Raw genomic sequence first — 57,671 nt, 5'->3', positions numbered from 1 at the left:
GTCGCGGTCCGCACGTACTTCACCTCCCCGCGCCACGACGACGACTACCTGGAGTCCTGGCTGGAGCTGTGGGACCGGCGCGGCCCGGGCGAGGACCGCCTGCTGCCCGGCTACGGCTGGGTGTTCGGTATGGGCGACGGCACCTCGAACGTCGGCCTCGGCGTCCTCAACACCTCGAACTCCTTCAAGGAGCTGGACTGGCGCGAGGTCCTCAAGGCCTGGTGCGCCTCGATGCCGGAGGAGTGGGGCTACACCCCGGACAACATGACGACGCCGATCCGCGGCGCGGCCCTGCCCATGGCCTTCAACCGCCAGCCGCACTACACCAAGGGCCTGTTGCTGGTCGGCGACGCGGGCGGTCTGGTCAACCCCTTCAACGGCGAGGGCATCGCGTACGCCATGGAGTCCGGCCAGATCGCCGCCGACGTCATCGTCCAGGCCCACGCGCGCACCACGCCCGCCCAGCGGGAGATGGCCCTGCACCGCTACCCGCGCGTCCTGAAGGACACCTACGGCGGGTACTACACGCTGGGCCGCGCCTTCGTGAAGCTCATCGGCAACCCCAAGGTCATGAAGATCGCGACCCAGCGCGGCCTCACCCACCCGCTGCTGATGAAGTTCACCCTCAAGATGCTCGCCAACCTGACGGACCCCACGGGCGGCGACGCGATGGACCGCGTCATCAACGGCCTGAGCAAGGTGGCCCCGAAGGCCTGACACAGGCTCTGAGCCACCGCAGGACCGCAACGGCCGGTGGCCGCCGCCCCGAGGGGTGGCGGCCACCGGCCGCGTTCATGAGGTGTACGGGAGTACGGGTCAGAGCACCCGCACCGCGCCCGAGGCCGGGTAGCCGGACAGGTCCTGGATGACGACGCCCTTGGACGGGTTGGCGGCGTCCAGGTACTGGCCGCCCCCGATGTAGACGCCCACGTGGTACGCGGAGCCCTTGCCGCCCCAGTAGAGGATGTCGCCGACCGCCAGGTTGGACAGCGAGACGTCGGTGCCGACCATCGACTGGTCCTGCGAGACCCGGGGGAGGTCCACGCCGGCCTGCTTGAACGCGGCCTGCACGAGGCTGGAGCAGTCCCAGGCGTTGGGGCCGGTCGCCCCCATCACATACGCGTCGCCCACCTGCGCCTTGAGGAAGGCGATGACGGTGGCCACGCTGCCGCCGGCCGGCGCCGGGGCGGCCGCCGGGGCCTGCGCCGAGGTGGCGGTGGAGGCCGGCGTGGAGGCCGAGGTCAGTTCGGTCCGCTCGGCGTCGCGGGCGGCACGCTCCGCGGCGGCCTTCCGCTCGGCCTCGGCCTCGGCCTTCTTCCGGGCCTCCTCCTTCTTCTGCGCCTCCTTGAGGTCCGCCTTGGCCTGCTTGGCGGCCTGGGCGGCGGCCGCGTCGCGCGCGGCCTGGAGCTCGTAGGTGGCCGCGGCCTGCTGCGTGGCCTCCGCGGACTGGGCGACCTGGGTGGCCAGGTCGGCCGTGAGGGTGGGAAGTTCGAGTGTCTGGGTCACGGGCTCCGCGGCGGTCGCCGACGCGGACGCACCGGCCACTGCCACGGTGCCGAGAAGACCACCGGTGACTCCGGCGCGCATCGCCATCTTGGACGCGCTGCGGCGGGGCTTCCGGTGGCTGCGTATGTGAGCGGTGTGGGACATGGGTACAAGCGGTACCAGGGGCTCCTCCATACCTTCAAGAAACGTGTGGTCCGCCACAGTTGTTCAATGGGCCGCCGAACGCCGGGCGTGTCGCCCCCCATTGGCGCCGAAACGGGCGTTGTGGGCGCAAATGATCAAGCCTGTGATCATGGGGTTTCGTCGTTACGCCCGAATTGCTCTGTGCTTACCACCGCTTGCGCCAAGTGGCCAAGCCCGGTTTTCGGGGGCCGCTCGCCGATGTGGCGCAGGTCACGGAACGGTTACCGCGGAGCGTGCGTCTCGCGCGAGAAATCGCCGGCCCCGGCGCTCGTGAACGCGCGCACGCATTCACATCCGCCAGCCCCTGGCTCGCGGCAGTGTGAATGTCGTCCACTATCAAGATCCTTCGTCCAGCGCCAATTTGCATGCGAAGGAACTTTCTTGATATTGAGACTCCCCTTTTGACCTGCGAAGACGAGCGGAAATGTCACCACTGGTGATCACTCGACTGCTTCAGGTGTGAAGATCGCCGCTCATCCGACTTCATGATCCTTCGTCAGGTGGTGGAGATCACAAAGTCGTTGGCGTACCCCGTGTCGCAGATCACAGACCCGCAGGCATAAGATGCGGGGCAGTTGGGCTTGTGACCTGCTTCACATGTTCGCGATCTTCGTCGGGACGCACGGGGGCCGTGGGACGGACGGGGTGGTCGCCGGCCCGACGCGACCGCCAGCAGTCAGTGCCGACTGAAGGGAGCGAGGAGCGGTGAACGCGTATGCGCCCATCCTCGTACTGGGAGCACTCGGGGCAGGCTTTGCGATCTTCTCCGTGGTGATGGCCGCGATCGTCGGCCCGAAGCGCTACAACCGGGCGAAGCTCGAGGCCTACGAGTGCGGTATCGAGCCGACCCCCACGCCGGCCGGCGGCGGGCGTTTCCCCATCAAGTACTACCTGACGGCGATGCTCTTCATCGTCTTCGACATCGAGATCGTCTTCCTCTACCCCTGGGCCGTCTCCTTCGACGCCCTGGGTGTTTTCGGGCTCGTGGAGATGCTGCTCTTCGTGCTCACCGTCTTCGTCGCATACGCGTACGTGTGGCGGCGCGGCGGCCTGGAATGGGACTGAGGGGCCTTTAGGACATGGGACTCGAAGAAAAGCTGCCGAGCGGATTCCTGCTGACCACCGTCGAGCAGGCCGCGGGCTGGGTGCGCAAGTCGTCTATGTTCCCCGCCACCTTCGGCCTCGCGTGCTGTGCCATCGAGATGATGACCACGGGCGCGGGCCGTTACGACCTGGCCCGCTTCGGCATGGAGGTCTTCCGCGGCTCACCCCGCCAGGCGGACCTCATGATCGTCGCCGGCCGGGTCAGCCAGAAGATGGCGCCGGTACTGCGACAGGTCTACGACCAGATGCCGAACCCCAAGTGGGTGATCTCCATGGGGGTCTGCGCTTCCTCGGGCGGCATGTTCAACAACTACGCCATCGTCCAGGGCGTCGACCACGTCGTCCCCGTCGACATCTACCTTCCCGGCTGCCCCCCGCGGCCGGAGATGCTGATCGACGCCATCCTCAAGCTGCACCACAAGATCCAGAACTCCAAGCTCGGCGTGAACGCCGAGGAAGCGGCCCGCGAGGCCGAGGAGGCCGCGCTCAAGGCGCTCCCCACCATCGAGATGAAGGGGCTGCTGCGGTGAGCGACGCGAACGGCAACGGCAACGCGGGCCGGGGAGGCAGCGCCGAGGGCGCCAACCCCGAGAAGGACCTCGCCGCCGCCAACCTCCCCGGCCAGCGCGGCGACCAGGGCGAGGAGATCCGCGTCCAGCGCGGCATGTTCGGCGCGAACAACGGCGGCGACACCTCCGGCTACGGCGGCCTCGTCCGCTCCGTCCGGCTCCCCGGGCCCTCCTCCCGCCCCTACGGGGGCTGGTTCGACGAGGTCGCCGACGAACTCGAGGGCGCCCTGGAGGAACAGGGACTCGTCCCGGAGAACGCCATCGACAGGACGGTCGTCGACCGCGGCGAACTCACCTTCCACATCGAGCGCGAGCACCTGGTCCGGGTGGCCCGCACCCTCCGCGACGACCCGGCGCTGCGCTTCGAACTCTGCACGGGAGTGAGCGGCGTCCACTACCCCGGCGACAAGGGCCGCGAGCTGCACGCCGTCTACCACCTGCGCTCGATCACCCACAACCGGCTGATCCGCCTGGAGGTCTCGGCCCCCGACGCCGACCCGCACATCCCGTCGCTCGTCGCCGTCTACCCGACGAACGACTGGCACGAGCGCGAGGCGTACGACTTCTTCGGCCTCGTCTTCGACGGCCACCCGGCGTTGACGCGGATCATGATGCCGGACGACTGGCAGGGCTTCCCGCAGCGCAAGGACTACTCCCTCGGCGGCATCCCCGTCGAGTACAAGGGCGCCCAGATCCCGGCTCCGGACCAGCGGAGGTCGTACTCATGAGCACACAGACCCCTTCCTCCGCCTCTTCCGCGGCGGGCACCCGCGAGACCACCGAGGGCACCGTCTACACGGTCACCGGCGGCGACTGGGACGAGGTCGTCGAGTCCGCGGCGAAGGCCGACGACGAGCGCATCGTCGTCAACATGGGTCCCCAGCACCCCTCCACCCACGGAGTGCTCCGGCTCATCCTGGAGATCGAGGGCGAGACGGTCACCGAGGCCCGCTGCGGCATCGGCTACCTGCACACCGGCATCGAGAAGAACCTCGAGTACCGCACCTGGACCCAGGGCACGACCTTCGTGACCCGCATGGACTACCTCACGCCGTTCTTCAACGAGACGGCGTACTGCCTCGCCGTGGAGAAGCTCCTCGGCATCGAGGACCAGGTGCCCGACCGGGCCAGCGTCATCCGCGTGCTCCTGATGGAGCTGAACCGGCTCTCCTCCCACCTGGTGTGCGTCGCCACCGGCGGCATGGAGCTGGGCGCGACGACGATCATGATCTACGGCTTCCGCGACCGTGAGCTCGTCCTCGACGTCTTCGAACTGATCACCGGCCTGCGCATGAACCACGCGTACGTCCGGCCCGGCGGACTCGCCCAGGACCTGCCGCCCGGCGCGGTGGACCAGCTCCGCGACTTCGTGAAGAAGATGAAGAAGAACCTCCCGGAGTACGACAAGCTCGCCACCGGGAACCCCATCTTCAAGGGCCGCATGCAGGGCATCGGCCACCTGGACCTGGCCGGCTGCATGGCGCTCGGCGCCACCGGCCCGATCCTCCGCTCGGCCGGCCTCCCGCACGACCTGCGCAAGGCCCAGCCGTACTGCGGCTACGAGACGTACGACTTCGACATCCCGACCGCCGACACCTGCGACTCCTACGGGCGCTTCCTCATCCGCCTGGAGGAGATGCGCCAGTCGCTCAGGATCATCGAACAGTGCCTGGACCGGCTCGCCCCCGGCCCGGTCATGGTCGGCGACAAGAAGATCGCGTGGCCCGCCCAGCTCGCCCTGGGCCCGGACGGCCTCGGCAACTCCCTGGACCACATCAAGAAGATCATGGGCACCTCCATGGAGGCCCTGATCCACCACTTCAAGCTGGTGACCGAGGGTTTCCGCGTCCCGCCCGGACAGGCGTACGCGGCGGTCGAGTCACCCAAGGGCGAACTCGGGGCGCACGTCGTCTCCGACGGCGGCACCCGCCCCTTCCGGGTCCACTTCCGCGACCCGTCCTTCACCAACCTGCAGACCATGGCGGCGATGTGCGAGGGCGGCCAGGTCGCCGACGTCATCGTCGCCGTCGCGTCCATCGACCCCGTGATGGGAGGCGTCGACCGGTGACCACCACCCCTGACGCGGTCGGTCTGGGCATGCCCCGACTGCCCGCGCCCGACTACCCGGACGACGTTCGAGCCCGGCTCGAACGGGACGCGCGCGAGATCGTCGCCCGCTACCCCGGCTCCCGCTCGGCCCTGCTGCCGCTGCTGCACCTCGTGCAGGCGGAGGAGGGCCACGTCACCCGCACCGGCATGCAGTTCTGCGCCGAGGTGCTCGGCCTGACCACGGCCGAGGTCACCGCGGTCGCCACCTTCTACACCATGTACCGGCGCAGGCCGTCCGGCGACTACCAGGTGGGCGTCTGCACCAACACCCTGTGCGCGGTGATGGGCGGCGACGCGATCTTCGAGGCGCTCCAGGACCACCTGGACGTCGGCAACGGCCAGACGACCGACGACGGCAAGGTCACCCTGGAGCACATCGAGTGCAACGCGGCCTGCGACTTCGCCCCCGTCGTGATGGTCAACTGGGAGTTCTTCGACAACCAGACCGTCGAGAGCGCGAAACGCCTGGTCGACGACCTGCGCTCGGGCGCACCGGTCGAGCCCACCCGCGGCGCCCCCCTGTGCACGTTCAAGGAGACCGCCCGGATCCTGGCGGGCTTCCCCGACGAGCGCGAGGGAGCGGTCGCGGCTTCCGGGAGCGCGGGACCCGCCTCCCTGACCGGCCTCCGGCTCGCCAGGGGCGAGGCCGCGCGCGTGGTGCACCCACGGGACGGCGGACCCCACGAGGCACCGCAGGACCGGTCGCCCGGCGACGCGACCCCGCACGACCCGTCGCCCTCCCAGCACCTCAGCTCGCACGACGCGCCACAGCAGACCGCGGCCTCCGACCCGGCGAACCCCGCCGGGCCCACCGCCGAGGAGGGGGAGTGATGACCGTGGCGACCGAGATCAAGGACCCCAGCCCGGAGAAGCTGCTGTCGCCCGTGCTGTCGGCCTTCTGGGACGAGGACGAGTCCTGGACGCTGGACGTCTACCGCAGGCACGAGGGGTACGAGGGGCTCCGCAAGGCGCTCGAGATGACCCCGGACGACCTCATCGCGTACGTCAAGGACGCGGGGCTCCGCGGCCGCGGCGGCGCGGGCTTCCCCACGGGAATGAAGTGGCAGTTCATCCCGCAGGGCGACGGCAAACCGCACTACCTGGTGGTCAACGCCGACGAATCGGAGCCCGGGACCTGCAAGGACATCCCGCTCCTCTTCGCCAACCCGCACAGCCTCATCGAGGGCATCGTCATCGCGTGTTACGCCATCAGGTCGTCGCACGCTTTCATCTACCTGCGGGGTGAAGTCGTCCCCGTGCTGCGGCGGTTGCACGAGGCCGTCCGTGAGGCCTACGCGGCCGGCTACCTCGGCAAGGACGTCCTGGGCAGCGGACTCGACCTGGAACTCACCGTGCACGCGGGCGCGGGCGCGTACATCTGCGGTGAGGAGACCGCGCTGCTCGACTCGCTCGAGGGCCGCCGTGGCCAACCGCGGCTCCGTCCCCCCTTCCCCGCCGTCGCGGGCCTCTACGCGTGCCCCACTGTGGTGAACAACGTCGAGTCGATCGCCTCGGTTCCCGCCATCCTGAAGAACGGCAAGGAATGGTTCAGGGCGATGGGCACCGAGAAGTCCCCGGGCTTCACGCTGTACTCGCTCAGCGGCCACGTCGCGAGCCCCGGCCAGTACGAGGCCCCGCTCGGCATCACGCTCCGCCAGCTCCTCGGCATGAGCGGCGGGATGCGGCCCGGCCACCGCCTGAAGTTCTGGACGCCGGGCGGCTCCTCGACCCCGATGTTCACCGAGGAGCACCTCGACGTGCCCCTCGACTACGAGGGCGTCGGCGCCGCCGGCTCCATGCTCGGCACCAAGGCCCTGCAGTGCTTCGACGAGACCACCTGCGTGGTGCGGGCCGTGACCCGCTGGACCGAGTTCTACGCCCACGAGTCCTGCGGCAAGTGCACACCCTGCCGTGAAGGCACGTACTGGCTGGTCCAGTTGCTGCGCGACATCGAGGCCGGCAAGGGCGCCATGAGCGACCTCGACAAGCTGAACGACATCGCCGACAACATCAACGGCAAGTCCTTCTGCGCCCTCGGCGACGGCGCCGCCTCGCCGATCTTCTCCTCCCTCAAGTACTTCCGCGCGGAGTACGAGGAGCACATCACGGGCGGCGGCTGCCCCTTCGACCCGGCCAAATCGACGGCCTGGGCGGACAAGCACCTGGAGGTGAACGCATGACGGTGACCACGAGCACACCCTCCGGGGGCGGAGAGGCGGCGGTCCCGCCCGAAGACCTCGTCACGCTGACCATCGACGGCGTCGAGATCAGTGTGCCCAAGGGCACCCTGGTCATCCGGGCCGCCGAACAGCTCGGCATCGAGATCCCCCGCTTCTGCGACCACCCCCTCCTCGACCCGGCCGGCGCCTGCCGGCAGTGCATCGTCGAGGTGGAGGGCCAGCGCAAGCCCATGGCCTCCTGCACCATCACCTGCACCGACGGGATGGTCGTCAGGACGCACCTCACCTCGCCCGTCGCGGAGAAGGCCCAGCACGGGGTGATGGAGCTGCTGCTCATCAACCACCCGCTGGACTGCCCCGTCTGCGACAAGGGCGGCGAGTGCCCGCTGCAGAACCAGGCGATGTCGCACGGCAACGCCGAGTCCCGCTTCGAGGGCCGCAAGCGCACGTACGAGAAGCCGGTGCCGATCTCCGCGCAGGTGCTGCTCGACCGCGAGCGGTGCGTGCTGTGCGCCCGCTGCACCCGCTTCTCCAACCAGGTCGCCGGCGACCCGATGATCGAGCTGATCGAACGGGGCGCGCTCCAGCAGGTCGGCACCGGTGAGGGCGACCCCTTCGAGTCGTACTTCTCCGGCAACACCATCCAGATCTGCCCGGTCGGCGCGCTGACCTCGGCGGCGTACCGCTTCCGCTCCCGCCCCTTCGACCTGGTCTCCTCGCCGACGGTGTGCGAGCACTGCTCGGGCGGCTGCGCGACCCGCACGGACCACCGGCGCGGCAAGGTCATGCGCCGGCTCGCCGCCGACGACCCCCAGGTCAACGAGGACTGGATCTGCGACAAGGGCCGGTTCGCGTTCCGGTACGCACAGCGCCCCGACCGGCTGACCACCCCCCTCGTGCGCAATGAGGAGGGTGTCCTTACGCCCGCGTCCTGGCCGGAGGCCCTGGAGGCCGCGGCCCGGGGGCTGCTGGCGGCCCGCGGCCGCGCGGGCGTCCTGACCGGCGGCCGGCTCACCGTCGAGGACGCCTACGCGTACAGCAAGTTCGCGCGCGTGGCACTCGACACCAACGACATCGACTTCCGCGCGCGCGTGCACAGCGCCGAGGAGGCCGACTTCCTCGCGGCACGGGTCGCCGGACACGGACACGACCTGGACGGGGAGGGCGTCACCTACGCCGCCCTGGAGCAGGCGCCCGCCGTGCTGCTGGCCGGGTTCGAGGCCGAGGAGGAGGCGCCCGGCGTCTTCCTGCGGCTGCGCAAGGCCTGGCGCAAGCACGGGCAGCAGGTGTTCTCGCTGGCCACGTACGCGACCCGGGGCCTCACCAAGGCCGGCGGCACCCTGCTGCCCGCCGCGCCCGGCACCGAGCCGGAGTGGCTGGACGCCCTCGCGAGCCGGTTCGGACTGGACACGGACGGGGCCGCGGCCGCCGAGGCGCTGCGCACCGAGGGCGCGGTGATCGTCGTCGGTGAGCGGCTGGCCTCGGTGGCGGGCGGGCTCACCGCCGCCGTACGGGCCGCCGCCGCGACCGGCGCCCGACTGGTCTGGATCCCCCGCCGGGCCGGGGAACGCGGCGCGGTGGAGGCCGGCGCGCTGCCGTCCCTGCTGCCCGGCGGCCGCCCGGCCACCGACCCGCGCGCGCGGGACGAGGTCGCCGCCGCCTGGGGCGTCGCCGGGCTGCCGCACCGCTACGGCCGCGACACGAGCGAGATCATCGAGGCCGTCGCCGGAGGTGAGCTGCGGGCCCTGCTGGTGGCGGGCGTGGAGGTCGCCGACCTGCCCGACCCGGCACGCGCGCGCACGGCACTGACCGGGGCCGGCTTCCTGGTGTCGCTGGAGCTGCGGCCCAGCGAGGTGACCGAGCACGCCGACGTGGTGCTGCCGGTCGCCGCGGTCGCCGAGAAGGCGGGCTCCTTCCTCAACTGGGAGGGCCGGGTGCGTTCCTTCGAGGCCGCGCTCAAGCCCGACCAGATGACCCGGCGCCTCGCGCCCACCGACGGGCGGGTCCTGCAGATGCTGGCCGACGCCATGGACGTCCACCTCGGGCTGCCCGACCTGCGCACCACGCGCGCGGAACTGGACCGGCTCGGGAGGTGGGACGGGCCGCGGGCCACCGCGCCGATGGACACCGCCGGCCAGTTGCCGCGCCCGGCCACCGGGGAGGCCGTCCTCGCCGGACACCGGCTGCTGCTCGACCAGGGCCGGCTCCAGGACGGTGACGAGGCCCTCGCGGGGACCCGGCACGCCGCACGCGCGCGCGTGTCCGCCGCCACGGCCGCCGAGGCGGGCGTGAAGGACGGCGACGTCCTGGCGGTCAGCGGGCCCGGCGGGTCCGTCGAACTGCCCCTGGAGGTCACGGACATGCCCGACCGGGTGGTCTGGCTGCCGCTCAACTCCGCCGGGGCGGGCGTCGCCTCCGGCACCAGGGCGCTGCCCGGCGCCCTCGTCCGCATCGGCCCGGCGCACCTCGCTCCCGAGGGCGCCCCGGAGGTGGAGGCATGAGCCCGTTCCTCGCCGCAGAGGACCTCTCGATGTTCGGCCGGGACCCATGGTGGCTGGTCGCGGTCAAGGCGGTGTTCTGCTTCGCCTTCCTGATGGTGACCGTGCTGTTCTCCATCGTCTGGGAACGCAAGGTCGTCGCCTGGATGCAGCTGCGCATCGGCCCCAACCGCAACGGCCCCTGGGGCATGCTCCAGTCGCTCGCCGACGGCATCAAGCTGATGCTCAAGGAAGACGTCGTCGTCAAACGCGCGGACAAGGTGGTCTACGTCCTCGCGCCGGTCGTCGCGGCCGTGCCGGCCTTCATGGCGATCGCGGTGATCCCCTTCGGCCCGGCCGACAACCAGGTCTCGATCCTCGGCACGCGTACCACGATGCAGCTCACCGACCTGCCGATCGCGATGCTGTACGTCCTCGCGGTCGCCTCGGTGGGCATCTACGGCATCGTGCTCGCGGGCTGGAGCTCCGGCTCCACCTACCCGCTCCTCGGCGGGCTCCGCTCCTGCGCGCAGATGATCTCCTACGAGATCGCCATGGGTGTGGCCTTCGCCTCCGTCTTCCTCTACTCGGGGTCGATGTCGACGTCCGCGATCGTCGAGGCACAGGCGGACCGCTGGTACGTCGTCCTGCTGCCGCTCTCCTTCGTCATCTACATCGTGACGATGGTCGGCGAGACCAACCGCGCGCCGCTGGACATGCCGGAGTCCGAGGGCGACCTGGTCGGCGGCTTCAACACCGAGTACTCGTCCATCAAGTTCGCGATGTTCATGCTCGCCGAGTACATCAACATGGTGACGGTCTCGGCCGTGGCGGTGACGCTCTTCCTCGGCGGCTGGCGGGCCCCGTGGCCGGTCAGCACCTTCTGGGAGGGCGCCAACCAGGGCTGGTGGCCGATGCTCTGGTTCGTCCTCAAGGTGCAACTGCTGCTGTTCTTCTTCATCTGGCTGCGCGGCACGCTCCCGCGCGTGCGCTACGACCAGCTGATGAAGCTCGGCTGGAAGGTCCTCATCCCGGTCTCCATGGTCTGGCTGATGCTCGTGGCGACGGTGCGGACCCTGCGCAACGAGAACTACGACTTCACCGAGATCGCCCTGTACGTCGCGGCCGGCGTCCTCACCGTGCTGGTGCTCTCGTTCGTGGCGGACATGTTCCGCGACCGGCGCGAGACACCGGAGGAGCCCGCCGGACCCACCGCCTTCGACCCCATGGCCGGAGGGTTCCCCGTACCGCCGCTGCCCGGACAGACCCTGCCGCCGGTGCCGCGCAGGCGCCCGCGCCGGGAGCGGGAGCGGGAGCTGATTGTCAGTGGCGGACCCGATACTGACAGTGACGGAACTTCGAAGGGGAGGGAGGCGTCCGATGGCTGATGAGCCCAAGGAGACCGAGCCGGGTTTCCAGAACCCCGTCGCCGGCTTCGGCGTGACCTTCAAGGCCATGTTCAAGAAGCGGCTGACCGAGCAGTACCCGGAGCAGCCGAAGACCACCGCCCCGCGGTTCCACGGCCGGCACCAGCTCAACCGCCATCCGGACGGCCTGGAGAAGTGCGTCGGCTGCGAGCTGTGCGCCTGGGCGTGTCCCGCGGACGCCATCTACGTGGAGGGCGCGGACAACACGGACGAGGAGCGCTACTCGCCGGGCGAGCGGTACGGCCGCGTCTACCAGATCAACTACGCCCGCTGCATCCTGTGCGGGCTGTGCATCGAGGCGTGCCCCACGCGCGCGCTGACGATGACCAACGAGTTCGAGCTGGCGGACTCCAGCCGCGCCAACCTCATCTACACCAAGGAGCAGCTGCTCGCCGGTCTGGAGGAGGGCATGGTCGACTCGCCCCACGCGATCTTCCCCGGCACCGACGAGCAGGACTACTACCGCGGACTGGTCACGGAGGCGGCACCGGGCACGGAGCAGCAGGTGGCCCTCTCCAAGGGCGAGGTACCGCAGGAAGGTGCCTCGACCTTCGGCGAGGACGAGCCGGCGTCGGAGAAGGTGATCCGCCGATGACGCCGACGGCCGTGACGGCGGCGACGACACAGCTGGCCGCCTACACCACCTCCACCGGCGAGGCCGTGCAGTTCTGGGTGCTCGGCACGATCGCGGTGATCGGCGCCCTGTGCACCGTCCTCATGAAGAGGGCCGTGCACAGCGCGCTCTGCCTCGCCGGCACCATGATCATCCTGGCGGTCTTCTACCTCGCCAACGGCGCCTACTTCCTGGGCGTCGTACAGATCGTCGTCTACACCGGCGCGATCATGATGCTGTTCCTGTTCGTGGTGATGCTCGTCGGCGTCACCGCGGCGGACTCCCTGAAGGAGACCATCAAGGGTCAGCGCTGGATGGCCGTGCTGTGCGGCCTCGGCTTCGGCATCCTGCTGTTCGCCGGCATCGGCAACGCCTCGCTGTCGCAGTTCAGCGGCCTCGGCCAGGCCAACGCGGGCGGCAACGTCGAGGGCCTCGCCGCCCTCATCTTCACCAAGTACGTGTTCGCCTTCGAGCTCACCGGCGCCCTGCTCATCACGGCCTCGGTCGGCGCCATGGTGCTCACCCACCGCGAGCGCGTCGAGCGCGCGAAGACCCAGCGCGAGCTGGCCGAGCAGCGCGTCCGCGAGGGCAAGCACCTGCCGCCGCTGCCCGCTCCCGGCGTGTACGCCCGGCACAACGCGGTGGACGTCGCGGGCCTGCTGCCGGACGGCACCCCGTCCGAGCTCACCGTCAACAAGACGCTGCGCCGGCGCGGCCAGATCCGGGACGTGTCGGCCGAGGCGCTGAACGACCTCAAGGCCCTGGAACAGCGCTCCGCGGACCGCCTGGAGCGCACCAGGAGCGGGGAGGCGTCGAAGTGAATCCCGTCAACTACCTCTACCTCGCCGCCCTGCTGTTCACGATCGGCGCCACCGGCGTGCTGATCAGGCGGAACGCGATCGTGGTGTTCATGTGCGTCGAGCTGATGCTCAACGCCTGCAACCTCGCGCTCGTCGCCTTCTCCCGGATGCACGGCAACCTCGACGGCCAGATCATCGCCTTCTTCACGATGGTCGTCGCCGCGGCGGAGGTCGTGGTCGGCCTCGCGATCATCGTGTCGCTGTTCCGCTCCCGCCATTCGGCCTCGGTCGACGACGCCAGCCTGATGAAGCTGTAAGGGGTCGGAAGAATCGTGGAGAACATGATTGCGCTGCTGGTGGCGGCGCCCCTGCTCGGAGCGGTCGTCCTGCTGTGCGGCGGGCGGCGGCTGGACGCCGTCGGCCACTGGATCGGCACGCTCCTCGCGGCCGCCTCCTTCGTCATCGGCGCCCTCCTCTTCGCCGACATGCTCGGCAAGGACGCGGAGGCCCGCGAGATCGGGCAGCACCTGTTCAGCTGGATCCCGGTCGAGGGCTTCCAGGCGGACGTCGCCTTCCAGCTCGACCAGCTGTCGATGACGTTCGTCCTGCTCATCACCGGCGTCGGCACGCTCATCCACGTGTACTCCATCGGGTACATGGAGCACGACGAGCGCCGCCGCCGCTTCTTCGGCTACCTCAACCTGTTCCTCGCGGCGATGCTGCTCCTCGTCCTCGCCGACAACTACCTGCTCCTGTACGTCGGCTGGGAGGGCGTCGGCCTCGCCTCCTACCTGCTCATCGGCTTCTGGCAGCACAAGCCCAGCGCCGCGACCGCCGCGAAGAAGGCCTTCCTGGTCAACCGCGTCGGCGACATCGGCCTGTCCATCGCGATCATGCTGATGTTCACCACCTTCGGCACCTTCGCCTTCGGGCCGGTGCTTCAGGGCGTGGGCGAGACCGGCGAGGGCACGCTCACCGCCATCGCCCTGACGCTGCTGCTCGCGGCCTGCGGCAAGTCGGCCCAGGTACCGCTGCAGTCCTGGCTCGGTGACGCGATGGAGGGCCCGACTCCGGTCTCGGCCCTCATCCACGCCGCGACCATGGTGACCGCGGGCGTCTACCTGATCGTCCGCTCCGCCGACATCTTCAATGCCGCGCCGAACGCCCAACTGGTCGTGACGGTGGTCGGTGCGGTCACGCTGCTGTTCGGTGCGATCGTCGGTTGCGCGAAGGACGACATCAAGAAGGCCCTCGCCGGTTCGACCATGTCGCAGATCGGCTACATGGTGCTCGCCGCGGGCCTCGGCCCCATCGGCTACGCCTTCGCGATCATGCACCTGGTGACGCACGGCTTCTTCAAGGCCGGGCTGTTCCTCGGCGCCGGCTCCGTCATGCACGGCATGAACGACGAGGTCGACATGCGCAAGTACGGCGGCCTGCGGAAGTACATGCCGGTCACCTTCGTCACCTTCGGTCTCGGCTACCTCGCGATCATCGGCTTCCCGGGCCTGTCCGGCTTCTTCTCCAAGGACAAGATCATCGAGGCGGCCTTCGCCAAGGGCGGCGCCGAGGGCTGGATCCTCGGCGGCGCGGCCCTGCTGGGCGCGGCCCTCACGGCGTACTACATGACGCGCGTGATGCTGATGACCTTCTTCGGCGAGGAGCGCTGGCGGAACCGGGCCACCGCCTCCCCGGACCAGCCGGACGTGGAGCCCGCGGCCGCTGGGCACGGGGGCGCTCATGCCGAGCCGCACCCCCACGAGTCGCCGAGGTCGATGACCATCCCCATGATCGTGCTGGCCTTCGGGTCGGTGTTCGCGGGCGCGTTCTTCGGTATCGGTGAGCGGTTCGTGCACTGGCTGGAGCCCGTCACCGGGTACGAGCACGGGCACCCCCCGGTCAGCGCGCTGACGGTGACCCTCTCCACGGTGGTCGCCCTCGTCCTCGGCGCGGGGCTCGCGTACCTGCACTACGGGCGCCGTCCCGTGCCCGTCGTCGCCCCGCGCGGATCGGTGCTCACCCGGGCCGCCCGGCGCGACCTCCTCCAGGACGACTTCAACCACGTGGTCCTGGTCCGCGGCGGCGAGCACCTGACGCGCTCCCTGGTGTACGTCGACCACACCCTGGTCGACGGCGTCGTCAACGGCACGGCGGCCTCGTTCGGCGGCCTCTCCGGGCGGCTGCGCAAGCTGCAGAACGGCTACGCGCGCAGCTACGCGGTCTCGATGTTCGGCGGTGCGGCGGTCCTCATCGCCGCGACCCTGCTGATGAGGGCGGTCTGATACCGATGTCCTTTCCCCTGCTGACAGCGACGGCGGTGCTCCCCGCCCTCGGGGCGATCGCCACGGCCGCCGTACCGGCCACGAAACGCACCGCCGCCAAGTGGCTGGCGCTGCTCGTCTCGCTGGGCACGCTCGCGCTCGCCCTCACCGTGCTGCTGCGCTTCGACCCGGACGGCGCCCGCTACCAGCTCACCGAGTCCCACTCCTGGATCGCGGACTTCGGGGTGCGCTACGAACTGGGCGTGGACGGCATCGCGGTCGCCCTGATCGCGCTCACCGCCCTGCTGATGCCGTTCATCATCCTGGCGGGCTGGCACGACGCCGATCCCCATGAGACAGGAAACAAGCGTTGGCGGCCCACCCAGGGCTTCTTCGCGCTGATCCTGGCCGTCGAGGCGATGGTGATCATCTCCTTCGAGGCCACCGACGTCTTCCTCTTCTACATCTTCTTCGAAGCCATGCTCATCCCGATGTACTTCCTCATCGGCGGCTTCGGGGACCGGGCCCACGAGCACGGCGAGGAGACGGCGGCCACCCAGCGGTCGTACGCGGCCGTGAAGTTCCTCCTCTACAACCTGGCCGGCGGCCTGATCATGCTGGCCGCGGTCATCGGCCTGTACGTGGTCGCCGGGAACTTCTCCCTCACGGAGATCGCCGAGGCCCGCGCCAACGGCACGCTGGAGATGGCGACCAGCACCGAGCGCTGGCTGTTCCTCGGCTTCTTCTTCGCCTTCGCGGTGAAGGCGCCGCTGTGGCCGCTGCACACCTGGCTGCCCAACGCCATGGGGGAGTCCACCGCCCCGGTCGCCGTACTGATCACCGCGGTCGTCGACAAGGTGGGCACCTTCGCCATGCTGCGCTTCTGCCTCGGGCTGTTCCCGGAGGCGTCGAAGTGGGCGACGCCCGCCATCCTCGTCCTGGCGCTGATCAGCATCATCTACGGGGCGCTGCTCGCCGTCGGCCAGCGCGACATCAAGCGGCTGGTGGCGTACGCGTCGATCTCGCACTTCGGCTTCATCGTCCTCGGCATCTTCGCGATGACCAGCCAGGGCCAGTCGGGCGCCACGCTCTACATGGTCAACCACGGCATCTCGACCGCCGCCCTGATGCTGGTGGCCGGCTTCCTGATCTCGCGGCGCGGCTCCCGGCTCATCGCCGACTACGGGGGCGTGCAGAAGGTCGCCCCGGTGCTCGCCGGCACCTTCCTGATCGGCGGCCTGGCGACGCTCTCGCTGCCCGGGCTGGCGCCGTTCGTGAGTGAGTTCCTGGTCCTGGCCGGCACGTTCGCGCGCTACCCGGTGGTCGGGATCATCGCCACCGTCGGCATCGTGCTCGCCGCGCTGTACGTCCTCGTCCTCTACCAGCGGACCATGACGGGCCCGGTGAAACCGGAGGTCGCCGAGATGCCGGACCTGCGGGTCCGGGAGCTCGTCGTCGTCGCCCCGTTGATCGCCCTGCTGCTCCTCCTGGGCGTCTACCCGAAGCCGGTCACGGACATCGTCAACCCCGCGGTGCAGCACACCATGTCCGACGTCCAGAAGCAGGACCCCGAGCCCGAGGTGGAGGCGGCCAAGTGAGCGCATCAGCCGTCCACAGCCTGTGGACAATGGCGGCCGACCCGATCGAGAAGATCGACGCGCCGAAGATCGAGTACGGGCTGCTGTCGCCCGTCCTGATCGTCATCGGAGCGGCGATCCTCGGGATCCTGCTCGAAGCCTTCGTGCCGCGCAGGTCCCGTTACTACGCACAGGTGTTCCTGTCCGTCGTCGCCCTCGCCGCCGCCTTCGCCGCCGTCGTCGCCCTGGCGGCGGGCGGGCACGGCACCACCAAGGCGGGCATCGCGGCGATGGGCGCGATCGCCGTCGACGGACCGGCCCTGTTCCTGCAGGGCACCATTCTGCTGGCCGGACTGCTCGGCGTGTTCACCTTCGCCGAGCGGCGGCTCGACCCGGCGGCCCACGGCAACCAGGTCGACTCGTTCACCGCACAGGCCGCCTCCGTGCCGGGCAGCGAGGGCGAGAAGGCCGCGGTCAAGGCCGGGTTCACCACCACCGAGGTGTTCCCGCTGCTGCTCTTCGCGGTCGCCGGCATGCTGATCTTCCCGGCCGCCAACGACCTGCTGACCCTGTTCATCGCCCTGGAGGTCTTCTCGCTGCCGCTGTACCTGCTGTGCGCCCTGGCCCGGCGCAAGCGACTGGTCTCGCAGGAGGCCGCGGTCAAGTACTTCCTCCTGGGCGCCTTCGCCTCCGCCTTCACCCTCTTCGGCATCGCCCTGCTGTACGGGTACGCGGGCTCCGTGTCGTACGCGACGATCGCCCAGGTCGTCGACGGCACCGTGCAGAACGTGACCCCGGCGCTCGCCGAGACCATGAACAACGACGCGCTGCTGCTCGTCGGCACCGCCATGCTGGTCATGGGCCTGCTGTTCAAGGTGGGCGCGGTGCCGTTCCACATGTGGACGCCGGACGTGTACCAGGGCGCGCCCACCCCGGTCACCGGCTTCATGGCGGCGGCGACGAAGGTCGCGGCGTTCGGTGCCCTGCTGCGCGTGCTGTACGTGGTCCTGCCGGGCCTGCGCTGGGACTGGCGGCCGGTGATGTACGCCGTCGCGATCGTCACCATGCTGGGCGGCGCGATCGTCGCGATCACCCAGACCGACATCAAGCGGCTGCTGGCCTACTCGTCGATCGCCCACGCGGGCTTCATCCTCGCCGGTGTCATCGCGGCCTCACCGGACGGCGTCGCCTCGGTGCTGTTCTACCTGGGCGCGTACTCGTTCGTGACGATCGGTGCCTTCGCGGTGGTCACGCTGGTACGGGACGCGGGCGGCGAGGCGACGCACCTGTCGAAGTGGGCGGGGCTCGGGCGCCGCTCACCCTTGGTCGCGGCGGTGTTCGCGGTCTTCCTGCTGGCCTTCGCGGGCATCCCGCTGACCTCGGGGTTCGCCGGCAAGTTCGCCGTGTTCAAGGCGGCGGCCGAGGGCGGCGCGGGCGCGATCGTCGTGATCGGTGTGATCTCGTCGGCCATCGCGGCGTTCTTCTACATCCGCGTGATCGTGCTCATGTTCTTCAGCGAGCCACGGCCCGACGGCCCGACGGTCGCCGTGCCGTCAGCGCTGACCATGACGGCGATCGCGGTCGGCGTGGCGGTCACGGTGGTGCTGGGCGTGGCGCCGCAGTACTTCCTGGACCTCGCGAGCCAGGCGGGCGTTTTCGTCCGCTGACGCCCCCTTCTTGGGGGAACGACGGCCCGGCCCCTTGGGAGGGGGGCCGGGCCGTCGGCTGTCCGCGGACTACTGGCTTCGCTCGCGCCGTGGCCTGATGCCGGTGAGGTCGAGATCGACGGGGAACGGGGCGGGGACCTTCATACGCTCACGGAAGATCCCGACGCTGGTGTAGACGCCGGTGGTCAGCTCCAGCTCGAAGGCGTGCACGGCGGCGAGGCCCTTCTCGTGCTCGACCCGCCAGTAGTGGCGGATGCCCGCCCGCGCGTACTTCAGCGGCTTGGTCTCGCGGTCCCGCGACACGGAGTCCGGCGAGACGACCTCGATGGCCAGGACGACCGCTTCGGCCGGGAAGCGGGTCTGCTCAGGGTCCTGCACCACGTGACCGCGCACGACGATCACGTCGGGCTCGGGCCGGTTCTGCCGGTCGATGTCGATGGTGAACTCGCGGATGACCTCGAACTCCTCGGGGGCCAGCGCCTCGAGCTGCCACTTGAAGAAGTCAACAGCGCGTGAGTGGAAAAGAGTCTGCGGACTCACGAAGACCAGGCTCCCGTCGATCAGTTCCGTGTGCGGAGGCAGGTTCGGAAGCTGATCCAGGTCGTCGGCGGTCCAGCCGCCCTCCGGGGGGATGGGCCAAGCGGGTGTGGACGTCTTGGGTTCGACGCTCATGAGTGCTCCCATGGGACGGAGTCTCGCCGGTCACTTCAGACTATCGGCCGGAAACGGGCAGGTCTCCCGCGTACGTGTGAACGAGCGCCGTGTCTTTGACGAAGCACTCCGGCCCCGAGGCGCCCGGCCTGTGGATAACTCCGTGCCTGTCGGTCCGGGCCCCTATCGTGGACGCAGTGGTCGAGGAACCACGAGCGACCACGACGTACGGGGGACGGGACTATGAGCGGAACAGGTGTGATGACCGGAATCGAGGCGACCGCGACCGCGGGACCGGCCGGAGGCGACAGCGAGGCGCTCGCCACGCTGCACCGCGTCTTCGGCTACGACGCCTTCCGCGGGCAGCAGGAAGCGATCATCGAGCACGTGGTGACCGGCGGCGACGCCGTCGTGCTCATGCCGACCGGCGGCGGCAAGTCGCTCTGCTACCAGATCCCGGCCCTGGTCAGACCCGGCACCGGCATCGTGATCTCCCCGCTCATCGCCCTCATGCAGGACCAGGTGGACGCGCTGCGGGCGCTCGGCGTGCAAGCCGGCTTCATCAACTCCACGCAGGACTTCGACGAGCGGCGCGTGGTGGAGGCCCAGTACCTGGCGGGCGAGCTGGACCTGCTGTACCTGGCGCCGGAGCGGCTGCGCCTGGAGGGCACGCTCGACCTCCTCTCCCGCGGCAAGATCTCCGTCTTCGCCATCGACGAGGCGCACTGCGTGTCGCAGTGGGGCCACGACTTCCGCCCCGACTACCTGGCCCTGTCCCTGCTGGGCGAGCGCTGGCCGGACGTGCCGCGCATCGCGCTCACCGCGACCGCCACGCACGCCACCCACCGTGAGATCACCGAGCGGCTGGTCATGCCTCAGGCCCGCCACTTCGAGGCGAGCTTCGACCGGCCCAACATCCAGTACCGCATAGTCCCGAAGGCCGACCCCAAGAAGCAGCTCCTCTCTTTCCTGCGCGAGGAGCACGCGGGCGACGCGGGCATCGTCTACTGCCTGTCGCGGAACTCGGTGGAGAAGACCGCCGAGTTCCTCTCCCGCAACGGCGTCGAGGCGGTGCCGTACCACGCGGGCCTCGACGCGGGCACCCGCGCGGCCCACCAGTCACGCTTCCTGCGCGAGGAGGGCCTGGTCGTCGTGGCGACCATCGCCTTCGGCATGGGCATCGACAAGCCGGACGTCCGGTTCGTCGCCCACCTCGACCTGCCGAAGTCGGTCGAGGGCTACTACCAGGAGACGGGCCGCGCGGGCCGCGACGGGTTGCCGTCCACGGCGTGGATGGCGTACGGGCTGCAGGACGTGGTCCAGCAGCGCAAGATGATCCAGGCGGGCGAGGGCGACGAGGCGTTCCGCCGCCGGTCCGCCGCCCACCTGGACTCGATGCTGGCCCTGTGCGAGACGGCCCGGTGCCGGCGTGGGCAGCTCCTCGCCTACTTCGGCCAGGAGCCGGGCGCGGACGGCTGCGGGAACTGCGACACCTGCCTGACCCCGCCGGAGACCTGGGACGGCACGGTCGCCGCGCAGAAGCTGCTCTCCACGATCGTGCGGCTGAAGCGGGAGCGGGGCCAGAAGTTCGGTGCCGGGCAGATAGTCGACATCCTGCTGGGCCGGCGCACCGCCAAGGTGATCCAGTTCGACCACGACCAGCTGTCCGTGTTCGGCATCGGCGAGGACCTGTCGGAGGCCGAGTGGCGGGGCGTGGCCCGGCAGCTGCTGGCGCAGGGGCTGCTCGCGGTCGAGGGCGAGTACGGGACGCTGGTGCTCACGGAGGAGAGCGGGACGGTCCTGCGGCGGGAGCGCGAGGTGCCCCTGCGGAAGGAGCCGGCCAAGCGGGTCGCCGCCGCGAAGTCGTCCTCGTCCGGCCGGGGCGGCGAGCGCAGGGCGAAGGGCGCGGCGGTGGCCGAGCTGGCGCCGGAGCTGGTGCCGGTGTTCGAGGCGTTGCGCGCCTGGCGCGCGGAGCAGGCCCGGGAGCAGGGCGTTCCCGCGTACGTCATCTTCCACGACGCCACCCTCCGGGAGATCGCGACCGTGCGGCCCACGTCCGTGGCCGAGCTCGGGGGCATCGGCGGCGTGGGCGAGAAGAAGCTGGCGACGTACGGGGAGGGAGTGCTGGGGGTGCTCGCGTCCCTGGACGGGGTGCCGGACCAGCCGCAGGACCAGCCCCAGCCCCAGTCCCCGGCTCAGCCCCCGGCCCAGGTCCGGGCAGGCGCGGGGGGCGAGGCGGACGCCCCCTTCGACTGGCCGGACACGGAGCCGGAGCCCGAGCCCGACGACTGGATGTGAGGGCGGTCAGCCGGCCGGGAGGACCGTTCCGCTGACCTCCCCCAGACCCACCCGCGTCCCGTGCGGGCCGGGCGCCCAGGCCGTCAGGGTCACCTCGTCGCCGTCCTCCAGGAAGGCGCGCTTGCCGGTGGGGAGGTCCAGCGGGTCGCGGCCGTTCCAGGTGAGCTCCAGGAGGGAGCCGAGCTGGTCCGGGGCGGGTCCGCTGACCGTGCCCGAGCCGTAGAGGTCGCCGGTGCGGAGGGAGGCGCCGTTGACCGTCAGGTGGGCGAGCTGCTGGGCGGCCGTCCAGTACATCGTGGAGAACGGCGGCTCGGAGACGACGTGGCCGTTGACGGCGACCGAGATACGGAGGTCGTAGCCGTAGGGCTCCTCGGTGGCGTCGTCCAGGTAGGGGAGCAGGGGGTGGGTCCGTTCCGGCGGGGTCACGCGGGCCTCGTCCAGGGCGTCGAGCGGGGTGATCCAGGCCGAGACGGAGGTGGCGAAGGACTTGCCGAGGAACGGGCCGAGCGGGACGTACTCCCAGGCCTGGACGTCGCGGGCCGACCAGTCGTTGAGGAGGCAGAGGCCGAAGACGTGGTCCCGGAAGGCGGAGAGGGGGACCGGGGAGCCCATGGGGGAGGGGGCGCCGACCACGAAGCCGACCTCCGCCTCGATGTCCAGGCGGGCGGAGGGGCCGAAGACCGGGACCGCGTCGCTGGGGGACCTGCGCTGCCCCGCGGGCCGTACCACGTCGGTGCCGGAGACCACCACGGTGCCGGACCGGCCGTGGTAACCGATCGGTAGGTGCTTCCAGTTGGGGGTCAGGGAGTCGGCTGCGTCCGGGCGGAAGATACGGCCGACGTTCCGGGCGTGGTTCTCGGACGCGTAGAAGTCGACGTAGTCCGCCACCTCGAAGGGGAGGTGGAGGGTCACGGAGGACAGGGGGTGCAGGAAGGGGGCGATCGCCTCCTGGTGGGAGGGGACCGTCACCCAGGCCGTGAGGGCGCGGCGGACGTCGGACCAGGTGGTGCGGCCGGCGGCGAGCAGCGGGTTCAGGGTGGGCCCGGAGAGGAGTGACGCGTACGGCGAGGCGAGGGCCCGGGCCGCGGCACCCGCGTCGAGCACCTGGTCACCCAGGCGGACCCCCACCGTCCGTGTGTCGGAACCGGACCGGGAGAACACGCCGTACGGGAGGTTGTGCGGGCCGAAGGGGTCGCCCTCGGGGACGTCGAAGGGGGGCATCGGGTGGTGCCTCACTTTCCTTGCTGTCCGTGGTGCCGTGGTGGTCGCGGCACAGGTTACGGCGGCGCAACGGATTCAGGCAGGGGTGACATTGCCTAAAGAGTTCGTAATGTCCTGATACGACTTGGTCGGAACGGACAATTCCGGCTTAGCGTCCTTCGGGGGTACGGACGCGGACGGGGCGGGTCCGGGTTCGTCAGGGGGACAGCTAGGGGGGACCCGTGCGTGGGGGTGGTTCGAGTGTGCCGTTGGACGTCGACCGGGATGTGCCCGGGCTGATCGTGAAGTTCGGGAACTATCCGTTGCACCACGGCGGCGTGGGCGCGATCCGCAGCCTCGGGCGGCTCGGCGTGCCGATGTACGCCGTCACCGAGGACCGCTGCACACCCGCGGCGGTCTCCCGGTACCTGGAGCGGGCCTTCGTCTGGCCGACCACGGGGACGGAGGAGCCGGAGCGGCTGGTGGCGGGGCTGCTGCGGATCGGGCGGAGGATCGGCCGGCCGACGGTGCTCGTCCCGACCGACGAGGAGGCCGCCGTACTCATCGCCGAGCACCAGGAGGAACTGGACGGGCCGTTCCTCTTCCCGCGGGTGGAGCCCGGGCTGCCCCGTCGCCTCGCCAGCAAGCAGGGGCTGCACGAACTGTGCGTGCGACACGGCATCGCCAGCCCCGCGACCCGTTTTCCGAGATCCTACGAGGACGTCGAGCGGTTCGCCGCGACCGCGCGCTTCCCCGTGGTGGCCAAGAACAGGGAGGCGTTCGTGCGGCGCGCGCGTCCCGCCGTGAACGGCACCACCCGGATCGCCTCACGGGAGGGGCTGCTCCGGCTGGCGCGGGAGTGGGGTGAGCGGCCCGGTGTGATCCTCCAGGAGTACCTGCCGCGGGAGGACGCCGAGGACTGGATCGTGCACGCGTACTTCGACGCGGAGTCGGCGCCGCTGACCATGTTCACCGGGGTGAAGGTACGGTCGTGGCCGCCGCACGCGGGAATGACGGCCAACGCCTACATAGTCGACAATCCGGAGCTCGCGGATCTGGCGGCGCGGTTCATCAAGGAGATCGGCTTCAGCGGGATCATCGACCTGGACCTGCGTTTCGACCGCAGGGACGGGCAGTACAAGCTCCTCGACTTCAATCCGCGGATGGGCGCGCAGTTCCGGATGTTCGAGAACGAGTCGGGGGTCGATGTCGTGCGCGCCCTGCACCTGGACCTGACCGGACGGACGGTCCCGGAGGGGGAACAGCTCACCGGTCGCCGGTACGTCGTGGAGAACATCGACCTGCCCGCGCTGCTCGCCTACCGGCGCAGCGGCTACACGACACCGCACGCTCCGGCCCGCGCCAGCGGTACCGAGCCGGCCTGGTTCGCGCGGGACGACCTGTGGCCGGCTCTCACGATGCTCGCCCGCCTCGTACGGCCGGGCGTGAAGCACCTGTACCAGCTGTGGCGGGCGCAGCGCCGTGGCTCGGGCGCCGCCGCCCAGTAGGCCATGAAGCAGGTGCCGTGAAGCAGGTGCCAGAAGCAGGCCACGAAGCAGGTACATCGCGCATTCGTCGCGTTACGTTCCGGGAGGGACTTCGTGATTCATCCGGTTGCAGTGATCGGCGCCGGGCCGTTCGGCCTGTCCACCGCCGCCCACCTGCGGGGGCGTGGCATTCCGACACGCGTCTTCGGTGAACCCATGGTGAGCTGGCGGGAGAACATGCCCGCCGGGATGCTCCTCAAATCGACACCGGCCGCCTCGGCCATCGACGCGCCGCAGGGCGGTCACACCCTCACCGACTACTGCGACGCGGCGGGCACACCGCGGCTGGCGCGGGACGAGGACGTCATCCCCGTGGAGACGTTCATCGACTACGGGTCGTGGTTCCAGCAGCGGCTGGTGCCCGACCTGGAGCGGGTGCGGGTCGTGTCCGTGGACCGGCGCGCGGACGGGAAGGGGTTCGAACTCAAGCTGGACTCCGGGGAGTCGTTCACCGCGCGGGCTGTCGTGGTGGCGACCGGCCTGTCCGGCCTCGCCCACCTCCCGCCCGAGCTCGCGGGCGCCGCCCCCGACGGGCCCACTCCCACCGGACCCCTCTCGCACAGTTCGCACCACCACGACCTCGACCGGTTCGCGGGCAAGGACCTGCTCGTGGTCGGCGCCGGGCAGTCCGCGCTGGAGACGGCGGTGCTGGCGGCGGAGGCCGGAGCGCGGGTACGGGTGGTCGCGCGCGGGCGCGGCAAGGTGGCCTTCGGTGATCCGCCGTGGCGGCAGCCGAGGCTCCGGCCCGAGTCGCCGTTCGGCCGGGCCTGGTCCCTCTGGGCGCTCAGCTACTACCCGCACCCCTACCGCCGGCTGCCCGCCGGCGCCCGCCACCTCCTCGTGCGCCGGGTGCTCGGGCCGCTCGGCGCCTGGTGGCTGCGGGACCGGTTCGAGGGCACGGTGCAGGTACGGGAGGTGCAGCGGATCGTGCGCGCGGGCGGCATCGACGGGCGCCCGACGCTGGTGGTGCGCACCCACGAGGGGCGCATGGAGGAACTGTCGGCCGACCACGTGATCGCGGCCACGGGCTACCGGGTGGACCTGGCGGCGATGGACTTCATCGGCCACGAGTTGCGTACGGAGCTGGCGGTGAGCCGGGGAGCACCGCGGCTCGGGGCCGGATATCGCTCGTCGGTGCCCGGGCTGTACTTCACGGGGCTGCCCGCGGCGGCCTCGTACGGGCCGGTGATGCGGTTCGTGTGCGGCACGGAGTTCGCCTCGCGGCGGCTGGTCAGGCACCTGGCGGCCGCCCACCGGTGAGCGGTGGGACGCGGTGCGTGCCACCGTGAACCGCGCTGTCCGGGGGCGGGAGTTCACGGTGCCGCAAGGGGGTACGTCGTCCGGTTAGCGCCGGACGGATGAGCCCTGCCGGTCCGTATTCTCTGATCATGACGCCGCGCACCGTGTACGCCCTCATCGCCACTGACCTGGACGGAACGCTGCTCCGCGGCGACCACACGCTCTCCGCCAGGTCCCGCTCCGCTCTCGCGAGAGCTGCGGCCGCCGGTGCGCGGCACCTGGTCGCGACGGGACGGCCCGCCCCACTCGTACGCCCCCTGCTGCGGGAGCTCGGCAGCAGGGGGCTTGCGGTGTGCGGGCAGGGCGCGCAGCTGTACGACGCCGGCGCGGATCGGCTGATCTGGTCCGTGACCCTGGACAGGGAACTCGCGGAGACCGCGCTGGAGAAGATCGAGGCCGAGGTCGGGGAGGTGTACGCGGCCGTCGACCAGGACGGGGCGGAGGGGAGCACCCTCATCGAGCCGGGTTACCTGATGCCGCAGCCGATGCTTCCCGCCGTACCGGTGCGGCGGCGCGAGGAACTGTGGGGCGCGCCCATCAGCAAGGTGCTGCTGCGTCACCCCACGCTGAGCGACGACGAGTTGACGGCGGCGGCCCGCCGAGTGGTCGGCTCGCTGGCGACGGTCACCATGTCGGGGCCCGGGACCGTCGAACTTCAGCCATGTGGCGTCACGAAGGCGACGGGCCTGGACAGGGCCGCCCGGCGGCTCGGGGTGAGCCCGGCGGACACCGTCGCCTTCGGTGACATGCCGAACGACATCCCCATGTTCGGCTGGGCCGCACGCGGGGTGGCCATGGGCAACGCCCACCCGGAACTCAAGGCCGTCGCCGACGAGGTGACCCTGTCGAACGAGGAGGACGGGGTCGCCGTGGTGCTGGAGCGGCTGTTTCCGGGGTGAGCGTTGCCGTGGCCGGGTGTGGCCACGCCGGGGAGCCGGGTCAGTACGGACCGAAGACGTTGTCGATCGAGCCGTACCGCGCGGCGGCGTAGTTGCACGCCGCCACGATGTTCGAGACCGGGTCGTACGGGTCGTACACCGTGCCGGAGACGTGGTACGCGGCGAACGTCGGGTCGATGACCTGGAGCAGGCCCTTGGACGGGGTGCCCGCCGCGGCGTTCGAGTCCCAGTTGTTGATGGCCTGCGGGTTGCCGGACGACTCGCGCATGACGTTGCGGTGGATGCCGTCGTACGTTCCCGGTATGCCGTTCTGCCCCATGACGTCCAGGGCCTCACGGATCCAGCCGTCGAGGTTGTCGGCGTAGGTCGTGACGGAGGCGGGGGTGACCGCGGTCGCCGTGTCCGTGCCGGACTCCCCGGCCGCACCGACCGTGAGTTCCAGACCCGGGCGGATGAGTTGCGGGTCGTCACCGACGACCGCGCGGTTGTCCTCGTACAGCTGTCGCCAGCCGCCGTCGACGGCGTGCTCGTCCGCGATCCCGGTGAGCGTGTCGCCCGCGAGCACGGTGTACGTCGGGGCGGCGGCCTGGGGTGCGGTCCGGACCTGGGCCGGCTGTGCGGCACTGGCGCTCGTCGCGCCCATGAGCGGAAGGGCGAGGGCGGCCGCACCGGTTCCGGCGACGGCGAGGACACCTCGGGCGAGCGGGCTGGTTCTGGGGCGGCGGTGCTTGCCTCGTGCGGGCATGGCGCGTTTCCTCTCCGGCGCCTGCGAGGTGAGCTGTCGGGTTCGGGCGGAAAGGTGCCCGGCCGTGCACGGCCCGCACGACGCATGACGAGCGGCGAGTGGTGTGCGCGGCTTCACCCCGAGCCGGTCCGGACCTACTGACCGGCGGCTTGCCTGGGTCCCCCGCTCCTGCCCTGCGTGAGTGAGTCGGTCAAAGGGGTCGCGGGCGGCGGCAGGATTCGGCGTTCCGCCCGGATGGACGTGAACGTATGCGAGAGCACACAGGTGAAACAAGGGTGGATGGGTGACGTGAGTCTCTCTGGTGACGTGCTGGCGGGGCTAAAGGAGATCGAAATGCCCGGTCGGTCGACTCCAACTTTCCTTCTGCAAAGGCAAAGTGCTCGCGCTTCGAAGGTGTGGTCACAAAGGCCCCCGTGTGACTCGACTCACGGGCTGGAAGGATCATGGGGGAAGGGTGTCCGTGCGGAGCGGCGACTGGGGGTGGCGTAAAGGTGGCAGGGAGTCACGGGGCGGTGACGGGAGGCTGCGCCCGTGACACATGGTCCGCACCGGGTATGCGGAGCGGGCGCGGAGCGGATGCGCCGGGTGTCGGGGATGATCACTCGGGGGCCGTGAGGAGAGCCGCCGGTGGAGCCGTGTGGGTCGAGGCATGTCCGTACGTATCAGCTGATCAAGAACATGACCGGTGTGTGCCGATGCCGCCCGGGGTGGACCGGTGGGCGCTCGTGGTGATCGAAAGGTGACCGGATACGCTGACTCGGGTGATGGCAGCGACAGATCGACAAACTATGTCATCGACCTTGAGACCGTGACCGTCCGTGTGACCGACCGTATGACCGTCAGCAGACGTCAGCAGACAGGAGACCTCTCGTGACCGTCGTCGAGCCGTTCGGGCTGAGCGTGCGGGACCAGGCTCTGGAAGCCGATGTCCAGGCCGGATTGACGGCCGTCGAGGAAGGTTTGTTCGAGGCCACGAAGAGCGAGGTCCCCTTCATCCAGGAGGCCGCGCAGCACCTGCTGAAGGCGGGCGGGAAGCGGTTCCGGCCGCTGCTGGTGATGCTCGCGGCGCAGTTCGGGGACCCGCACGCGCCGGGCATCGTGCCCTCCGCCGTGGTCGTCGAGCTGACGCACCTGGCCACGCTGTACCACGACGACGTGATGGACGAGGCGGACGTGCGCCGCGCGGTGCCGAGCGCGAACGCCCGCTGGGGCAACTCCGTCGCCGTGCTGACCGGGGACTTCCTGTTCGCCCGGGCCTCGCACGTGGTGGCCGACCTGGGGCACGAGGCGGTCCGGATCCAGGCCGAGGCGTTCGAACGGCTGGTCACCGGGCAGATCCTGGAGACCGTCGGGCCGCGCGACGGGCGGGACCCCATCGAGCACTACCTGGAGGTCCTCGGCGGGAAGACCGGCTCGCTGGTGGCCGTCTCCGGACGGTTCGGGGCGATGATGTCCGGCGCCGACGAGACGGTCGTGGACGTGCTGACGCAGTACGGGGAGCGGCTGGGCATCGCGTTCCAGCTGGCGGACGACGTGCTGGACGTCGCCTCCGACACCCGCGAGTCGGGGAAGACGCCGGGGACCGATCTGCGTGAGGGTGTCCCCACGATGCCGGTGCTGCGGCTGCGGGAGCGGGCCGCGCGGCTGGGGCTGGCCGAGGACGCCGAGCTGTGCGAGCTGCTGGACGGCGACCTGACCGACGACGCGCGCCTCGCCGACGCGCTGTCCCGGCTGCGGGCCCACCCGGCGCTGGAGCAGGCCCGGCGGGACACCGTGCGGTACGCGGAGGAGGCCCGGTCGACACTGGCGCCGCTGCCGGAGTGCGACGCCAAGAGCGCGCTCGTGGAACTGTGCGACGCGGTGGTGCACCGGGCCGGCTGACGGCCGAGGGTGCGTGGCGTACGCCCCGCACCGCAGGACGGTGGACGCGGCGCCCTCCCGGCGACCCCTACGGGGCGGGGAAGGCGCCGCCTCCGTATGTCATCCCTCAGCAGTACGTGGAATTGATCCCGCGGTCTGACGCTTCCGGATGGCCGATTTGGTCGGATGGAAAGCACCAATCCTCACTGGTTCGGGTGAGAATGGCGGCTCGAGGTGGACGACGACGCGTGCGAGAACGACGCCGTGCGAGTACGACGCCACGGGCACCGCGACGCGGCACGGGCAATGCGGCGCGGTGCGACGACCTGGCCGCCGCCTACTACGGAGGTAAGGCACATATGGCACCGTTCAAATCCGACGACAGCGCCACGACCGGCGAGGCCGGGGACGTGCGCGGCGGACGGCGCAGGGCCGCGCGGTACGTCGTCCCGGTCACCGTGGTGGGCGTGGCGGCCGCGACCATCGGCCTCGTGCCGGCGTTCGCCGGCTCCGGCGATCCCGACCTGCCGGAGGTCAGCGCCCAGGAACTCATCGAAAAGATCGCCGCCTCGGACGTCGATCAGCTGTCCGGCACCGTGAAGATCAGCACCGATCTGGGACTGCCCGACCTGGGCGGTCTGGCGAGCGGCCTCGGGGCGGGTGGCGGGGCCGGGGGCGACGACGGCTCCACCGCCGACCCGTCCGCCCGGCTGACGGAACTCGCCACCGGTACGCACACCCTGCGCGTGGCCGTCGACGGGCCCGACAAGCAGAAGCTGTCGCTGCTGGACGAGGCCGCCGAGTACAGCGTAATCCACAACGGCGACGACGTGTGGGCGTACGACAGCGGTTCGAACGAGGTGTACCACGCGACCGGCGGCGCGGACGGAAAGGACGACGCCGCGCCCGGAACCGTGCCGGGGAACGTGCCCGCGACACCCAAGGAACTGGCCGAGGAGGCGCTGCGGGCGGTCGACGACACGACGTCCGTGACCGTGGACGGCACCGCGCAGGTCGCCGGGCGCGACGCGTACAAGCTGCTCGTCGAGCCCAGGCAGGCCGGCTCGACGGTCGGCGCCGTCTCGGTCGCCGTGGACGCGGAGACGGGACTGCCGCTGAAGTTCACGCTCACCCCGGCGAGCGGCGGCGCGGCCGTCGTCGACGCGGGCTTCACCAAGGTCGACTTCGCCGCGCCCAGCGCCGCCACCTTCGACTTCACGCCGCCCGAGGGCGCGAAGGTCACCGAGGCGGAGGAGCTCGACACTCCGGATGCCGGAACGCACGACTCCGGGCAACTGCCCGAGCCGGGCGAGGAGTTCGCCCAGGGCGCCGAGGGGCTGAAGGGCATGAAGGTCATAGGCGAGGGCTGGAGCTCCATCGCCGCGTTCGACACCGGTGACGAGGGCCTTCCGACGGCGTCGTCCGGCGAGGGCGGCGGCGATCTCGACGGCTTCCTGAACTCCCTCGGCGACGAGGTCAGCGGCCCGTTCGGCTCCGGCACGGTCTTCTCGACGCGCCTGGTCAACGTGCTGATCACGGACGACGGCAAGGCCTACGCCGGCGCGGTCACCAAGGAAGCACTGGTCAAGGCGGCGAACACGGACCGGTGAGGCCGGCCCGGCGGATTTCGACGTCGTCGACGTCGTCGACGAACGGCGACAGTCACACGGGCAGTCACACGGGCAGTTATAGGGGCAATCCCATCGAAACGAGGTCGTAAGTGGAGGAGCTGCCCGCCGCGGACCCGGTGGTGCCGGTGGTGTCGGTGGCACCGGTGGTGACCCCGGCGGCGCCGGTGGCCGCGGACGAGGCCGTCATCGCCACCAGCGCGCTCACCAAGCGCTACCGCGGCGGACAGCTCGCCGTCGACCGGCTCGATCTCGCCGTTCCGGCGGGCAGCGTCTTCGGTTTCCTCGGGCCGAACGGCTCCGGGAAGACCACCACCATCCGGATGCTGATGGGCCTCATCGAGCCCACCTCGGGTACGGCCCGGGTGCTCGGCCGCCCGATGCCGGGCGCCTCCCGGGCCGTACTGCCGCACGTGGGCGCGCTCATCGAGGGCCCGGCGCCGTACGGCTTCCTGTCCGGGCGGGACAACCTGACGCGGTACGACGCGGCCGACCCCACCGCCGATCCGCGCACCCGGCGTGCGCGGGTCGCGGCCGCGCTGGACCGCGTGGGCCTGACGGCCGCCGCGGGCAAGAAGGCGAAGGCGTACTCGCTGGGCATGAAGCAGCGCCCCGGCCTCGCGGCGGCACTCCTCCAGCCGCGGCGCCTCCTCGTCCTGGACGAGCCGACCAACGGGCTCGACCCGCAGGGCATGCGGGAGATCCGGGCACTGATCAGGGAGGTGGCGTCCGACGGGACCACCGTCTTCCTCTCCTCCCACCTGCTGGACGAGATCGAGCAGGTGTGCACCCACGCCGCCGTGATGGCGCAGGGGCGGCTGCTCACCCAGGGCGCGGTGGCCGACCTCGCGGCCGGCGCGCGCGGGCGGCTGGTCGTGGTCACACCGGACGCCGGGGACGCGGCCCGGGTGCTGAAGGAACTGGGGGTCGGCGACATCGTCATGGACGAGGACCGGGTGACGGGCGAGCCGCCGGACCGGGACCTTGCCGTGGTCACCGCCACGCTGGTGACGGCCGGGGTACGCGTACGCGGTCTGACGGTGGAACGGGCCTCACTGGAGGACGCGTTCGTGGCGCTCACGGGAGAGGGCTTCGATGTCGAGGGCTGAGAGCGCGAAGGCGACGGGTACGGCAGAGGTGGCCGCGTGCACGCCGGGCAGCCCCAGCCCCAGCCCCCTGTGGACCTTCGGGCTGCTGCGCAGCGAACTCGGCATCACCTTCCGGCGCTGGCGCACCCTCGCGCTGCTCGCCGTGCTCGCGGGCGTGCCGGTCCTGGTGGGCGTGGCCGTGAGGATCGAGACGAGCGACGGCTCGTCGGTCGGCGGCGGGGGCGGCGAGGGCCCGGCGTTCATCGCGCAGATCACCAACAACGGACTGTTCCTGGTGTTCACGGCACTGGCCGCGACGCTGCCGTTCTTCCTCCCCATGGCGGTGGGGGTGATCGCCGGTGACGCGATCGCGGGCGAGGCGAACGCGGGGACGCTGCGCTACCTGCTGGTGGCCCCCGCCGGCCGTGCCCGGCTGCTGCTCGTCAAGTACGCGACCACGGTGGTGTTCTGCCTGGTGGCCACCCTGGTGGTGGCGGCCTCGGCACTCGCGGTGGGTGCCCTGCTGTTCCCGCTCGGCGAGGTGACGACGATCTCCGGTACGCGCATCGGCCTGGCGGAGGGCCTGGCCCGGGCGCTGCTGATCGCCCTGGTGGTGGCCGCGTCGCTGATCGGTGTGGCCGCCCTCGGCCTGTTCGTGTCGACCCTGACCAGCAGCGGCATCGCGGCGATGGCCACCACGGTCGGGCTGCTGATCACGGTGCAGATCCTCGACCAGATCCCACAGCTCGAGGCCGTCCAGCCGTACTTCTTCTCGCACTACTGGCTGTCGTTCGCGGACCTGCTGCGGGACCCCGTCCACTGGGACGGCCTGCTGCGCAACCTGGGGCTCCAGGCCGTCTACGCGGCGGTCTTCGGCTCGGCGGCGTGGGCGCGCTTCACGTCGAGGGACGTCACGGCGTGAACGGCGTGGGAAGCGGTCGAGGCCCGAGGCCCGAGGCCCGAGGCCCGAGGCCCGAGGCCTTGGGACGAGCCTGTGACGTCGCGGTGACGCGCGGAGTGGGGGTGACCGGAGAGACTCGAGTGTGGAAGGCGACGCCGACACCGATGCTGAGGGAGGGAACGATGACTCGACTCAGCCGCGCATGGAAGCGCGAACAGCAGCGGGGACATCCACGGGCGGGCGACGGCCCGCTGCCGGAACCCGGTCCGACTACGGCTCCGGCTGCCGGGCCGACTACCGCTCCGGTGGCAGCTCCGACTCCTGCTCCGATGCCCGCCTCCGGGCCGTACGCCGTACCGGAGTGCATGATCGACCCGGGTCGTCGGCAGGCGCCGATACGGGAGTTCGCGGTCGCCGAGACGGTGATGGGCGGTACCGACGCGGACGGTAAGGCTGCGCCCGGACCGCTCGCGGAGCCGGTCGCCCGCATCAACGAGGCCGTCAGGGCGGGCCGGACGGCGGAGGCCGTGGAGCTGGCCGGGACGACCACGGACCAGGCGGCACGGATGTATGGCCAGGACCACCCCGAGGTGCTGGGACTGCGCGAGCTGACCGCGTACATAGCCTATTTGGCCGACGATCCGCTCCGGTCCTTCCGCCTCTCGCTGGACCTCGCCCGGATCCGCCACCGCCAGCACGATCCGCGCGCCGCGTACGGGAACGTGCAGAGCGCGGCCGCGGCCTGGCGTGCCGTCCGCGACCCGCTGCAGGGCCTGTGCCTCGGCCAGGAACTGCTCGGCGTGTGGGACGGTCTCGCGGCCGGCGCGGGTCCCGCGGCCGACGACATCGGGCAGCTGGAATCGGCGCGCACCCGCATGGGCCGTCTCGCCGCACGCGCGCGGGCACGGCACGAGGAGGACCGCGGGGGCGCTACGGCGCCGCAGCGCTGAGATCGAAGCTGCACCCTCGAGCCTGCCTCCGACCCTTGAGCCCTCCCGACCCTCCGACCTACGTGCCTCCGACCTACGGCTTGGCGTTCAGCGCTCCGGGAGCCGTACCGGAGGCCGTGTGTGCAGGCACCTCAACCGCCTCAACCGCCGCATCCGCACCCCCGGCCCCCCGCGCCGCGTCGGCGGCCTCGGCGGCCTCGGCGAGTGTCCGGGCCGTACGCCGCGCGGTGCGCAACGCGTCCCAGGTCAGCAGGGCCAGCGCGAGCCAGACGAGCGCGAAGCCCGCCCAGCGCTCCGGCGGCATGGCCTCGTGGAAGTAGAAGATGCCCAGCAGGAACTGGAAGACCGGCGCCAGGTACTGCAGGAGTCCCAGAGTGGACAGCGGCACGCGGATGGCGGCCGCGCCGAAGCAGACGAGCGGCAGCGCGGTCACGACACCGGTCGCGGCGAGCAGCGCGGCGTGCCCCGCCCCCTCGGTGCCGAAGGTGGAACGGTCCTGCGAGCCCAGCCACAGCAGATAGGCCAGCGCGGGCAGGAACTGGACGGCGGTCTCGGCGGCGAGCGACTCGACCCCGCCGAGGTTGACCTTCTTCTTCACCAGGCCGTACGCGGCGAAGGAGAAGGCCAGGCAGAGGGAGATCCACGGCGGCTCGCCGTAGCCGAAGGCGAGGACCAGGACGGCGGTGAGGCCGACGCCGACCGCGGCCCACTGCACGGGCCGCAGCCTTTCCTTGAGCAGCAGCACGCCGAGGGCGATCGTCACCAGCGGGTTGATGAAGTACCCGAGTGACGCCTCGACCACGTGTCCCGCGTTGACCGCCCAGATGTAGACGCCCCAGTTGACGGTGATCACCGTGGCCGCGATCGTCACCAGGCCCAGCTTGCGCGGCTGCCGCAGCAGTTCGCCGGCCCAGGCCCAGCGGCGCAGCACCAGCAGGGCGATGCCGACGAGGACGAGGGACCAGACCATGCGGTGGGCCAGGATCTCGGCGGCGCCGGACGGCTTCAGCAGGGGCCAGAAAAGGGGGACGATTCCCCACATTCCGTACGCGGCGAAACCGTTCAGCAGGCCTGTTCGGTGTTCTCGCTTCGACTGCCCGGTCAACGGATCCTCCTTGTCGCCGGCCCGCGGCTGCGCGCGGCCGGGACGACGGTATCGCCGCGGGCCCCCACCTGTCATGCCCGTATCGCCATACGGTCATGACAGGCGGTAGCAGTCGTCAGTTCTTGAGCGCCGCGGCGATGGAGTCGGCGATCGGCGTGGTCGGGCGGCCGATGAGCCGGGACAGGTCGCCGCTGGTGCCGGCCAGCTCGCCCTTCGCGAGGGAGGCGTCCACGCCCGCCAGGATCCGGGCGAACGGCTCGGGCAGCCCCGCGCCGGTCAGGATGGAGACGTAGGTCTCCACGGGCACCGGGTTGTAGGTGATCTCCTTGCCGGTCTGCCTGCTCAGCTCGGCGGCGTACTCGTCGAAGCTCCAGGCGGTGTCACCGCTCAGCTCGTACGTATTGCCCTCGTGCCCCTCGCCGGTCAGGACCGCGACGGCGGCGGCCGCGTAGTCGGCGCGCGCGGCGGAGGCGACCCGGCCCTCGCCGGCGGCCTGGACGACGGCGCCGTGCTCTAGGGCGGGGGCGAGCTGCTCGGTGTAGTTCTCGTTGTACCAGCCGTTGCGCAGCAGCGCGTACGGCAGCCCGGACGCCGACAGGAGCTCCTCGGTGCCCTTGTGGTCGTCAGCGAGCGCGGCAGTGAGGGTGCCGGGCGCGCTGGTGTAGGCGAGGAGCGCCACACCGGCCGCCTTGGCGGCGTCGATCACGGTGCGGTGCTGGGCGACGCGGTCCTTGTCGGCCTCGCTGCCCGAGATGAGCAGCACCTTGTCGCCGGCCGAGAGGACGCCGTCGAAGGATGCGGGGTCCTCGTAGTCCGCGACCGCGATCCGGACACCGCGGGCGGCGAGGTCGGCGGCCTTCTCGCGGTTCCGTACGACGGCGGTGATCTGCTCGGCCGGGACCTTCTCCAGCAGGCCCTCGACGACGAAACGGCCGAGGTTGCCGGTGGCTCCGGTGACGACGATGCTCATGGTCAGACAACTCCTTGTGGGTGGCTCGGCCACTCACTCTAGGAGGAGCACTAACTTCTGGAAAGTACCCACTTTGAAGTAAGGTACTACTGTGCGAGTGAGTACTCCGGATGCCGCCCAGGCGCGTGAGGCGATGTGCCCCTACCGCCTGGTCCTCGAACATGTCACGAGCCGCTGGGGCGTGCTGATCCTGATCGCGCTCCTGGACCGCCCGCACCGCTTCAGCGAGCTGCGCCGGGCGATCGGCAGGGTCAGTGAGAAGATGCTGGCGCAGACGCTGCAGACCCTGGAGCGTGACGGCCTCGTCCACCGCGACGCCAAGCCGGTGATCCCGCCCCGGGTCGACTACTCGCTGACGGACCTGGGCCGGGAGGCGGCCGAACAGGTCCGCGATCTGGCGAACTGGACGCAGGACCGGATGGGCGAGGTGCGAAAGGCACGGGAGGCGTACGACGCTGACGCGGCGCGACGCGACCGATGAACAGGGCCGGGTGCCGTACGGAGCGGTCCGTACGGCACCCGGCCCTGTCGGCGGAGACGTTGTCCCACGACCGTTACCCCACGACCGTCCAGGTGTCCCCGCCCGCCAGCAGCGCGGCCAGGTCTCCCTTGCCGTTCTGCTCGATGGCGGTGTCCAGCTGGTCGGCCATCTGCGCGTCGTACACCGGCCGGTCCACGGCGCGCAGGACCCCGATCGGCGTGTGGTGCAGGGTGTCCGGGTCGGCCAGGCGGGACAGGGCGAACGCCGTCGTCGGGGACGGGGCGTGCGCGTCGTGCACCAGTACCTGTGACTCGTTCTGCGGGGTCACCGTGACCACCTTCAGATCGCCGGTCGTCCGGTCCCGCACGACGCCCTTGGCCGAGTCGGTGCCGAAACGGATCGGCCGGCCGTGCTCCAGCCGGATCACGGCCTCCTCGGCCTGCTGCTTGTCCTTCAGGACCTCGAAGGCGCCGTCGTTGAAGATGTTGCAGTTCTGGTAGATCTCCACCAGCGCCGTGCCGGGGTGCGCCGCGGCCTGCCGCAGTACCTCGGTGAGGTGCTTGCGGTCGGAGTCCACGGTCCGTGCCACGAAGGACGCCTCGGCGCCGATCGCCAGCGACACCGGATTGAAGGGCGCGTCCAGCGAGCCCATCGGCGTCGACTTCGTGATCTTCCCGACCTCCGACGTGGGCGAGTACTGGCCCTTCGTCAACCCGTAGATCCGGTTGTTGAACAGCAGGATCTTGAGGTTGACGTTCCGCCGCAGGGCGTGGATCAGGTGGTTGCCGCCGATGGACAGCGCATCGCCGTCACCCGTCACGACCCACACGCTCAGGTCCCGGCGCGAGGAGGCCAGGCCCGTGGCGATGGCCGGGGCGCGGCCGTGGATGGAGTGCATGCCGTAGGTGTTCATGTAGTACGGGAACCGGGACGAGCAGCCGATGCCCGAGACGAAGACGATGTTCTCCTTGGCGAGGCCCAGCTCGGGCATGAAACCCTGCACCGCCGCGAGGATCGCGTAGTCACCGCAGCCGGGGCACCAGCGCACTTCCTGGTCGGACTTGAAGTCCTTCATGGACTGCCTGGCCTCGGCCTTGGGCACCAGCGAGAGTGCCTCGATCGTGCCGGTCCCTTCCCTGGACGTCTCAGCCATCGATGGCCTCCTTGAGAGCCGTGGCGAGCTGTTCGGCCTTGAACGGCATGCCGTTGACCTGGTTGTAGGACTGGGCGTCCACCAGGTACTTCGCACGGATCAGCGCGGCGAGCTGACCGAGGTTCATCTCGGGGACCACCACCTTGTCGTACCCCTCCAGCACCGCCCCGAGGTTGCGCGGGAAGGGGTTGAGGTGGCGCAGGTGTGCCTGGGCGACGGACTCCCCGACCGCGCGCAGTCGCCGTACCGCCGCGGTGATCGGCCCGTAGGTCGAACCCCAGCCGAGCACCAGGGTCCTGGCCCGGTGGGGGTCGTCGACGGCGAGGTCGGGCACCTCGACACCGTCGATCTTGGCCTGGCGGGTGCGGACCATGAAGTCGTGGTTGGCGGGGTCGTAGGAGATGTTGCCGGTGCCGTCCTGCTTCTCGATGCCGCCGATGCGGTGCTCCAGGCCCGGGGTGCCGGGGATGGCCCAGGGGCGGGCCAGGGTCTCGGGGTCGCGCTGGTAGGGCCGGAACTCCGCGCGGCCGTCGTCCGTCGTGTGGTTCGGGCCCTGCGCGAACTGCACCCGCAGGTCGGGAAGTTCCTCCAGGTCCGGGACGCGCCAGGGTTCGGAGCCGTTGGCCAGGTAGCCGTCGGACAGCAGGAACACCGGGGTGCGGTAGGCCAGCGCGATACGGGCCGCCTCCAGCGCCGCGTAGAAGCAGTCGGCCGGGGTGCGGGCGGCCACCACCGGCACCGGGGCCTCGCCGTTGCGCCCGTACATCGCCTGCAGCAGGTCGGCCTGTTCCGTCTTGGTCGGCAGTCCGGTGGAGGGGCCGCCGCGCTGGATGTCCACGATCAGCAGCGGCAGTTCCAGGGAGACCGCCAGCCCGATGGTCTCGCTCTTGAGCGCCACTCCCGGCCCGGAGGTGGTGGTCACCGCCAGCGACCCGCCGAAGGCGGCGCCCAGCGCGGCACCGATGCCGGCGATCTCGTCCTCGGCCTGGAAGGTGCGCACCCCGAAGTTCTTGTGCCGGCTCAGCTCGTGCAGGATGTCGGAGGCCGGCGTGATCGGGTAGGAGCCCAGGTAGAGCGGCAGATCGGCCTGGCGGGCGGCGGCGATCAGCCCGTACGACAGCGCCAGGTTCCCGGAGATGTTGCGGTAGGTGCCCACCGGGAAGGCCTGCGTGGCCGGCGCCACCTGGTAGGAGACCGCGAAGTCCTCGGTGGTCTCACCGAAGTTCCACCCCGCGCGGAACGCGGCGATGTTGGCCGCCGCGATGTCCGGCTTCTTGGCGAACTTCGCGCGCAGGAACCGCTCGGTGCCCTCGGTGGGCCGGTGGTACATCCACGACAACAGGCCCAGCGCGAACATGTTCTTGCTGCGCTCGGCCTCCTTGCGGCTGAGGTCGAACTCCTTCAGCGCCTCCACGGTCAGCGTGGTCAGCGGCACCGGATGGAGGCTGTAGCCCGCGAGGGAACCGTCCTCCAGCGGGCTGGTGTCGTAGCCGACCTTCTGCAGCGCCCGCCGGGTGAACTCGTCGGTGTTGACGATGATCTCCGCACCGCGTGGCAGATCGGCGAGGTTGGCCTTCAGGGCCGCCGGGTTCATGGCGACCAGCACGTCCGGCGCGTCACCGGGGGTGAGGATGTCGTGGTCGGCGAAGTGCAGCTGGAAGGAGGAGACGCCGGGCAGGGTGCCGGCGGGGGCGCGGATCTCGGCGGGAAAGTTCGGCAGCGTCGACAGGTCGTTGCCGAAGGACGCGGTCTCGGAGGTGAAACGGTCGCCCGTGAGCTGCATACCGTCACCCGAGTCACCCGCGAAACGGATGATCACCCGGTCCAGCCGGCGGACGTCCTTCGCGCCTGCCGGATCGCGCTGCTCTCCCACGACGGCTTGGTCGGCCTGCTCTCCTGGCTGCTCCTCTGGACTGCTGACCTGGCTGGTCACTGAACTGGACCTCCTTCGAGGCGGCTGCCGGGGAGCGGCCCTCCCACTGGCCTTCCCACGGTCAACCCTACGTCCGTAAGGGTCGACTTCCCCTGGATGTTCGCATAATGGACACGACTCTGAGACTGCCCGGCACCCGGACTTGTCACGATTTACTCGCCCCCCAATGCTCCTTAGAAGACGCTCAGTGCTCATCCTGCGGTTCTGCGCCCGACGGCTGCCGGGTGGCTGACGCATGCGGCGACCGGTACGGCCGGCGGTCACCGGCACGACCGGAGCGACCGGCGACGGCGACGACCGGTGCGGCCGGCACCGACCGGTGCGGCCGGCACCGACCGGCGCGACCGGCGCCGACCGGGGCGATCGGTACCGACTGACCTGACCAACGCCGGCCGGGCCGGTCGGTACCGACCGGCTTGACCAACGTCGATCGACACAGACTGACACGGTGTCAGTTCATCACGAGTTCAGATAGGTCAACACTGCCAGGACACGCCGGTGATCCCCGTCGCTCGGTGACAGGCCCAGCTTGAGGAAGATGTTGCTGACGTGCTTCTCGACGGCTCCGTCGCTCACCACGAGCTGCCGGGCGATGGCCGAGTTGGTACGCCCCTCGGCCATGAGTCCCAGCACTTCCCGCTCCCTCGGGGTGAGTCCCGCGAGCACGTCCTGCTTGCGGCTGCGGCCGAGCAGCTGCGCGACCACCTCCGGGTCCAACGCGGTGCCTCCACGGGCCACTCGCACCACCGCGTCGACGAACTCACGGACTTCGGCTACCCGGTCCTTCAGCAGATAGCCGACTCCGCGACTGGATCCGGCGAGCAACTCGGTGGCGTACTGCTCCTCCACGTACTGCGACAGCACCAGCACCCCCAGACCGGGGTGGTGCCGGCGCAACCGCACCGCGGCTCTGACACCCTCGTCCGTGTGGGTCGGAGGCATGCGCACGTCCGCGACGACCACGTCCGGCAGCTCGTCCTGCGCGGCCAGCTCAGTGATCGTCTTGATCAGTGCCTCGCCGTCCCCCACACCCGCCACGACCTCGTGTCCACGGTCGGTCAACAGCCGCGTCAGCCCCTCCCTCAGCAGCACCGAATCCTCGGCGATGATCACCCGCACCTTGTTCTCCACGCTCTTCGGCCCCCGCGCCCTGTGTGTCCGATGTCTCCCGGCACATCAGTATCCCGCGATCCGCCGTCCCCCAAGGGGGCCTGTGGATAACTCACCCGATCCCGCGGGCCGCGGGCGGCGGGGAGGGGGGCGGGGGCAGGGGCGGGGGTGGGGCGGAGGGGGCACGAACCGCGCCACGGGAAAGGGGTACAACCAGTGCCCTCCGGTCGTACGAGCCATAGGGGCCCGTACGGCCGGAGGGCACGACCAGGCCCAGGACGGGCCTACGGGCTACTTCATGCGCCAGGGCAGCTCCGCCGTCACCCGAGTGGGCCCGCCCTGCGGTGAGTCCACCACCAGGATTCCGTCGACCGCGTCCAATCGCTCGGCCAGCCCCGCCAGCCCGGAGCCGCCGGACGCCTCCGCGCCGCCCACCCCGTCATCCATGACCTGGAGCATCAGCCGGTCGTCCACCCTCCACACGTCCACGGTCGCCCGGCCGGCCCGTGCGTGCTTGCTGATGTTCTGGAGGAGCTCCGACACGGTGAAGTACGCGATCCCCTCGATCGCCGGCACCGGCCGGGCCGGCAGGTCGACGTCCACCTGCACCGGCACAGCGCACCGCGACGCCACCGCGGACAGTGCCGCGTCCAGCCCCCGGTCGGTCAGCACCGCCGGATGGATCCCCCGCGCCAGGTCCCGCAACTCCTGCAGTGCCGTCTTCACCTCACCGTGCGCCTCGTCCACCATGCGCGCCGCCGCGTCCGGGTCCTCCGTCAGCTTCTCCTTCGCCAGCCCCAGATCCATGGCCAGCGCCACCAGCCGGGCCTGCGCGCCGTCGTGCAGGTCGCGCTCGATGCGCCGCAGGTCGGCGGCGGCGGTGTCGACGACGGCCCCCCGGTCCGACTCCAGCTCCACCACGCGGGTGGCCAGCCGGGACGGCCCCAGCAGTCCCTGCACCAGCAGCCGGTCCACCATCGTCAGCGCGCGCACGATCCACGGCGTGGCCAGCGTGAACAGCAGCCCGATCCCCGCGGTCACGGTGATCTCGAAGGGGTTGTCCAGGTACACGCTGTGCGAGTCGTCGCCGTACAGCTGCAGACCGCCCTGTCCCGCCCACATCGGGAAGACCCAGAACCAGAGCGGGTACGTCAGCATCGCCCACCCGGTCACCCACAGGCTCAACGCCACCGAGAACGCGAACACGGCCCACGGGAAGTGCAGGAACGCGTACAGCAGGTGCCGCCACGAGGTACCGCTCCTGAGGACGGCGCCCATCCACGCCACGGCACCCGACCGCTTCATCCGCAGCGGCTCCGGATCGGCCACCGTCACGCCCAGCAGCCCGCGGGCCCGCGTCCGCTCCAGCATGCCGAACGCCCGGCAGCCGGCCAGCGCGGCGGCCAGCACCGGTATCCCGAGGAAGGTGACCAGCAGGCCCGCGCCGAGCGAGACCATGGTCACGGCGTACGTGAACATCACGATCGCGATCGGCAGGCTCAGCAGCACATAGGCCAGCTCCCCCCAGCTACGCGCCTCGAAGGGTGCCCGCAGTCCCGCGGGGAGCCGGTGCCGTCGCTCCTCGATCACCTCGGAGCCGCCCCAGTTCCCGTACCCGTGTCCATACTCCGTGGCCATCGTTGCCGTCCGTTTCTCCTCTGACCCGCACCCGGAACACCCGGAACTCACCCATGGGGTCTCTGATGCCGTCGGGACCGTTCGGACCGTCGCGGTCCGTCGGGACCGTCGTCGGAACCTCTTGATGCGTCGGGACCGCCGTGATGCGTCGGAACCTTCGTGGTTCGTCGGGTTCCACGATGCCGGTGCCGCGGCCGACGGACCATGGAGTCCATCGGCGTCTTGGGCCGGGGGTTATCCCTACCCTCTCCCTTCGCCCTCCCGGTTCCGCCAGGGCAGTTCCGCCGTGACCGTGGTCGGGCCGCCCACCGGCGAGTCGACGACGAACAGGCCGTCCACCGCGCCCAGCCGGTCCGCGAGTCCGGCCATGCCCGTACCGCCGTCGAGGCTCGCGCCGCCGCGCCCGTCGTCCCGGACCTGGACGAGGAGCCGGTCGTCCGCGCGCCACACGTCCACGGCGGCGGAGCGGGCCCCACTGTGCTTGCTGACGTTCTGCAGCAGCTCGGAGACCGTGAAGTACGCGATGCCCTCGACGGCGGCGGCCGGCCGCGTCCTCAGGTCGACGCTCACCTTCACGGACGCCGTACAACGGGACGCCACCGCGGACAACGCCGCGTCGAGCCCCCGGTCGGTCAGTACCGCCGGGTGGATCCCGCGCGCGAGGTCCCGCAGTTCCTGGAGCGCCAGCTTCACCTCGCCGTGCGCCTCCTCGACCATCGTCGCCGCCGCGTCGGGGTCCTCGAGCAGCTTCTCCTTCGCCAGCCCGAGCCCCATGGCGAGATTGACCAGCCGGGCCTGCGCGCCGTCGTGCAGGTCGCGCTCGATGCGCCGCAGGTCGGCGGCGGCGGTGTCGACGACGGTCCCCCGGTCCGACTCCAGCTCCGCGATACGGCGCTCCAGTTCCTCGGAGGGGGACAGCAGGGCACGCACCATGGCCCGGTCCACGTGCGTCAGCCCGCGCGCTATGTACGGCAGTACCGGCCACAGCACGAACAGTGAAACCAGGGTGACAACGAACGTCACGACACTCCACGGCAGCCGCGTGAGCTCGTAGAGCATCGTGCGCCAGCCCACCGGGTCCTTCACGGCCAACCACACCCGTGTGACGAATCCACCGCGCCCGCGCAACGGCAGCGGGCTCGGCTCGTCCACCCGCAGCCCGAGCAGCACCCGGGCCCGCGCCCGCTCCAGCTTCCCCAGCTGCCGGGCGCCCATCAGCGCGGCCGCGAGGAGCGGGAAGCCGATCACGGTCACCGTCAGGGACGCACTCGTGGACAGCGTGGCCACCACGTACGTGAACCCGAGCAGCGTCACGGGCAGGTTGGCGAGGAGGTGCGCGATCTCCTTCCAGGTCTGCGTGTCGAACGCCGGCCGGGCGGGCGGCAGCGGAGCGGACACCGCCCGGCCGGAAGGCAACCGGCGCCCGTGCACCGGGTCCTGCTGGCGGTCGGTCTGGGCGGAGTCGGCGGAGAGCGCAGCGGTCATGCCCCACAGCGTGCCCGTCCGCCCTCGGCCGCGCCATGAGGCGGACCGCCGGGACGTCCTGGGGAAAACCCCACCCGGCCCCACCGCCATGGCATCCGGATGCCGGGCCGTGACGGGATGCTTACCGTCTCTTTAGCAGGGCCTAGACTCCCGTGCGTACAGATCGTCGAACAGGGCGCACCAGGGTGCGGGACCGGCGGCCCGGTCGTGCGGTGCCGCACCGGACGTACCAGGTGCACGACACGCATGTACGCCAGTACACGCACGTACGCATGTACGCGTGTGGACATGTGTGCGCCGGTGCACGCGGGTCGCGGGTGCCCACAGGCCGCAGCTACCCAGCGGTCGCAGACGGACGGGACCACTAGATCAGGGAGCGAGGGTCGGACGTGCCGGAACCGACGGTGGTCACCGCGGTCGCGGAGCGCGGAACCGTGGTCGCGGCGGACTACTTCCAGTCCTATTCGGTGGTCGGACTGCTCGCCGTGGTCGGCGTGCTGTTCGTCGCCGTCGCCTTCGGGGCGGGCCGCCTGCTGCGCCCGGTGGTGCCCACACCCGAGAAGCTCATGACGTACGAGTGCGGGGTCGACCCCGTCGGCGAGGGCTGGGCGCACACCCAGGTCCGCTACTACGTCTACGCGTTCCTGTACGTGATCTTCGCCGTCGACTCGATCTTCCTGTTCCCCTGGGCCACGGTCTTCGCCGAGCCCGGCTACGGCGCGACGACCCTCGTGGAGATGTTCATCTTCCTGGGCTTCCTCGCCGTGGGCCTGCTGTACGCATACAAGAAGGGCGTCCTCGCATGGACGTGACCCCCTCCATCCACTCCACGATCTCCAGCTCCGCGACCTCCGGTTCCACCACTTCCGGTTCCACCACTTCCACTTCCGGAGCGCCCGAGCCGGTACCGCTGCCCGAGCCGAAGCGCCTGGGTGCGCTCTCCCGCCTCGCCCCCGAGCCGATGAAGGTGGTCCTGAACTGGGGCCGCCGCTACTCGCTCTGGGTCTTCAACTTCGGCCTCGCCTGCTGCGCCATCGAGTTCATCGCCGCGTCGATGTCCCGGCACGACTTCATCCGCCTCGGCGTGATCCCGTTCGCCCCCGGTCCGCGCCAGTCCGACCTGATGGTCGTGTCCGGCACGGTCACGGACAAGATGGCGCCCGCCGTCAAACGCCTGTACGAGCAGATGCCGGAGCCGAAGTACGTCATCTCGTTCGGCGCCTGCAGCAACTGCGGCGGCCCCTACTGGGACTCGTACTCCGTCACCAAGGGCGTCGACCAGATCATCCCCGTCGATGTGTACGTCCCCGGCTGCCCGCCCCGCCCGGAGGCACTGCTCCAGGGCATCCTGAAGCTCCAGGAGAAGATCGCGCGCGAGTCCCTGGCGGAGCGGTACGGCAACGGGAGCGGCGCACGCCCGTCGACGGGCGCCCTCCAGAGCGACCTCGTACGACCGCCGTCCGGGCCGTCCGTGCCGTCCGTGCCGTCAACGGCGACTGACGGGGGCACCGGACGGGCAGCCGAGGACGCTCCCGATGCGGCCGGTGACTCCGCCGCGTCCGGTGGCCCCGCCACGGGGGAGGCCGACCGGTGACCGGCTGGCTGCCCGCACCCGTCGAGGAACTCTTCGGCCCGGACGCCACGGCCGAGGAGTCCTACGGCGTCCTCACCGTGGACGTCCCGTCCGCAGGTTGGACGGAGGCCCTGCGCACGGCCCACGCGAGGCTGGGCTGCACGTACTTCGACTGGCTCAGCGCGGTCGACGAACCCGGCACGGGCTTCCGGGTCTCGGCACACGTGGTGGTCCTCTCCCCGGTGCGCCGTCTGCTCCTGCGCACCACGGTGCCGCACGAGAACCCGGTCCTGCCTTCGGCCGTCGACGTCTACGCGGGCGCGGCCTGGCACGAACGCGAGACCCACGAGATGTTCGGTGTGACCTTCCAGGGCCACCCCGGACTCGATCCGCTCCTGCTGCCCGAGAACTTCGAGGGCCACCCGCTGCGCAAGGACTTCGTCCTGGCGGCACGGGTCGCGAAGGCGTGGCCGGGCGCCAAGGAACCGGGCGAGTCGGACTCCGGTGGCCCCAAGCGCCGCCAGATGCTGCCCCCCGGCGTCCCGGACCCCAACGAGTGGGGCCCCCTGAAGGGCCAGCTCCCACCGGCCCCGGCCCGTGGAGCCCGCACCGCCCGGACTGCCGGAGCCGCCGGAGACCGCCCGGTCCGCCGCACCCGTACGGCAGCCGAGGGCTCGGCCGGCCAGACCGGCCCCACCACCGACACGGCCCCCACGCGCCGCACCCGCACCGCGAGCGGGGGTTCGGCCAGTCAGCGTGCCGGGGACGCGGGGGCGCCGGAGGCCGCGGTGCCCTCCGAGCCGACGCAGCCGTCCCCGGGCCCGCGCCGCACCCGCACCGCGAGTGGAGGTTCGGCCAGTCAGCGGGCCGAAAGCGCAGGCTCACCGGGGAGCGGGCCGTCGGCCGAGCCGGCGCCCCCGGCCGGGCCCCGCCGTACGCGCAGTGCCTCGGGCGGCTCGGCGAGCCAGCGCGCGGCTTCCGGCCCGCGCGAACCCTCGCCCCGGACCGAGCACTCCGGCCCGCAGGCATCCACCGCACCCCGCAGCGCGGACGCCCCCTGGCACCACGCCCGTCCCGCCTTCGACGAGCCGCAGGCGGAGCCACAGCCGACCGAGGGCACCGGCCTCGAGCCGACTCCGCAGACTCCGCAGACACAGCCCCAACAGCCAGCAACGTCCCCCGTCCCCGACCCCAGCCCGGACCCTTCAGAGCCGTCTGACCAGCCCAACCCGTCTGATCAGCCCGGCCCGCCCGACCCGTCCGACCCGTCCGACTCCGACCCCTCCGCCCCCGCGTTTCCGGACCCCGCCCGTTCGGACCCCGACACTCCCGCAGGAGGCGCGCAGTGAACGACGTTCTCGACGTCGCCCTGCGACTGCTCCTGGTCTTCGTCGTCTTCCTCGCCCTTCCCCTGATCGTGGGTCAGACCGAGCACAAGGTCATGGCCCACATGCAGGGTCGTCTCGGCCCCATGTACGCCGGTGGCTTCCACGGCTGGGCCCAGCTCGTCGCCGACGGCGTCAAGTTCGCGCAGAAGGAGGACGTCGTCCCCGCGGGCGCGGACCGCCGTATCTTCCAGCTCGCTCCCGCGGTCTCCCTCCTCCCGTACCTCCTGGTCCTCCTCGTCATCCCCGTCGGCCCGGGCGAGGGCGCGGTGGGCCAGGTCGTCGACGCGGGTGTCTTCTTCGTGCTGGCCGTCATGGGCGTCGGTGTCCTCGGCTCGCTCATGGCGGGCTGGGCCTCCGCCAACAAGTTCTCCCTCCTCGGTGGCCTCCGCACGGCCGCCCAGCTCCTCGCCTACGAGCTCCCCATGCTCCTCGCCGCCGCCTCCGTCGCCATGGCGGCCGGCACCGTCTCCCTCCCGGGCATCGTCGACGCCTTCGAGTGGTGGTGGCTGCCCTGGCAGATCGTCGGCGCGGTCGTCTTCTTCGTCGCCGGACTCGCCGAACTGCAGCGCCCGCCGTTCGACATGCCGGTCGCCGACTCGGAGATCATCTTCGGCGCGTACACGGAGTACACCGGTCTCCGTTTCGCGCTCTTCCTCCTCGCGGAATACGCCGGGATCGTCATCCTGTGCGGCCTGACCGCCGTCCTCTTCCTGGGCGGCTGGCACGGCCCCTGGGGCGCCGACGGCCTCGGCTGGGTCTGGACCCTGCTGAAGACCGCCGTGCTCGCCTTCGTCGTCATCTGGCTGCGCGTCACCTACCCCCGGCTCCGCGAGGACCAGTTGCAGAAGCTGTCCTGGACCCTCCTCGTCCCGCTCGCCCTCGCCCAGATCGCCCTCACCGGCGTCGTCAAGGTGGTGAACCAGTAACCATGTCCCGCCCGTCGCCCGATCACCACGCCTCCGCCTCGACTACGCCCGCCGAGCGGCCCCGCCGGCCGATCCCCGGATCCGGCCTGGCCAAGGGCCTGGCCGTCACCCTGCGCACGATGACGAAGAAGACCGTCACCGAGCAGTACCCGGAGGTCCAGCCCCACCTCCCGCCCCGTACCCGCGGAGTGATCGGCCTCTTCGAGGAGAACTGCACGGTCTGCATGCTGTGCGCCCGCGAGTGCCCGGACTGGTGCATCTACATCGACTCCCACAAGGAGACGGTCCCTCCCGCCGCCCCGGGCGGCCGGGAGCGCAGCCGCAACGTCCTCGACCGCTTCGCCATCGACTTCTCCCTCTGCATGTACTGCGGTATCTGCATCGAGGTCTGCCCCTTCGACGCCCTCTTCTGGTCCCCGGAGTTCGAGTACGCCGAGACCGACATCCGCGACCTCACCCACGAGCGCGACAAGCTCCGTGAGTGGATGTGGACGGTGCCGGCCCCGCCCGCCCTCGACTCCGGCGCGGAGGAGCCGAAAGAGTACGCCGCCGCCCGCAAGAGTGCCGAGAAGCTCGCCGCCCGGCAGCAGACGGACCGGCCGCGGCAGGAGGGCCGGGAATGACCCCCGCAGTGACCGCCGTCCTCGCCCAGGTGCAGACCCAAGTGCAGGCGCAGGCTCAGGCACGGACCCAGGTCGAAACCCAGGGCTTCCTCTCGCCGACCGGTGTGGAGATCGCCTTCCTCCTCGTCGGCCTGGTCACCTTCGGCGCCGCCGTCGTCACCGTCACCACCCGGCAGCTGGTGCACGCCGCACTGTGGCTCGTGGTGGCCCTCGGCGGCCTCGCCGTCGAGTACCTCCTGCTCACCGCCGAGTTCATCGCCTGGGTGCAGGTCCTCATCTACGTCGGTTCCGTCGTCGTCCTCCTCCTGTTCGGCCTGATGCTCACCAGGGCCCCGATCGGCCGCTCGCCGGACGCCGACTCCGGCAACCGCTGGGCAGCCCTCGCCGTGGCCGTCGCCTCGGCCGCGGCCCTGGTCTGGGTCGTCGTCGACGCGTTCCGCACGACCTGGATCGATCTGGACGGTCCCGCCGAGGGTTCCACCGAGGTGACCGGTGAGGCCCTCTTCCAGAACTGGGTCCTCCCGTTCGAGGCCCTCTCCGTCCTCCTCCTCGCTGCCCTCGTCGGCGCGATCGTCCTGTCCCGCAAGGCGAGGACCGGCCCCTCCACCCCTTCGTCCTCCGACCGGCTCGCCTCGACCACCGACCGGCCTCCGTCCGCCTCCGACGGGCAGCCCCCGTCCCAGGAAGGAGCCCGCTGATGCACCTCGCCTATCCCGCCGTGCTGTCCGCCCTCCTCTTCTGCACCGGTCTGTACGGAGTCCTGGCCCGCCGCAACGCGATCCTGGTCCTGATGTCGGTCGAGCTCATGCTCAACGCCGTCAACCTGAACCTCGTCGCCTTCGACGTCTGGCTCAGCAGGGCCGCCGTGGAGACCCTGCACTCCGGCCAGGCACTCACCCTGTTCACCATCGCCATCGCCGCCGCCGAGATCGGCATCGGTCTGGCGATCGTCCTCGCCGTCCACCGCAACCGCGGCACCTCGGACATCGACAAGCTCCGCGACACCGCCGAGGGCCACGAGCCCGACGGACCCGACGGTGACGGCCCGGACAGCGACACCCCCGCAACCCCCGCGACCGGGGCGGCCGCCGAGAAGGCCGAGGCCACCGCGTGACCACGACCACCCTCGCCGTCCTCGTCCCCCTCCTCCCGTTCCTGGGCGCCGTCGCCGGTCTCCTCCTGGGACGTACGGCCCCCGGCTTCGTCCGCCCCCTCGCCGTCCTGCCGACCCTCACGGCCCTCGTCCTCGCCGCGCTGGTCGCCGCACGCCAGGGTGGCGGCCGGGCCGTCGACGCCGCCACGGAACTCACACCCACCGGCTCGGTCCCCATCGAGCTCGCCCTGTACGTCGACGGCTTCGCCGCGCTCGTCGCCGTCCTGGTCGGCCTGGTCGCCACCTGCGTGCAGATCTACTCGACGGGCTACCTGCGCGACGACCCGCGCTACCCCTCGTACGCCGCCCTCGTCTCCCTCTTCACCTCCGCGATGCTGCTCGTCGTCTACTCGGGCGACCTGATGGTGCTGCTGGTCGGCTGGGAGATCATGGGCATCTGCTCCTACTTCCTGGTCGGCCACTACTGGGAGACCGCGGAGGCCCGCGCCGCCTCGATCAAGGCATTCCTCGTCACCAAGCTCGGCGACGTCCCGTTCCTCATCGGTCTGTTCGCGCTCGCCGTGGACGCCGGGTCCTTCCGCGTCACGACCGTCCTGGACACGGTCGCGACCGGCGGACTCGACCACCCGACCCTGATCGCCCTGCTGCTCCTCGCCGGCGTGGCGGGCAAGTCGGCGCAGTTCCCGCTGCACACCTGGCTGCCCGACGCGATGGCGGGACCCACGCCCGTCTCCGCGCTGATCCACGCCGCGACGATGGTCGCCGCCGGTGTCTACTTCATCGCCCGGCTCCTCCCGGTCTTCGCCGCCTCCGCGGCGGCCCTGGTCGTCCTCGCCGTCATGGCCGCGGTCACGATGGCCGGCTCGGCCCTCGCCGCGCTCGCCCAGGACGACATCAAGCGCGTCCTCGCGTACTCGACGATCGGCCAGCTCGGCTACATGACCGGCGCCCTCGCCGTCGGCGACCGCGGCGCCGCCGTCTTCCACCTCCTGTCGCACGGCGCCTTCAAGGCACTGCTGTTCCTCGCCGCCGGCGTGATCATCAACGCGGCCGGCACCAACTCGCTGGCCGCCCTGTCCCGGATGAAGGACCTGCGCGCCCGCGTTCCCGACGCCTACTGGACGACGACCGTGGCGCTCCTCGCCCTGGCCGCGGTCCCGCCCTTCAGCGGCTTCTTCTCCAAGGAGGCCGTCCTCGGCGCCGCCGAGCACGCGGCCACCGGCCACGCCGAGCACGTACCGGCCGCCGCCGGCTGGACCGTACTCGTCGCGGGCCTGCTCACAGCCCTCCTCACCGCCGCCTACGCCACCCGCCTGTGGCTGCTCGCCTTCCGCGGCCACGGAGCCGAGGCCCCCGACCACGGCAGGCAGCCGGTCGCCATGAACGCCGTGCTCTGGCTGCTCACGGTCCCCTCGATCGCCTTCGGCCTGGCCACTGGGGTGCTGCCCGACTGGTTGGACGGCCGGTCCCTGACCCCGGCCCTCACCACCTCCGTCCTCGGCACGGGCCTCGCCCTTGTCGGCGGCCTCGTCACGTACGGCACCTGGCGGCACACCACCGCGCTCGCGGCCAGAGTCCCGCTGGGCGCGGTCGCCGCCCACCCTGGGGCCGACGCGGGCGAGGTCGAGGCCGAGGCGATCGCGAGCCACACGCCCGCCTACGGCAACGTGGCCTCCGCCCCCGACCCGGCCGACCCGGGCCGACTGCTGCTCGGCCCGCTGCACCGGCCCGCGGCCGCGGGCTTCCACCTCGACGCCGTGTACGCGGCCCTCTTCGTCCGCCCGGTCCAGGGCGCGGCACGGGTCGTCCGCTTCCTCGACCGCGAGGTCGTCGACACCTACGTACGCGGCGCCAGCGCCGTACCCCGCCTGCTCGGCGCCGCCGTCCGGCGCGCCCAGACCGGCAATGTGCAGACCTATGTGAGCGCGCTGCTCGCCGGCACCGTCGTCCTGGTGGTCGCCGTCCTCCTCGTCGCCACGGGAGCGTGAGCAGGCGTGATCGATATCAGCGAGTCCGTGATGCAGTTCCTTCTGGCGTTGATCGTCGTCGGCCCGCTCCTCGGAGCCGTCGCCGCCCTCCTGCCGGCCCCGCCCGGACTGAAGGGGAAGTCACCCGAGCAGGCCGTGCTCCGCCACGGCGTGACCGTGACCGGCGCGATCCTCGCCGCCGTGATCGTCCTGGCGCTCGGCTTCGACCACGACCAGCCGTCGAGGATGCAGGCGAGCACGGACATCAGCTGGATCCCCGCGCTCGACGTGCGCATCCACCTGGGCGTCGACGGCATTTCCCTCCCCCTCCTGGTCCTGACCGCGCTGCTGACCTTCCTCTGCGCGCTGTACTCCTACTTCAGGCAGCGGCACCACCCGCTGACGCCGTCCCCGAAGGCCTTCGTCGCGCTGCTGCTCCTCCTCGAGTCCGGCACCCTCGCGACCTTCGCCGTCCTCGACCTGCTGCTGTTCTTCCTCGCCTTCGAGATGGTGCTCATCCCGATGTACTTCCTCATTGCCCGGTGGGGCGGTGCACAGCGCACCCGGGCCGCCTGGAAGTTCATCCTCTACACACTGCTCGGTTCCGTGATCATGCTGCTGGGCCTGCTCCTGATCGGACTCGGAGCGGGCACGTTCGACATGGTGGCACTCGCCACTGACAACGGCCGGTCGCTCACCACGTCCGTGCAGGTCACCGCGGTCCTCGCGATCGGGATCGGGCTCGCGGTCAAGACGCCGATGTGGCCGTTGCACAGCTGGCTGCCGGACGCCCACACCGCCGCGCCGACGGTCGGCTCGGTCCTGCTGGCCGGAGTCCTGCTCAAGATGGGCACCTACGGGTTCGTCCGCATCCTGCTGCCGGCCGCGCCCGACGGCTTCCGCACCTTCGCGCCGTACCTCGCCGCCTTCGCGGTCGTCGGCGTCATCTACGGGTCGCTGGCCTGCCTCGCCCTCGCCAGGCAGGGCGCGAAGGGCGACCTCAAGCGCCTGATCGCCTACTCCTCCGTCGGCCACATGGGCTTCGTGCTGCTCGGCATCGCCACCATGACCCCGACCGGCGTGAACGGCGCGCTCTTCGCGAACGTCGCCCACGGCCTCATCACCGGACTCCTGTTCTTCCTGGTCGGCGCGGTCAAGGACCGCACCGGCACGACCGACCTCGACACCCTCGCCCAGCGGACCGGCGCCGCCCTCTACGGCAGGGCACCGCGCCTCGGCGGACTGTTCGCCTTCGCGGCCGTGGCCTCGCTCGGACTGCCGGGCCTCGCCGGGTTCTGGGGCGAGATGCTGGCGCTGTTCGGCGCGTTCCGGCCCGCCGAGGGCCTCAGCCGCCCGGCCTTCCTCACCTTCATGGCGATCGGCGCGTTCGGCACCCTGCTCACCGCCGCGTACCTGCTCGTCGTCGTGCGACGCGTCTGCATGGGGGCCCGGCCGACGGAGGCGGAGGCGCGCCGCGGGGCCGAGCTCACCGACGTACAGACGTACGAGTTCGCGGCCTGGACCCCGCTCGTCGTGCTCACCGTCCTCGCCGGCCTCTGGCCCGCGGTACTCCTCGGCCTGACCGACCCGGCCGTGCAGCAGCTCCTCGCAGGAGGCACCCGATGAGCTCCCCGGTCCAGTCCGTGGTCCAGTCCGTCGACTGGCTCACGATCGCGCCGCCCACCCTCACCGCGGTCGTGGGACTCGTCGTGCTCGTCGCGGACCTGTTCGTGGGCGAGCGCGGGAAGGCCCTGCTCGGCTGGGTGTCGGTCGCCGGCCTCGCCGTCTCCTTGCTCGCCCTGCTGCCGCTGCGGGACGGAGACCGCTCCACTTTCTGCCTCGCCGGTGACGCGAACGCCTGCAGCTACACCGCGGACCGGTTCGCGCTCGTCATCCAGTTCCTCGTGCTCGGCGGTGCCCTCCTCGCGGCCCTCATGTCGACGACCGCGCTGAAGGACGCCCGCGGTGGGCTGCCCGAGGGGGAGTTCTGGTTCCTGCTGCTGTCGTCCGCCGCGGGCGCCGCCCTCCTGCCCGCGGCCCGCGACCTCGCGACCCTCGTGGTCGCCCTGGAGGTCGCCTCCCTGCCCGCCTTCGCCCTGGTCGGCCTCCGGTACGGCGACAGGCGCTCCTCCGAGGCGGCCCTGAAGTTCTTCCTGTCCTCGGTCACGGCGACCGCCGTGAGCCTCCTGGGCATCAGCTTCGTGTACGCCGCGACAGGCACCCTCCACCTCACCGAGATCGCCGGCCGCATCCAGGACGTCGACGGACAGCTGGAGACGCTCACCCAGGCCGGCGTCGTGCTCACACTCGTCGGTTTCGCCTTCAAGACGGCCGCAGTGCCCTTCCACTTCTGGGTGCCCGACACCTACGTGGGCGCGCCGCTCCCGGTGGCCGCCTACCTGTCGGTCGTCGGCAAGGCGGTCGGCTTCTCCGGACTGATCCTGGTCACCGTCGTCGCCCTCCCGTCGTACGCCTCGGTCTGGGGGCCGGCGCTCGCCGTCCTGGCCGCCCTCACCATGACCGTCGGCAATGTCGGAGCCCTCCGCCAGCAGCCCACGCGCGCGTACAGCGCGGTACGGCTCCTCGCCTGGTCCTCCGTCGGCCAGGCGGGCTACCTCCTCGTCCCGATCGCGGCGGCCGCGTACTCCGACGACGGCGAGCGGTCGATCGGCTCCACCGTCGCCTACGCGCTGATGTACGCCGCCGTGAACCTAGGGGCCTTCGCCGTGGCCGCCCTGGTGGCCCGTACGAAGCCCCTGAACCGCGTCAGCGACTACCGCGGCCTGCACGCCTCCGCACCCGTCACCGCCCTGCTCCTGGGCTTCTTCCTGCTCTGCCTCGCCGGACTGCCCCCGGGCGTCATCGGGCTCTTCGCCAAGGTGACCGTGTTCTCGGCCGCCGTCGACGCGGGCCTCGGCTGGCTCGCCGTGGTCATGGCGGTCAATGTCGTCATCGCCCTCTTCTACTACCTCCAATGGACGGCCCTGCTGTTCCGGGCGCCCGAGGGTGCGCCCGGAAAGCACCGCGCGACGGCCCCGCTGACGGCGGCGATCGCGCTCACCGGAGTCCTGGGCATCGCCCTCTCCGCAGCACCCCAGCTCGTCCTGCGCTTCGCCGCCGGAAGCGGCCTCTTCTGAGCCACTGACCGCATTCACGCGCGCGCGTGGGGAACCCGCACCGTTGCGCGCGGGAGGCGTCCCTCCGGCCGCCACGGCCGCCTCGGTCACCCGGGGCGGCGGAGCGGGCGCCCCGGCGCGCACCAGGGAACTAGTCCCTCCCGCCGGGCGTTCACCAGGAGAGAGGGGCCGATCGAGAAGTGGCGTCAACACATCCGTAAGCAAGCAAGGGTTCCCCTGCCGCACGACTTGGAGGGCGTACCGTGCACCGCCGGCACAACGGGCTCAAGACCGCCGTACTCCTGGGCGGACTGTCCGCACTCATCATCGTCATCGGCAGCTTCTTCGGACGCATGGGTCTCGTCATCGCGCTCCTCGTCGCGATCGGCACGAACGCGTACGCGTACTGGAACAGCGACAAGCTGGCTCTACGCGCGATGCGGGCCCGCCCGGTGAGCGAGTTCGAGGCCCCCGCCCTGTACCGCATGGTGCGCGAGCTCTCCACCCAGGCCCGCCAGCCGATGCCCCGCCTGTACATCTCCCCGACGGACGCGCCGAACGCGTTCGCGACGGGCCGCAACCCGCGCAACGCCGCCGTGTGCTGCACCGACGGCATCCTGCGCCTCCTGGACGAGCGTGAGCTGCGCGGCGTGATCGGCCATGAACTCAGCCACGTCTACAACCGCGACATCCTGATCTCCTCGGTGGCCGGCGCCCTGGCTTCAGTGATCATGTTCCTGGTGAACTTCGCCTGGCTGATCCCCATCGGCCGCTCGAACGACGACGACGGTCCCGGTCTCCTCGGCATGCTGATGATCATGCTCCTGGGCCCCATCGCCGCGACCGTGATCCAGCTCGCCATCAGCCGTTCCAGGGAGTACGAGGCGGACTCCTCCGGGGCCCAGCTGACCGGCGACCCCCTGGCCCTCGCGAGCGCCCTGCGCAAGCTCGAAGCGGGCACCAAGCAGCTCCCGTTGCCCCCGGAGCCCCGCATCGAGACCGCGAGCCACATGATGATCGCCAACCCCTTCCGCCCGGGCCAGGGACTGTCCAAGATGTTCTCGACGCACCCGCCGATGGCGGAACGCATCGCCCGGCTCGAGCAGATGGCAGGTCGCCACCAGTGAAGACAATCCTGAACATCGTCTGGCTCGTCCTCAGCGGCTTCTGGCTGTTCCTCGGCTACATGCTCGCCGGTGTGCTGCTGTGCATCACGATCATCGGCATCCCGTTCGGCATCGCAGCCTTCCGCATCGGGATCTACGCCCTCTGGCCCTTCGGATACACCGCGGTCGAACGCCGCGGCGCCGGTGCGCCCTCCTGCGTCGGCAACGTGCTGTGGCTGGTCCTTGCCGGCTGGTGGCTGGCGCTCGGCCACATCGCCACGGGCATAGCCCTGTGCGTCACGATCATCGGCATCCCCCTGGGTATCGCCAACTTCAAGCTGATACCGGTCTCCCTGCTGCCCCTGGGCCGCGAGATCGTGCGCACGGACCAGCCGTTCGCCCAGCGCTGACAGCGAGGGCGACGCGGGGCGGACCGCTCACGCAGGGCAGAAGCGCTCAGCCCGTTCCTGTCCGCCCCCGCCCCCCGCCCGGCCCCTGTCACTGCTCCCGCCTCCGCGCCGTCCGCCACCGACGTACCCCGTACGCGGCCGCCCCGATGGCCAGGACGGCCGCGCCCACGGCGACCGACACGCCCGGCAGCGCGAACGCCAGCACCACGCAGCCGACCAGTCCCACCGCCGGCACGATCCGCGCAGCAGGTGCCGGACTCAGCGTCCAGGCCGCCGCGTTGGCGATGGCGTAGTACGCGAGTACACCGAACGACGAGAAACCGATCGCGCCCCGCACATCGACGGTGGCGGCCAGTGTGGCGACGACCGCGCCGACAGCCAGCTCCGCCCTGTGCGGTACCTGGGAGCGAGGGTGCACGGCGGCCAGCACCCCCGGAAGATGACGGTCGCGAGCCATGGCCAGGGCCGTCCGCGAGACCCCCAGGACGAGCGTCAGCAGCGCACCGAGCGCGGCCACGGCGGCACCGACCCGCACCACGGGCACGAGCTCCGGGACACCGGCGGCCCGCACGGCGTCGGCCAGCGGTGCCGAGGCGTTGCCGAGCCCGCCCGGCCCGAGCACCGACAGGGCGGCGACGGCCACAGCCACGTAGACCACCAGCGTGATGCCGAGAGCCAGCGCGATCGCGCGCGGAACGGTACGTGCCGGGTCACGTACCTCCTCGCCCAGGGTGGCGATCCGCGCGTACCCGGCGAACGCGAAGAACAGCAGGCCGGCGGCCTGGAGCACGCCACCCGCCCCCGACGGGAGCCCGAGCTCGAGGCCGGGGCCGGGCCCCCCGGCGTCGGCCGCGGCGGACCGCAGGCACACGATCACGACGACGGCGAGGACCATCAGGACGACGACCACGATCACCCGGGTCAGCCGGGCCGACTTCTGTACACCGCCGTAGTTCACCGCGGTCAGCGCCACCACGGCCGCGACGGCGACGGAGTGGGCCTGCTCCGGCCAGACGTACGCACCCACGGTCAGCGCCATCGCCGCGCACGAGGCCGTCTTGCCGACCACGAACGACCAGCCCGCCAGGTAGCCCCAGAACTCGCCGAGCCGCTCGCGCCCGTACACGTACGTGCCGCCGGACCGGGGGTGGACGACGGCCAGCCGCGCCGAGGACATGGCGTTGCAGTAGGCCACCACGGCAGCCGCCCCGAGAGCGAGGAGGAGCCCGGACGCCGCCGCACGCGCGGCCGGCCCCAGGACGACGAAGACGCCCGCGCCGACCATCGAGCCGAGACCGACGACCACCGCGTCCCCGAGCCCGAGCGTCCGCCGCAGGCTGTCTTCCGAGCCGGACTGTGTCATGCGCCGCACCCTACTGATCAGCGGAACCGGCGAGAACGGCACAGGCGTCCTCACCGATAACAGGACATCAACGAACGAGCCTTCGACGACGTCGACAACGCCGACAACGCCGACGACTTCGCCGATCGCGACGCATAAGCAGCAAGACGTCGACGAACGAGTCGCCGACAGCACGACACAGGCACACGAAAGGCGCCGTACGGCCACGGAGACCCCTGCGACGGGAGCAGTCTCCCTGACATGTGTGGACACAGCCTGGCCGGAGCAGGAACAGAGCGCGGGCACAGAGGGAAGGGCAGGTTCAGGGCATGGGCATCATCGGCTGGATCATTCTGGGACTGTTGGCCGGGGCCATCGCCAAGTTCCTGCTGCCGGGCCGCGACCCGGGCGGCATCATCGGTACGACCCTCATCGGCATCGCGGGCGCGTTCATCGGCGGCTGGATCTCCGCCCGCTGGCTGGACCGCCCCATCTCCGAGGAGTTCTACGACGGAGCCACCTGGGTCGCCGCCATCGGCGGTTCCCTCGTGCTGCTGATCGCCTACCGCCTTCTCTTCGGCCACTCGCGCCGCTGATCACATGCACCGCATCGGCTGCACCGCACCCGCGGTCGGCGGGTGAGACGGCATGGGCCGGCCCGGCGCCCGAGGCGCCGGGCCGGCCCATGCCGT

Annotated in this window: 50 protein-coding genes and 1 riboswitch (1 of these 51 running past the window's edge); of the genes, 38 read left to right on the top strand and 12 right to left on the bottom strand. The window is 71.1% G+C overall.

From position 1 onward, the window contains the following. A protein-coding gene (locus UW392_RS21405) for a geranylgeranyl reductase family protein (protein WP_414496526.1) crosses the window boundary here: on the top strand, positions 1 to 717 show its 3' portion. The gene continues 639 nt to the left of window position 1, outside the view; 717 of the gene's 1,356 nt are visible here — the last part of the coding sequence; the start codon falls outside the window, past its left edge; the stop codon is at positions 715 to 717. 99 nt (positions 718 to 816) lie between these two features. Here the strand turns inward: UW392_RS21405 and UW392_RS21400 are convergent, their stop codons facing one another. Then, positions 817 to 1,680, bottom strand: coding sequence for a C40 family peptidase (locus tag UW392_RS21400; protein ID WP_320776667.1), 864 nt, complete (start codon positions 1,678 to 1,680; stop codon positions 817 to 819). A gap of 714 nt (positions 1,681 to 2,394) precedes the next feature. Here UW392_RS21400 and UW392_RS21395 point away from each other — a divergent pair. The 14 genes from UW392_RS21395 to nuoN are packed head-to-tail and all read left to right on the top strand — an operon-like array spanning position 2,395 to position 18,473. Then, on the top strand, positions 2,395 to 2,754 hold the full coding sequence (locus tag UW392_RS21395) for an NADH-quinone oxidoreductase subunit A (protein ID WP_320776666.1): 360 nt from the start codon (positions 2,395 to 2,397) through the stop codon (positions 2,752 to 2,754). Between the two features lie 14 nt (positions 2,755 to 2,768). After that, complete coding sequence (locus tag UW392_RS21390; protein WP_320776665.1) at positions 2,769 to 3,323, top strand: NADH-quinone oxidoreductase subunit B family protein; 555 nt, start codon at positions 2,769 to 2,771, stop codon at positions 3,321 to 3,323. Then, positions 3,320 to 4,090, top strand: a complete 771-nt coding sequence (locus UW392_RS21385; protein WP_320776664.1) for an NADH-quinone oxidoreductase subunit C — start codon at positions 3,320 to 3,322, stop codon at positions 4,088 to 4,090. The genes UW392_RS21390 and UW392_RS21385 overlap by 4 nt, the downstream gene beginning before the upstream one ends. Continuing rightward, positions 4,087 to 5,430, top strand: coding sequence for an NADH-quinone oxidoreductase subunit D (locus UW392_RS21380; protein ID WP_320776663.1), 1,344 nt, complete (start codon positions 4,087 to 4,089; stop codon positions 5,428 to 5,430). Before UW392_RS21385 ends, UW392_RS21380 begins: the two co-directional genes overlap by 4 nt. Positions 5,431 to 5,459: 29 nt before the next feature. Further along, the gene (gene nuoE, locus UW392_RS21375) at positions 5,460 to 6,302 is read left to right on the top strand and encodes an NADH-quinone oxidoreductase subunit NuoE (RefSeq protein ID WP_320776687.1); all 843 of its coding nucleotides are present in this window, start codon (positions 5,460 to 5,462) and stop codon (positions 6,300 to 6,302) included. After that, the gene (nuoF, locus tag UW392_RS21370) at positions 6,299 to 7,651 is read left to right on the top strand and encodes an NADH-quinone oxidoreductase subunit NuoF (RefSeq protein WP_320776662.1); all 1,353 of its coding nucleotides are present in this window, start codon (positions 6,299 to 6,301) and stop codon (positions 7,649 to 7,651) included. Before nuoE ends, nuoF begins: the two co-directional genes overlap by 4 nt. Then, entirely contained in the window at positions 7,648 to 10,152 is a 2,505-nt protein-coding gene (locus UW392_RS21365; protein WP_320776661.1) for an NADH-quinone oxidoreductase subunit G, read from the top strand. The genes nuoF and UW392_RS21365 overlap by 4 nt, the downstream gene beginning before the upstream one ends. Next, entirely contained in the window at positions 10,149 to 11,516 is a 1,368-nt protein-coding gene (gene nuoH, locus UW392_RS21360) for an NADH-quinone oxidoreductase subunit NuoH (RefSeq protein ID WP_320776660.1), read from the top strand. The genes UW392_RS21365 and nuoH overlap by 4 nt, the downstream gene beginning before the upstream one ends. Then, complete coding sequence (nuoI, locus tag UW392_RS21355; protein WP_320776659.1) at positions 11,509 to 12,150, top strand: NADH-quinone oxidoreductase subunit NuoI; 642 nt, start codon at positions 11,509 to 11,511, stop codon at positions 12,148 to 12,150. The genes nuoH and nuoI overlap by 8 nt, the downstream gene beginning before the upstream one ends. Beyond that, the gene (locus UW392_RS21350; RefSeq protein ID WP_320776658.1) at positions 12,147 to 12,989 is read left to right on the top strand and encodes an NADH-quinone oxidoreductase subunit J; all 843 of its coding nucleotides are present in this window, start codon (positions 12,147 to 12,149) and stop codon (positions 12,987 to 12,989) included. Before nuoI ends, UW392_RS21350 begins: the two co-directional genes overlap by 4 nt. Continuing rightward, positions 12,986 to 13,285: an NADH-quinone oxidoreductase subunit NuoK gene (gene nuoK / locus UW392_RS21345; RefSeq protein ID WP_009310327.1), complete on the top strand. Its 300-nt coding sequence runs from the start codon at positions 12,986 to 12,988 to the stop codon at positions 13,283 to 13,285. Before UW392_RS21350 ends, nuoK (UW392_RS21345) begins: the two co-directional genes overlap by 4 nt. A 15-nt stretch (positions 13,286 to 13,300) precedes the next feature. Then, positions 13,301 to 15,250 carry an NADH-quinone oxidoreductase subunit L gene (nuoL, locus tag UW392_RS21340; protein WP_320776657.1) on the top strand — a complete coding sequence of 650 codons (1,950 nt, stop codon included), beginning with the start codon at positions 13,301 to 13,303 and terminating at the stop codon, positions 15,248 to 15,250. A gap of 5 nt (positions 15,251 to 15,255) precedes the next feature. Then, positions 15,256 to 16,827, top strand: a complete 1,572-nt coding sequence (locus UW392_RS21335; protein WP_320776656.1) for an NADH-quinone oxidoreductase subunit M — start codon at positions 15,256 to 15,258, stop codon at positions 16,825 to 16,827. Further along, positions 16,824 to 18,473, top strand: a complete 1,650-nt coding sequence (gene nuoN, locus UW392_RS21330; protein WP_320776655.1) for an NADH-quinone oxidoreductase subunit NuoN — start codon at positions 16,824 to 16,826, stop codon at positions 18,471 to 18,473. Before UW392_RS21335 ends, nuoN begins: the two co-directional genes overlap by 4 nt. A 69-nt stretch (positions 18,474 to 18,542) precedes the next feature. Here the strand turns inward: nuoN and UW392_RS21325 are convergent, their stop codons facing one another. Further along, a complete protein-coding gene (locus tag UW392_RS21325) occupies positions 18,543 to 19,145 on the bottom strand; it encodes a Uma2 family endonuclease (RefSeq protein WP_320776654.1) in 603 nt (200 codons plus the stop codon). 222 nt (positions 19,146 to 19,367) lie between these two features. On the opposite strand from UW392_RS21325, the gene recQ reads away from it, so the two are divergent. Further along, positions 19,368 to 21,422: a DNA helicase RecQ gene (recQ, locus tag UW392_RS21320; protein ID WP_414496520.1), complete on the top strand. Its 2,055-nt coding sequence runs from the start codon at positions 19,368 to 19,370 to the stop codon at positions 21,420 to 21,422. A gap of 6 nt (positions 21,423 to 21,428) precedes the next feature. On the opposite strand, the gene fahA is transcribed toward recQ, so the two are convergent. After that, complete coding sequence (gene fahA, locus UW392_RS21315; protein WP_320776652.1) at positions 21,429 to 22,643, bottom strand: fumarylacetoacetase; 1,215 nt, start codon at positions 22,641 to 22,643, stop codon at positions 21,429 to 21,431. 242 nt (positions 22,644 to 22,885) lie between these two features. Between fahA and UW392_RS21310 the strand changes: the two genes are divergently transcribed. From UW392_RS21310 to UW392_RS21300, 3 genes are all read left to right on the top strand, one after another. Further along, complete coding sequence (locus tag UW392_RS21310; RefSeq protein WP_320776651.1) at positions 22,886 to 24,130, top strand: ATP-grasp domain-containing protein; 1,245 nt, start codon at positions 22,886 to 22,888, stop codon at positions 24,128 to 24,130. Positions 24,131 to 24,223: 93 nt separating this feature from the next. After that, positions 24,224 to 25,429, top strand: coding sequence for an FAD-dependent oxidoreductase (locus UW392_RS21305; RefSeq protein ID WP_320776650.1), 1,206 nt, complete (start codon positions 24,224 to 24,226; stop codon positions 25,427 to 25,429). A 128-nt stretch (positions 25,430 to 25,557) separates the two neighbouring features. Beyond that, on the top strand, positions 25,558 to 26,367 hold the full coding sequence (locus UW392_RS21300) for an HAD family hydrolase (RefSeq protein ID WP_320776649.1): 810 nt from the start codon (positions 25,558 to 25,560) through the stop codon (positions 26,365 to 26,367). A 40-nt stretch (positions 26,368 to 26,407) separates the two neighbouring features. Here the strand turns inward: UW392_RS21300 and UW392_RS21295 are convergent, their stop codons facing one another. After that, the gene (locus UW392_RS21295) at positions 26,408 to 27,112 is read right to left on the bottom strand and encodes a LysM peptidoglycan-binding domain-containing protein (RefSeq protein ID WP_320776648.1); all 705 of its coding nucleotides are present in this window, start codon (positions 27,110 to 27,112) and stop codon (positions 26,408 to 26,410) included. A 5-nt stretch (positions 27,113 to 27,117) separates the two neighbouring features. Further along, positions 27,118 to 27,314: riboswitch (cyclic di-AMP (ydaO/yuaA leader) on the bottom strand. A gap of 668 nt (positions 27,315 to 27,982) precedes the next feature. Between UW392_RS21295 and UW392_RS21290 the strand changes: the two genes are divergently transcribed. The 5 genes from UW392_RS21290 (at position 27,983) to UW392_RS21270 (ending at position 33,539) form a co-directional block, all read left to right on the top strand. After that, positions 27,983 to 28,993, top strand: coding sequence for a polyprenyl synthetase family protein (locus UW392_RS21290; protein ID WP_320776647.1), 1,011 nt, complete (start codon positions 27,983 to 27,985; stop codon positions 28,991 to 28,993). A 338-nt stretch (positions 28,994 to 29,331) separates the two neighbouring features. Continuing rightward, a complete protein-coding gene (locus UW392_RS21285) occupies positions 29,332 to 30,582 on the top strand; it encodes a sigma-E factor regulatory protein RseB domain-containing protein (protein WP_320776646.1) in 1,251 nt (416 codons plus the stop codon). A gap of 149 nt (positions 30,583 to 30,731) precedes the next feature. After that, positions 30,732 to 31,709, top strand: a complete 978-nt coding sequence (locus UW392_RS21280) for an ATP-binding cassette domain-containing protein (protein WP_414496533.1) — start codon at positions 30,732 to 30,734, stop codon at positions 31,707 to 31,709. Then, on the top strand, positions 31,696 to 32,610 hold the full coding sequence (locus tag UW392_RS21275; protein ID WP_320776645.1) for an ABC transporter permease: 915 nt from the start codon (positions 31,696 to 31,698) through the stop codon (positions 32,608 to 32,610). The genes UW392_RS21280 and UW392_RS21275 overlap by 14 nt, the downstream gene beginning before the upstream one ends. Before the next feature lie 308 nt (positions 32,611 to 32,918). Further along, positions 32,919 to 33,539 (top strand): hypothetical protein, encoded by a 621-nt coding sequence (locus tag UW392_RS21270; protein WP_320776644.1) that lies wholly within the window; start codon positions 32,919 to 32,921, stop codon positions 33,537 to 33,539. 73 nt (positions 33,540 to 33,612) lie between these two features. On the opposite strand, the gene rarD is transcribed toward UW392_RS21270, so the two are convergent. Further along, on the bottom strand, positions 33,613 to 34,644 hold the full coding sequence (gene rarD / locus UW392_RS21265) for an EamA family transporter RarD (RefSeq protein ID WP_320776643.1): 1,032 nt from the start codon (positions 34,642 to 34,644) through the stop codon (positions 33,613 to 33,615). Positions 34,645 to 34,759: 115 nt separating this feature from the next. Continuing rightward, positions 34,760 to 35,614 (bottom strand): SDR family oxidoreductase, encoded by an 855-nt coding sequence (locus UW392_RS21260; protein ID WP_320776642.1) that lies wholly within the window; start codon positions 35,612 to 35,614, stop codon positions 34,760 to 34,762. A gap of 133 nt (positions 35,615 to 35,747) precedes the next feature. Here UW392_RS21260 and UW392_RS21255 point away from each other — a divergent pair, with 133 nt between their 5' ends. Beyond that, positions 35,748 to 36,095, top strand: a complete 348-nt coding sequence (locus UW392_RS21255) for a helix-turn-helix domain-containing protein (protein WP_320776685.1) — start codon at positions 35,748 to 35,750, stop codon at positions 36,093 to 36,095. Between the two features lie 73 nt (positions 36,096 to 36,168). On the opposite strand, the gene UW392_RS21250 is transcribed toward UW392_RS21255, so the two are convergent. From UW392_RS21250 to UW392_RS21230, 5 genes are all read right to left on the bottom strand, one after another. Further along, positions 36,169 to 37,248, bottom strand: coding sequence for a 2-oxoacid:ferredoxin oxidoreductase subunit beta (locus UW392_RS21250; RefSeq protein WP_320776641.1), 1,080 nt, complete (start codon positions 37,246 to 37,248; stop codon positions 36,169 to 36,171). After that, positions 37,241 to 39,181, bottom strand: coding sequence for a 2-oxoacid:acceptor oxidoreductase subunit alpha (locus UW392_RS21245; protein ID WP_320776640.1), 1,941 nt, complete (start codon positions 39,179 to 39,181; stop codon positions 37,241 to 37,243). The genes UW392_RS21250 and UW392_RS21245 overlap by 8 nt, the downstream gene beginning before the upstream one ends. A gap of 459 nt (positions 39,182 to 39,640) precedes the next feature. Continuing rightward, positions 39,641 to 40,312: a response regulator transcription factor gene (locus UW392_RS21240; protein WP_320776639.1), complete on the bottom strand. Its 672-nt coding sequence runs from the start codon at positions 40,310 to 40,312 to the stop codon at positions 39,641 to 39,643. Positions 40,313 to 40,582: 270 nt separating this feature from the next. Next, positions 40,583 to 41,929: a sensor histidine kinase gene (locus UW392_RS21235; protein WP_320776638.1), complete on the bottom strand. Its 1,347-nt coding sequence runs from the start codon at positions 41,927 to 41,929 to the stop codon at positions 40,583 to 40,585. Between the two features lie 240 nt (positions 41,930 to 42,169). Continuing rightward, entirely contained in the window at positions 42,170 to 43,414 is a 1,245-nt protein-coding gene (locus UW392_RS21230) for a sensor histidine kinase (protein ID WP_320776637.1), read from the bottom strand. Between the two features lie 389 nt (positions 43,415 to 43,803). On the opposite strand from UW392_RS21230, the gene UW392_RS21225 reads away from it, so the two are divergent. From UW392_RS21225 to UW392_RS21170, 12 genes are all read left to right on the top strand, one after another. Next, the gene (locus tag UW392_RS21225) at positions 43,804 to 44,226 is read left to right on the top strand and encodes an NADH-quinone oxidoreductase subunit A (protein WP_320776636.1); all 423 of its coding nucleotides are present in this window, start codon (positions 43,804 to 43,806) and stop codon (positions 44,224 to 44,226) included. Next, positions 44,217 to 45,008: an NADH-quinone oxidoreductase subunit B family protein gene (locus UW392_RS21220; protein ID WP_320776635.1), complete on the top strand. Its 792-nt coding sequence runs from the start codon at positions 44,217 to 44,219 to the stop codon at positions 45,006 to 45,008. The genes UW392_RS21225 and UW392_RS21220 overlap by 10 nt, the downstream gene beginning before the upstream one ends. Next, positions 45,005 to 46,336: an NADH-quinone oxidoreductase subunit C gene (locus tag UW392_RS21215; RefSeq protein WP_320776634.1), complete on the top strand. Its 1,332-nt coding sequence runs from the start codon at positions 45,005 to 45,007 to the stop codon at positions 46,334 to 46,336. The genes UW392_RS21220 and UW392_RS21215 overlap by 4 nt, the downstream gene beginning before the upstream one ends. Next, positions 46,333 to 47,301: a complex I subunit 1 family protein gene (locus UW392_RS21210; RefSeq protein ID WP_320776633.1), complete on the top strand. Its 969-nt coding sequence runs from the start codon at positions 46,333 to 46,335 to the stop codon at positions 47,299 to 47,301. Before UW392_RS21215 ends, UW392_RS21210 begins: the two co-directional genes overlap by 4 nt. A gap of 119 nt (positions 47,302 to 47,420) precedes the next feature. Then, entirely contained in the window at positions 47,421 to 47,924 is a 504-nt protein-coding gene (locus UW392_RS21205) for a 4Fe-4S binding protein (RefSeq protein ID WP_320776684.1), read from the top strand. Next, positions 47,921 to 48,622, top strand: a complete 702-nt coding sequence (locus UW392_RS21200) for an NADH-quinone oxidoreductase subunit J (RefSeq protein WP_320776632.1) — start codon at positions 47,921 to 47,923, stop codon at positions 48,620 to 48,622. The genes UW392_RS21205 and UW392_RS21200 overlap by 4 nt, the downstream gene beginning before the upstream one ends. Next, positions 48,622 to 49,038 (top strand): NADH-quinone oxidoreductase subunit NuoK, encoded by a 417-nt coding sequence (gene nuoK, locus UW392_RS21195; RefSeq protein ID WP_320776631.1) that lies wholly within the window; start codon positions 48,622 to 48,624, stop codon positions 49,036 to 49,038. The genes UW392_RS21200 and nuoK (UW392_RS21195) overlap by 1 nt, the downstream gene beginning before the upstream one ends. Continuing rightward, positions 49,035 to 51,026: an NADH-quinone oxidoreductase subunit L gene (locus UW392_RS21190; RefSeq protein ID WP_320776630.1), complete on the top strand. Its 1,992-nt coding sequence runs from the start codon at positions 49,035 to 49,037 to the stop codon at positions 51,024 to 51,026. Before nuoK (UW392_RS21195) ends, UW392_RS21190 begins: the two co-directional genes overlap by 4 nt. A 6-nt stretch (positions 51,027 to 51,032) precedes the next feature. Continuing rightward, positions 51,033 to 52,631, top strand: coding sequence for an NADH-quinone oxidoreductase subunit M (locus tag UW392_RS21185; RefSeq protein WP_320776629.1), 1,599 nt, complete (start codon positions 51,033 to 51,035; stop codon positions 52,629 to 52,631). Continuing rightward, positions 52,628 to 54,142 carry an NADH-quinone oxidoreductase subunit N gene (locus UW392_RS21180; protein WP_320776628.1) on the top strand — a complete coding sequence of 505 codons (1,515 nt, stop codon included), beginning with the start codon at positions 52,628 to 52,630 and terminating at the stop codon, positions 54,140 to 54,142. Before UW392_RS21185 ends, UW392_RS21180 begins: the two co-directional genes overlap by 4 nt. A gap of 242 nt (positions 54,143 to 54,384) precedes the next feature. Continuing rightward, positions 54,385 to 55,248 carry a zinc metalloprotease HtpX gene (gene htpX / locus UW392_RS21175; protein ID WP_320776627.1) on the top strand — a complete coding sequence of 288 codons (864 nt, stop codon included), beginning with the start codon at positions 54,385 to 54,387 and terminating at the stop codon, positions 55,246 to 55,248. After that, a complete protein-coding gene (locus tag UW392_RS21170) occupies positions 55,245 to 55,637 on the top strand; it encodes a YccF domain-containing protein (protein WP_320776626.1) in 393 nt (130 codons plus the stop codon). Before htpX ends, UW392_RS21170 begins: the two co-directional genes overlap by 4 nt. A gap of 88 nt (positions 55,638 to 55,725) precedes the next feature. On the opposite strand, the gene UW392_RS21165 is transcribed toward UW392_RS21170, so the two are convergent. Beyond that, a complete protein-coding gene (locus UW392_RS21165) occupies positions 55,726 to 57,000 on the bottom strand; it encodes an APC family permease (protein ID WP_320776625.1) in 1,275 nt (424 codons plus the stop codon). A 308-nt stretch (positions 57,001 to 57,308) separates the two neighbouring features. Here UW392_RS21165 and UW392_RS21160 point away from each other — a divergent pair, with 308 nt between their 5' ends. Then, the gene (locus UW392_RS21160; protein ID WP_320776624.1) at positions 57,309 to 57,575 is read left to right on the top strand and encodes a GlsB/YeaQ/YmgE family stress response membrane protein; all 267 of its coding nucleotides are present in this window, start codon (positions 57,309 to 57,311) and stop codon (positions 57,573 to 57,575) included. Positions 57,576 to 57,671: the final 96 nt, after the last annotated feature.

The sequence above is a fragment of the Streptomyces sp. CRN 30 genome, assembly GCF_034105845.1.
Note: the sequence above shows the minus strand (reverse complement) of the source record. Positions and strands in the feature narration are given on the sequence as shown.

Excerpts from the sequence above, each read along its gene's own strand:
- UW392_RS21400 (WP_320776667.1), bottom strand. The coding sequence starts at position 1,680 with ATGGAGGAGCCCCTGGTACCGCTTGTACCCATGTCCCACACCGCTCAC.
- UW392_RS21390 (WP_320776665.1), top strand. The coding sequence starts at position 2,769 with ATGGGACTCGAAGAAAAGCTGCCGAGCGGATTCCTGCTGACCACCGTC.
- UW392_RS21380 (WP_320776663.1), top strand. The coding sequence starts at position 4,087 with ATGAGCACACAGACCCCTTCCTCCGCCTCTTCCGCGGCGGGCACCCGC.
- nuoE (WP_320776687.1), top strand. The coding sequence starts at position 5,460 with ATGCCCCGACTGCCCGCGCCCGACTACCCGGACGACGTTCGAGCCCGG.
- UW392_RS21365 (WP_320776661.1), top strand. The coding sequence starts at position 7,648 with ATGACGGTGACCACGAGCACACCCTCCGGGGGCGGAGAGGCGGCGGTC.
- nuoH (WP_320776660.1), top strand. The coding sequence starts at position 10,149 with ATGAGCCCGTTCCTCGCCGCAGAGGACCTCTCGATGTTCGGCCGGGAC.
- nuoI (WP_320776659.1), top strand. The coding sequence starts at position 11,509 with ATGGCTGATGAGCCCAAGGAGACCGAGCCGGGTTTCCAGAACCCCGTC.
- UW392_RS21350 (WP_320776658.1), top strand. The coding sequence starts at position 12,147 with ATGACGCCGACGGCCGTGACGGCGGCGACGACACAGCTGGCCGCCTAC.
- UW392_RS21335 (WP_320776656.1), top strand. The coding sequence starts at position 15,256 with ATGTCCTTTCCCCTGCTGACAGCGACGGCGGTGCTCCCCGCCCTCGGG.
- UW392_RS21325 (WP_320776654.1), bottom strand. The coding sequence starts at position 19,145 with ATGAGCGTCGAACCCAAGACGTCCACACCCGCTTGGCCCATCCCCCCG.
- recQ (WP_414496520.1), top strand. The coding sequence starts at position 19,368 with ATGAGCGGAACAGGTGTGATGACCGGAATCGAGGCGACCGCGACCGCG.
- fahA (WP_320776652.1), bottom strand. The coding sequence starts at position 22,643 with ATGCCCCCCTTCGACGTCCCCGAGGGCGACCCCTTCGGCCCGCACAAC.
- UW392_RS21300 (WP_320776649.1), top strand. The coding sequence starts at position 25,558 with ATGACGCCGCGCACCGTGTACGCCCTCATCGCCACTGACCTGGACGGA.
- UW392_RS21295 (WP_320776648.1), bottom strand. The coding sequence starts at position 27,112 with ATGCCCGCACGAGGCAAGCACCGCCGCCCCAGAACCAGCCCGCTCGCC.
- UW392_RS21285 (WP_320776646.1), top strand. The coding sequence starts at position 29,332 with ATGGCACCGTTCAAATCCGACGACAGCGCCACGACCGGCGAGGCCGGG.
- UW392_RS21275 (WP_320776645.1), top strand. The coding sequence starts at position 31,696 with ATGTCGAGGGCTGAGAGCGCGAAGGCGACGGGTACGGCAGAGGTGGCC.
- UW392_RS21270 (WP_320776644.1), top strand. The coding sequence starts at position 32,919 with ATGCCCGCCTCCGGGCCGTACGCCGTACCGGAGTGCATGATCGACCCG.
- UW392_RS21260 (WP_320776642.1), bottom strand. The coding sequence starts at position 35,614 with ATGAGCATCGTCGTCACCGGAGCCACCGGCAACCTCGGCCGTTTCGTC.
- UW392_RS21255 (WP_320776685.1), top strand. The coding sequence starts at position 35,748 with ATGTGCCCCTACCGCCTGGTCCTCGAACATGTCACGAGCCGCTGGGGC.
- UW392_RS21250 (WP_320776641.1), bottom strand. The coding sequence starts at position 37,248 with ATGGCTGAGACGTCCAGGGAAGGGACCGGCACGATCGAGGCACTCTCG.
- UW392_RS21235 (WP_320776638.1), bottom strand. The coding sequence starts at position 41,929 with ATGGCCACGGAGTATGGACACGGGTACGGGAACTGGGGCGGCTCCGAG.
- UW392_RS21230 (WP_320776637.1), bottom strand. The coding sequence starts at position 43,414 with ATGACCGCTGCGCTCTCCGCCGACTCCGCCCAGACCGACCGCCAGCAG.
- UW392_RS21220 (WP_320776635.1), top strand. The coding sequence starts at position 44,217 with ATGGACGTGACCCCCTCCATCCACTCCACGATCTCCAGCTCCGCGACC.
- UW392_RS21205 (WP_320776684.1), top strand. The coding sequence starts at position 47,421 with ATGACGAAGAAGACCGTCACCGAGCAGTACCCGGAGGTCCAGCCCCAC.
- UW392_RS21200 (WP_320776632.1), top strand. The coding sequence starts at position 47,921 with ATGACCCCCGCAGTGACCGCCGTCCTCGCCCAGGTGCAGACCCAAGTG.
- nuoK (WP_320776631.1), top strand. The coding sequence starts at position 48,622 with ATGCACCTCGCCTATCCCGCCGTGCTGTCCGCCCTCCTCTTCTGCACC.
- UW392_RS21180 (WP_320776628.1), top strand. The coding sequence starts at position 52,628 with ATGAGCTCCCCGGTCCAGTCCGTGGTCCAGTCCGTCGACTGGCTCACG.
- UW392_RS21165 (WP_320776625.1), bottom strand. The coding sequence starts at position 57,000 with ATGACACAGTCCGGCTCGGAAGACAGCCTGCGGCGGACGCTCGGGCTC.
- UW392_RS21160 (WP_320776624.1), top strand. The coding sequence starts at position 57,309 with ATGGGCATCATCGGCTGGATCATTCTGGGACTGTTGGCCGGGGCCATC.